The sequence below is a fragment of the Streptomyces sp. STR69 genome, assembly GCF_024519455.1.
Classification (GTDB): Bacteria; Actinomycetota; Actinomycetes; order Streptomycetales; family Streptomycetaceae; genus Streptomyces.
Window position 1 is genome coordinate 1 of sequence record NZ_JALJRY010000037.1, and the last position, 57,671, is coordinate 57,671.

Annotated in this window: 47 protein-coding genes (1 of these 47 running past the window's edge); 22 read left to right on the top strand and 25 right to left on the bottom strand. The window is 68.0% G+C overall.

Annotated elements, in window-relative coordinates:
• Positions 1 to 1,290 (top strand): mobilization protein (locus OC490_RS42695; protein WP_262063445.1); only part of this gene is annotated, 1,290 nt, incomplete at its 5' end.
• Between the two features lie 664 nt (positions 1,291 to 1,954).
• Here the strand turns inward: OC490_RS42695 and OC490_RS42700 are convergent.
• The 8 genes from OC490_RS42700 to OC490_RS42740 form a co-directional block, all read right to left on the bottom strand.
• A complete protein-coding gene (locus OC490_RS42700) occupies positions 1,955 to 3,469 on the bottom strand; it encodes a hypothetical protein (protein WP_262063446.1) in 1,515 nt (504 codons plus the stop codon).
• A 1,204-nt stretch (positions 3,470 to 4,673) separates the two neighbouring features.
• Positions 4,674 to 5,834, bottom strand: coding sequence for a hypothetical protein (locus tag OC490_RS42705; RefSeq protein ID WP_262063447.1), 1,161 nt, complete (start codon positions 5,832 to 5,834; stop codon positions 4,674 to 4,676).
• 87 nt (positions 5,835 to 5,921) lie between these two features.
• Positions 5,922 to 8,012: a methyltransferase, FxLD system gene (gene fxlM / locus OC490_RS42710; RefSeq protein WP_262063448.1), complete on the bottom strand. Its 2,091-nt coding sequence runs from the start codon at positions 8,010 to 8,012 to the stop codon at positions 5,922 to 5,924.
• Positions 8,013 to 8,036: 24 nt separating this feature from the next.
• Positions 8,037 to 9,305, bottom strand: a complete 1,269-nt coding sequence (locus OC490_RS42715; protein ID WP_262063449.1) for a lanthionine synthetase C family protein — start codon at positions 9,303 to 9,305, stop codon at positions 8,037 to 8,039.
• Entirely contained in the window at positions 9,302 to 12,256 is a 2,955-nt protein-coding gene (locus OC490_RS42720; RefSeq protein ID WP_262063535.1) for a lantibiotic dehydratase, read from the bottom strand. Before OC490_RS42720 ends, OC490_RS42715 begins: the two co-directional genes overlap by 4 nt.
• 218 nt (positions 12,257 to 12,474) lie before the next feature.
• Positions 12,475 to 12,654, bottom strand: coding sequence for an FxLD family lanthipeptide (locus OC490_RS42725; RefSeq protein WP_037746839.1), 180 nt, complete (start codon positions 12,652 to 12,654; stop codon positions 12,475 to 12,477).
• Between the two features lie 302 nt (positions 12,655 to 12,956).
• Positions 12,957 to 13,169 (bottom strand): hypothetical protein, encoded by a 213-nt coding sequence (locus tag OC490_RS42735; protein WP_262063450.1) that lies wholly within the window; start codon positions 13,167 to 13,169, stop codon positions 12,957 to 12,959.
• Positions 13,166 to 13,612, bottom strand: a complete 447-nt coding sequence (locus OC490_RS42740; protein WP_262063451.1) for an ATP-binding protein — start codon at positions 13,610 to 13,612, stop codon at positions 13,166 to 13,168. Before OC490_RS42740 ends, OC490_RS42735 begins: the two co-directional genes overlap by 4 nt.
• Positions 13,613 to 13,852: 240 nt before the next feature.
• Between OC490_RS42740 and OC490_RS42745 the strand changes: the two genes are divergently transcribed.
• The 10 genes from OC490_RS42745 (at position 13,853) to OC490_RS42790 (ending at position 29,000) form a co-directional block, all read left to right on the top strand.
• On the top strand, positions 13,853 to 15,136 hold the full coding sequence (locus OC490_RS42745; protein WP_262063452.1) for an XRE family transcriptional regulator: 1,284 nt from the start codon (positions 13,853 to 13,855) through the stop codon (positions 15,134 to 15,136).
• Positions 15,133 to 15,672, top strand: coding sequence for a GNAT family N-acetyltransferase (locus OC490_RS42750; RefSeq protein WP_262063453.1), 540 nt, complete (start codon positions 15,133 to 15,135; stop codon positions 15,670 to 15,672). The genes OC490_RS42745 and OC490_RS42750 overlap by 4 nt, the downstream gene beginning before the upstream one ends.
• 111 nt (positions 15,673 to 15,783) lie before the next feature.
• On the top strand, positions 15,784 to 19,155 hold the full coding sequence (locus OC490_RS42755; RefSeq protein WP_262063454.1) for a hypothetical protein: 3,372 nt from the start codon (positions 15,784 to 15,786) through the stop codon (positions 19,153 to 19,155).
• A 575-nt stretch (positions 19,156 to 19,730) separates the two neighbouring features.
• Positions 19,731 to 21,776, top strand: a complete 2,046-nt coding sequence (locus tag OC490_RS42760; protein ID WP_262063455.1) for a DnaB helicase C-terminal domain-containing protein — start codon at positions 19,731 to 19,733, stop codon at positions 21,774 to 21,776.
• 176 nt (positions 21,777 to 21,952) lie between these two features.
• Positions 21,953 to 22,633: a hypothetical protein gene (locus OC490_RS42765; protein WP_262063456.1), complete on the top strand. Its 681-nt coding sequence runs from the start codon at positions 21,953 to 21,955 to the stop codon at positions 22,631 to 22,633.
• 51 nt (positions 22,634 to 22,684) lie between these two features.
• Positions 22,685 to 23,230, top strand: coding sequence for a hypothetical protein (locus OC490_RS42770; protein ID WP_262063457.1), 546 nt, complete (start codon positions 22,685 to 22,687; stop codon positions 23,228 to 23,230).
• 217 nt (positions 23,231 to 23,447) lie between these two features.
• Positions 23,448 to 23,636 carry a hypothetical protein gene (locus OC490_RS42775; protein WP_262063458.1) on the top strand — a complete coding sequence of 63 codons (189 nt, stop codon included), beginning with the start codon at positions 23,448 to 23,450 and terminating at the stop codon, positions 23,634 to 23,636.
• 141 nt (positions 23,637 to 23,777) lie between these two features.
• Complete coding sequence (locus tag OC490_RS42780) at positions 23,778 to 25,493, top strand: hypothetical protein (protein ID WP_262063459.1); 1,716 nt, start codon at positions 23,778 to 23,780, stop codon at positions 25,491 to 25,493.
• A gap of 321 nt (positions 25,494 to 25,814) precedes the next feature.
• Positions 25,815 to 26,237, top strand: coding sequence for a hypothetical protein (locus OC490_RS42785; RefSeq protein WP_262063460.1), 423 nt, complete (start codon positions 25,815 to 25,817; stop codon positions 26,235 to 26,237).
• 18 nt (positions 26,238 to 26,255) lie between these two features.
• Positions 26,256 to 29,000, top strand: a complete 2,745-nt coding sequence (locus tag OC490_RS42790; RefSeq protein WP_262063461.1) for a KGGVGR-motif variant AAA ATPase — start codon at positions 26,256 to 26,258, stop codon at positions 28,998 to 29,000.
• A 556-nt stretch (positions 29,001 to 29,556) separates the two neighbouring features.
• On the opposite strand, the gene OC490_RS42795 is transcribed toward OC490_RS42790, so the two are convergent.
• Both OC490_RS42795 and OC490_RS42800 read right to left on the bottom strand, forming a co-directional pair.
• A complete protein-coding gene (locus OC490_RS42795) occupies positions 29,557 to 30,714 on the bottom strand; it encodes a hypothetical protein (protein ID WP_262063462.1) in 1,158 nt (385 codons plus the stop codon).
• A 140-nt stretch (positions 30,715 to 30,854) separates the two neighbouring features.
• Entirely contained in the window at positions 30,855 to 31,820 is a 966-nt protein-coding gene (locus OC490_RS42800; RefSeq protein WP_262063463.1) for a helix-turn-helix domain-containing protein, read from the bottom strand.
• A gap of 241 nt (positions 31,821 to 32,061) precedes the next feature.
• On the opposite strand from OC490_RS42800, the gene OC490_RS42805 reads away from it, so the two are divergent.
• Together OC490_RS42805 and OC490_RS42810 are read left to right on the top strand one after the other, a co-directional pair.
• The gene (locus tag OC490_RS42805) at positions 32,062 to 33,096 is read left to right on the top strand and encodes a phenylacetaldoxime dehydratase family protein (protein ID WP_262063464.1); all 1,035 of its coding nucleotides are present in this window, start codon (positions 32,062 to 32,064) and stop codon (positions 33,094 to 33,096) included.
• A 19-nt stretch (positions 33,097 to 33,115) separates the two neighbouring features.
• Positions 33,116 to 34,174 carry a carbon-nitrogen hydrolase family protein gene (locus OC490_RS42810; protein WP_262063465.1) on the top strand — a complete coding sequence of 353 codons (1,059 nt, stop codon included), beginning with the start codon at positions 33,116 to 33,118 and terminating at the stop codon, positions 34,172 to 34,174.
• Positions 34,175 to 34,257: 83 nt separating this feature from the next.
• Here OC490_RS42810 and OC490_RS42815 read toward each other — a convergent pair whose 3' ends face one another.
• From OC490_RS42815 to OC490_RS42830, 4 genes are all read right to left on the bottom strand, one after another.
• Entirely contained in the window at positions 34,258 to 35,361 is a 1,104-nt protein-coding gene (locus OC490_RS42815) for an aldose 1-epimerase (protein ID WP_262063466.1), read from the bottom strand.
• Positions 35,358 to 36,140 (bottom strand): ATP-binding cassette domain-containing protein, encoded by a 783-nt coding sequence (locus tag OC490_RS42820; protein WP_262063467.1) that lies wholly within the window; start codon positions 36,138 to 36,140, stop codon positions 35,358 to 35,360. Before OC490_RS42820 ends, OC490_RS42815 begins: the two co-directional genes overlap by 4 nt.
• On the bottom strand, positions 36,137 to 37,171 hold the full coding sequence (locus OC490_RS42825) for an ABC transporter permease (protein ID WP_262063468.1): 1,035 nt from the start codon (positions 37,169 to 37,171) through the stop codon (positions 36,137 to 36,139). The genes OC490_RS42820 and OC490_RS42825 overlap by 4 nt, the downstream gene beginning before the upstream one ends.
• A 100-nt stretch (positions 37,172 to 37,271) precedes the next feature.
• Entirely contained in the window at positions 37,272 to 38,390 is a 1,119-nt protein-coding gene (locus OC490_RS42830) for a substrate-binding domain-containing protein (protein WP_262063469.1), read from the bottom strand.
• A gap of 148 nt (positions 38,391 to 38,538) precedes the next feature.
• On the opposite strand from OC490_RS42830, the gene OC490_RS42835 reads away from it, so the two are divergent.
• Complete coding sequence (locus tag OC490_RS42835) at positions 38,539 to 39,597, top strand: LacI family DNA-binding transcriptional regulator (protein WP_262063470.1); 1,059 nt, start codon at positions 38,539 to 38,541, stop codon at positions 39,595 to 39,597.
• Between the two features lie 232 nt (positions 39,598 to 39,829).
• Here OC490_RS42835 and OC490_RS42840 read toward each other — a convergent pair whose 3' ends face one another.
• Positions 39,830 to 41,431 (bottom strand): MFS transporter, encoded by a 1,602-nt coding sequence (locus tag OC490_RS42840; protein WP_262063471.1) that lies wholly within the window; start codon positions 41,429 to 41,431, stop codon positions 39,830 to 39,832.
• A 302-nt stretch (positions 41,432 to 41,733) separates the two neighbouring features.
• Between OC490_RS42840 and OC490_RS42845 the strand changes: the two genes are divergently transcribed.
• Positions 41,734 to 42,552 (top strand): SAM-dependent methyltransferase, encoded by an 819-nt coding sequence (locus OC490_RS42845; protein WP_262063472.1) that lies wholly within the window; start codon positions 41,734 to 41,736, stop codon positions 42,550 to 42,552.
• Positions 42,553 to 42,575: 23 nt separating this feature from the next.
• On the opposite strand, the gene OC490_RS42850 is transcribed toward OC490_RS42845, so the two are convergent.
• Positions 42,576 to 43,343 (bottom strand): MerR family transcriptional regulator, encoded by a 768-nt coding sequence (locus OC490_RS42850; protein WP_262063473.1) that lies wholly within the window; start codon positions 43,341 to 43,343, stop codon positions 42,576 to 42,578.
• 229 nt (positions 43,344 to 43,572) lie between these two features.
• Here OC490_RS42850 and OC490_RS42855 point away from each other — a divergent pair, with 229 nt between their 5' ends.
• Both OC490_RS42855 and OC490_RS42860 read left to right on the top strand, forming a co-directional pair.
• On the top strand, positions 43,573 to 43,734 hold the full coding sequence (locus OC490_RS42855) for a hypothetical protein (RefSeq protein ID WP_262063474.1): 162 nt from the start codon (positions 43,573 to 43,575) through the stop codon (positions 43,732 to 43,734).
• Between the two features lie 306 nt (positions 43,735 to 44,040).
• Positions 44,041 to 45,411 (top strand): histidine phosphatase family protein, encoded by a 1,371-nt coding sequence (locus tag OC490_RS42860; RefSeq protein ID WP_262063475.1) that lies wholly within the window; start codon positions 44,041 to 44,043, stop codon positions 45,409 to 45,411.
• Between the two features lie 61 nt (positions 45,412 to 45,472).
• On the opposite strand, the gene OC490_RS42865 is transcribed toward OC490_RS42860, so the two are convergent.
• The 5 genes from OC490_RS42865 to OC490_RS42885 all read right to left on the bottom strand — a co-directional run bounded on the left by OC490_RS42865 (position 45,473) and on the right by OC490_RS42885 (position 50,351).
• Positions 45,473 to 46,261 carry a GNAT family N-acetyltransferase gene (locus OC490_RS42865; RefSeq protein WP_262063476.1) on the bottom strand — a complete coding sequence of 263 codons (789 nt, stop codon included), beginning with the start codon at positions 46,259 to 46,261 and terminating at the stop codon, positions 45,473 to 45,475.
• Entirely contained in the window at positions 46,248 to 47,699 is a 1,452-nt protein-coding gene (locus OC490_RS42870; protein ID WP_262063477.1) for a sensor histidine kinase, read from the bottom strand. The genes OC490_RS42865 and OC490_RS42870 overlap by 14 nt, the downstream gene beginning before the upstream one ends.
• Positions 47,700 to 48,476, bottom strand: coding sequence for a response regulator transcription factor (locus OC490_RS42875; protein WP_262063478.1), 777 nt, complete (start codon positions 48,474 to 48,476; stop codon positions 47,700 to 47,702). It abuts the gene before it with no gap.
• Positions 48,477 to 48,666: 190 nt separating this feature from the next.
• Complete coding sequence (locus OC490_RS42880; protein WP_262063479.1) at positions 48,667 to 49,263, bottom strand: FMN reductase; 597 nt, start codon at positions 49,261 to 49,263, stop codon at positions 48,667 to 48,669.
• A complete protein-coding gene (locus OC490_RS42885) occupies positions 49,260 to 50,351 on the bottom strand; it encodes an LLM class flavin-dependent oxidoreductase (RefSeq protein ID WP_262063480.1) in 1,092 nt (363 codons plus the stop codon). The genes OC490_RS42880 and OC490_RS42885 overlap by 4 nt, the downstream gene beginning before the upstream one ends.
• Positions 50,352 to 50,480: 129 nt before the next feature.
• Between OC490_RS42885 and OC490_RS42890 the strand changes: the two genes are divergently transcribed.
• From OC490_RS42890 to OC490_RS42905, 4 genes are all read left to right on the top strand, one after another.
• Positions 50,481 to 51,305 (top strand): helix-turn-helix domain-containing protein, encoded by an 825-nt coding sequence (locus OC490_RS42890; protein ID WP_262063481.1) that lies wholly within the window; start codon positions 50,481 to 50,483, stop codon positions 51,303 to 51,305.
• A 58-nt stretch (positions 51,306 to 51,363) separates the two neighbouring features.
• Positions 51,364 to 52,788: an MFS transporter gene (locus tag OC490_RS42895; RefSeq protein WP_262063482.1), complete on the top strand. Its 1,425-nt coding sequence runs from the start codon at positions 51,364 to 51,366 to the stop codon at positions 52,786 to 52,788.
• An 84-nt stretch (positions 52,789 to 52,872) separates the two neighbouring features.
• The gene (locus OC490_RS42900; protein ID WP_262063483.1) at positions 52,873 to 54,048 is read left to right on the top strand and encodes a sensor histidine kinase; all 1,176 of its coding nucleotides are present in this window, start codon (positions 52,873 to 52,875) and stop codon (positions 54,046 to 54,048) included.
• Entirely contained in the window at positions 54,045 to 54,743 is a 699-nt protein-coding gene (locus OC490_RS42905) for a response regulator transcription factor (protein WP_262063484.1), read from the top strand. Before OC490_RS42900 ends, OC490_RS42905 begins: the two co-directional genes overlap by 4 nt.
• Here the strand turns inward: OC490_RS42905 and OC490_RS42910 are convergent.
• Both OC490_RS42910 and OC490_RS42915 read right to left on the bottom strand, forming a co-directional pair.
• Complete coding sequence (locus OC490_RS42910) at positions 54,712 to 55,308, bottom strand: hypothetical protein (RefSeq protein ID WP_262063485.1); 597 nt, start codon at positions 55,306 to 55,308, stop codon at positions 54,712 to 54,714. The two genes, OC490_RS42905 and OC490_RS42910, sit on opposite strands and share 32 nt — an antisense overlap.
• Before the next feature lie 169 nt (positions 55,309 to 55,477).
• Positions 55,478 to 56,368 (bottom strand): NADP-dependent oxidoreductase, encoded by an 891-nt coding sequence (locus tag OC490_RS42915; protein ID WP_262063486.1) that lies wholly within the window; start codon positions 56,366 to 56,368, stop codon positions 55,478 to 55,480.
• 178 nt (positions 56,369 to 56,546) lie between these two features.
• On the opposite strand from OC490_RS42915, the gene OC490_RS42920 reads away from it, so the two are divergent.
• Positions 56,547 to 56,945, top strand: a complete 399-nt coding sequence (locus OC490_RS42920; protein WP_262063487.1) for a winged helix-turn-helix transcriptional regulator — start codon at positions 56,547 to 56,549, stop codon at positions 56,943 to 56,945.
• Between the two features lie 13 nt (positions 56,946 to 56,958).
• Here OC490_RS42920 and OC490_RS42925 read toward each other — a convergent pair whose 3' ends face one another.
• A complete protein-coding gene (locus OC490_RS42925) occupies positions 56,959 to 57,432 on the bottom strand; it encodes a MarR family winged helix-turn-helix transcriptional regulator (RefSeq protein ID WP_262063488.1) in 474 nt (157 codons plus the stop codon).
• Positions 57,433 to 57,533: 101 nt separating this feature from the next.
• Positions 57,534 to 57,671 carry the final stretch of a hypothetical protein gene (locus tag OC490_RS42930; protein WP_262063489.1) on the bottom strand. 348 nt of this gene lie beyond the right edge of the window, so only the last 138 of its 486 coding nucleotides appear in the window; its start codon lies off the right edge, out of view; it ends in the stop codon at positions 57,534 to 57,536.

A 57,671-nucleotide genomic window follows, 5' to 3' on the forward strand; every position in this document is an offset into this window, starting at 1 on the left:
GTCCGCGCCGACCTGCGCACCGCCCGCCACTGGAACGACTACCTCACCGCCGACCACGAACTCGCCGCCATCGAGAAGGAATACGGCGTCTTCCAAGTTGCCCGCGGTGACCGAACCGCCGCCAAGCGCCCCACCCGCGCCGAACAGGAGAAGGCCCGCCGCGCCGGCCACGACACGACCGCCCGCGAATGTTTGCGCGCCACCGTCCGCACCGCCGTAGCGGCCGCCATCAGCACCGAGGAGTTCATCCACCTCCTCAACCACACCGACGGCGTGCTCGTCGAGGTCGTCCACTTCCCCTCCGGCGACGTACGCGGCTACAAGGTCGCCAGCGAAGACCTCACCACCGCCACCCGCGAGCCGGTCTGGTTCTCCGGCTCCGAACTCGCCCCGGACCTGTCCCTCCCCAAGATCCACGAACGCCTGGCGAGCATGGGGTCGCAGGCCACCGGCCAGTCGGGCAAGCGCAGGCCCAACCCCTGGCACCAGGCCACAGCCGCCGAACGCATCCCCCACCACCTCGGCCAACCCGACGACGAAGCCTCCCAAGCCCACCTGGCCGCATTCGGCGAAGCCATTGACGCCCTCCCCCTCGTCACACCCCAGGCCGCGCGCCCCCAACTCCGAGAGGCAGCAACCGCGTTCGAGCGTGCCACCCGCTCCCGCATCCACGCCGAACACCACCACGCCCGAGCCCTGCGCAGCGCCGTACGCGCAATGCTCCGCGAACCCGCCCCCAAGGACAGCGCCACCCTGGCGATGTTCCTCGACGCCGCGATCCTCGTCGTCATCGCCGCCGCCCGCTGGCACCAACTCCGCCACCACGACCAGCAGGTTGCCGCCGCCCACCAGACCCTGGTCCACCTCCAGGCCGCCTACGAGCAGGCAGCAGCCGCACCAATAGCCGCCCTCGGCCAGCGCAGACCGCCCCAGCAGACCTTGGATCGGCACATTCGGCACCTACGCCAGGCTGTACCCGACCGTGCCGAGCAGATCGTCGAAGACCCCGCCTTCGGCGCCCTCACCACCGCCCTCGCCGAGGCCGAGGCAGCGGGTCACGATCCGGAGCGGCTCCTCCATCAGGCTGCGGACCAGCGTGCCTTGGACGACGCCGACTCTCCCGCACGGGTCCTGACCTGGCGTATCCAACGCCTCAGCGCCAGGCCGGCGCCCAGCGCACGAGCCCGCGCAGCACAGGCTCGCAGCGCCGCTGCACGGCACACCGACGCTCAGATCCACAGGGCAGCAGCCGTCCCGACCTCACAGCCGTCACAAGCACGTCGACGTTGATCACGACGCAACGACAGCCCTTTTTGGAACATCGGGCTCGCGGCGTCCAACCAGTCCCGCAGCCGCTCGACGAGCCATCAGGGCCTCTCTGTAGGGGGTGTCCGTTCAGGCGAAGGGACGCGGGGTTTCGTTCAACTTCATCAGCAGCAATTATCCAGCACTTGGGCAGCAGCTAGGGGGCGATGCTCGATCGGCACAGGCAGGCAGCGGCCTGGTTGCAGATGTGGCAGGACTTGGGGCAAGTGCCGAAAATGATCAATTCCTACGCCCGGGGACTGACGGAGTACCTGGAGTTGTGCGAGCTGGAGAGCGGGGATCCGGTGCAGGTGACGCGAGCCCATGTCGCTCTATATGTACGGGAGTTAGGCTCGCGACCGAATCATCGCGGCGTCAACGGCGCGGCTTTGGACCTGGTGTCGGATTGTCGAACGCGATGCTCGAGTAGCGCCTGGTGTCAGCGATTACCAATGCTGTCTGTCAAGCCGCGTGAGCGGTGGGAGACAGCATTAGTAATCAGTTTGACTTTTCTACGAGTCTCCACCGCCGCCTGCCGCCACAGGCCCCATGCCGACATTCTGCCCAAAAAGCCTGGTTTGGTTCGGATGGAGTTTGAGTAACAGCGCAGAGAAATCCATACCGATACACCCGGGCAATCAGGGCTAATTTAGAAACGCCATCGCGGAAAAGACTGCACCGCCGATCCGTGTGAGGCCCATTCGAGGTGCAATTTCCCTTTCTGGTCGCGACGCGCAAACCACACGATATCGCGACGGCTCAAGACGTCTAGCATCTGCTCATCCGATAGAATCTCCTTCCAGTCGTCGACTGTTCGTGCAACGAAAATGGAAGCGTCTTCATCGCCTGCAAGATGCGCTGAGGTTTCATCAAGTTTGGCATTGTACCGTGTCCAATGAGTATCAAACGCGATCGCGCATGCCATGGGAGTCCCAAGGAGTGCTGTCGCCGCGTCAAACCATCCTTGAGGTTTAACTCTGCTTAGTTCGTCGACAGCTCGCCGAACTCGTTGCGTCACTTTTTTTCCAGGGCGGTCTGCGCGAGGTCCATCGCCGCGCAGGTAAGCGTGATAGTCATCGAATCTCGCTTGTCCGCCTGAAATGAAAGCGATCGCATTTTCCCTCTCTGCAGCCCTAACGCGCAAAGCGACGTCGGTGCCCTCGAGGAACATGGCCAGCATCTCGATTTCGTCGTGAACGCGAACGCGTGGATGCTTGGACCATTTCTCACGGAATCTGAGATAGGCAATTAATTCTGACCCATTCCTGAGAGTGTCTATCACGAGGGCCAGGTCAGACACAGCAACGATCCACGGCGAAGCACCATCCGGCAAAATGCCAAGCTGGTGAAGCATTTCGAGGTTGCTTCCAGCTTCCCCGAGACCATCGAGTGTCGGAATTACATAGTGCACGTTCTTAACGTTGGCCAGGGTCGGCGAGATAAGAGACCCGGAGTGGCCTGTCACTGTCCGAACAATCCGATATTTGTGGGCCGAACTACCGAACATTGCCTCTCGATCTCGCTGTAGCTGGCTCCACGCTTCACTGATTAGATTCTCGAACTGGGACTTCAGCCTCCTGACGTCACCACGTAGACTGGCAAGTTTCAGTGGCGCCCCTTTGCCCTCTACCAGGATGGCAGTGTTACCCGTGACAATGAGGCCGTCCATTTCAAACTCGGCGCCGGTAGCCGTCTCCCGCACGAAGATTCCTGACGCTTTTGATCCGCCTGGAAGGTGCCTACTCAATAGGCGCACTGCATAGTCATCGACTGCTTGCGCTCTCTTTGCTGACCAATCAGCAGGAAAGGTCCTCGAAAGCAAGGATTCCATGGTCGCCGCCGAGTCGACATCCAGAGCATTGGGATTAGCGAGCAGGGCACGTGAAGTGGATTTATCGGGGGCCACTTCCTCCTGCGGCCAAATGAGAAAGGGGTGAGTTCTAATTGGGCTGTCCGCTAGCGGACCGGGGGCCTTGTCCCACTCTCCGACCATGGAACTCAGATGCCGCATGATTGCAGTTGCCCGTTTGCTGTACTTGCCAGCAGCGTCTGACAGATACTGATCCAGATCCGAAATCGGAACACTCAGAACCGCCGGGATCACCGACAGTAGAGACTCGTAATAGTGGTAGCGCCATTCGCTCGTTGCGCTGGCTACATTCATGGGCCTACCACCTGTCGCGTTGCTAGCGAAGGTCCAACATGCGATGTTGGCGTCTCTTAGCCCGCCACGCCAGCGCTGATGCACATAGTCCGCTACCTTTTCTAGGTCGGTGTATCGAAAGCCCAATTTATCTGCGAAACGCCTACCGTAAGCGCCGGCCAACTCGTTCGCAGTGGCGCGTGCAAACTGAGGCGCCGATGCGCCTCGTACCGCGAGCCATCTCGTAAGGGTAAAGGTGCGCAGCGCGTTATCCGGCGTCAACTCATCTGAGGTCAATTCGTAAGCCGCACTCAGAGTGAGGGCTACGTTCCTAATCTCCGCCACGATCCGCATACAATTCAAAAGGTCCATCGGCCCCGGGTCACGTCCCGAATGAGTCGATTGCCGTGCGACAGCAGCCGTTAGAATCTCGTGGTCCAATGAATTGGGTGTGGAGTCAGGTTCGTAATAGCTGCCCCAGCCCTTGAATTGAGTCAGAAAGGTCGCGACACACAGGAGAGGAACCCCTTGCACGGTTGCCACCAAGTTTTCCAAATCCCTTAATAGGGATGATTGGAGTTCTCCAAAGTGTCGTACTGCCGCGGGGGCGAGTTTACGCAGTTCCGTGATGTCTTGAGCGCTAGGAGCGAACAGTCGCCCATCCTGGACAGGGGCGAAAGAGTCGGTAAACCGCGAAAGGACTACGGCAAATGGTTGATTGGTTGCTGCAAGCCATTGCGACCAGCCATCAACCGCCTTGGATCCCAGGCTTGGCGGTACTCGACCTTCACGTGCCGCTAGAGCGTCCTTGACTTGGTCTGGAGGAGGAGCGACGCCGCCTTTTGCGTATTTCGCATTAGCGGCGCGTCTCGGTTGTGATCGGGCTGTCGCTTTCTTCGACTTCCAACGCTTACCCTGCGCTGACACTTAATTCCCCTCCCCTTCCGCCCCATCAGTTATCCCAGCGAAACAGGTGGTGCTTCAGAACCTTGGTTTCACCAATGCTCACCCTAGCGGGCGCGTGGCGTAGCCCGCGAACATATTTATAGACAGGTCGGGAGACCTGGGCCTGTATGCAAGGCTTCGGTAAAGTCGTTCCTTGTTCGGTTCGTGATCAAGCGGTCTAAAGGAGGGGCGAGCAGTCGGCAGGCGTCGCCGTCACTATGCAGCAGGGCGGAGGCGATGTCGGACCTGTCGGCCAGGTGGAGGGGCGCCGATAGCGAGGTCAGGCCAGGTCGCCACGGAGGCGTCCTCGGCGTAGGTCATATCGTGGATGTGGTGAAGCAACTCGATTGGCGAGACTCTTCCGGATCACGCTGTCACTGGCGCGCAGCGCTGCCGCCAGTCGTCCTTGCAGCTCATCGGGGACGGTCCGCACCCCGAGGGCGCAAACACGCACCAGCGCACGGCAGTCCTGCACTTGCCGGCTTGTTGCGAGCATGATGAACAGAGGATGCGCCAGGTTATCTCGGGCCGCGTAGCCATCTTCGGCGTCCGTCACCCTACGGTGCAGTTCCTCGACGATCCGGCGCGCGCCAGGCACCTCGGCGGAACCGATTGAGTCGAGAACGGTGAGTCCGAGTCGGATGTCGAAGACGATCATCCCAGGTTCGGCCTTCCGCTCGGAGTAGGCCGCCACCAGGTCCGCGAGGTGTCCGTCGACCGACTGCCCAACGTCGCGGCGGCACTGGACGGTCAGGCATGCCGTGACGGCTTGCTCCGACTGATCGCCGGGCATCGTGTCGGCGAGGAGGGCAGCGGCCCGTGCTGTGTCACCCGTAACGAGAGGGGCTAGGACGGCGACTTGGCGTCCATCGAGCATCCGTTTACCTACGCCTCGGTGAGCTTCGATGTGTGTCAGGGCTTCGGCCCAACGTCCCTCGGTGGTGAGGGTGCGTGTGCCGTCGGCGAGGAGCACGCGCCATAGCCACGCCCGGACTTCCTGGCGGTCCTCGTCGGTCGCAGTGAGGTCCGCCGGTACCGCGACGTCCTCGAATCGAGCCGCTGCGCCCGCCTCAATGGCTGCGTACAGGTCGAGCAGTCGTTGACGTCCGTCGTCGCCGTGGCCTGCACGGATCTGGAGGCGGGCGAGGTTGACGACCGGTTCCAGCCCTCGAATTGCACTCATGCCGGGCAGCGGGCAGGCGTCGAGGTAGGCGGCGGCGTGCTGGTGGCACATCTCTCGTGCGAGGTCGGGGAGGTCGAGATCGGAGGCGATGAGCGCGGCCTGGTTGTAGACAGCGGATGCGAGGCCCTGGTCGGTCTTCTTCACTGCAGTGTCGGCCAGGTTGACGAGCGCGCGTACACGCAGAGGCAGAGGCAGGCAGGCGGGCCGGAATCGGGCGACGAGTGGGAAGCGCTGGGCTATGGGTCCGTGCGGGTCCATCGACTCCTCCGGCGTGAATGAGAAATGGTGAGGAGACGGGGGCCGCCAGTCGTACGCCGGCGGCCACCTCTCGCTACGTGCAGGGCGTCACTGCCAGTCGACGACGATGCGGTTCAGCGGGGTGTCGAGAGCGAAGAGGCCGGGGCGCTGCTCGATGGCGGGGGCGTCGAGGGGCTGGATCTCGAACGTGGCCTCGCGGCTGCGGTATTCGCGGTCCCAGGTGCGGATGGCGTCGGCGACCTTCGAGGCCAGCTCGTCGCTGCCGGGGCCGTGGCCGATGACCCCGAACTCCCAGAGTTTGCCGCCTTCGGGGGTCTTCTCCTTCGACGGGCGCCGCGCCAGGTAAGTGACGGCGCCCTTGTCGACGACGGCGGTGGAGGAGGGGTAGGGGTCCTCAGTGAGCAGGGCGCCCTTGGCGCTCTGGGGGAACAGCATTCGGATCAGGCCGGAGGGGAGGGAGCAGGTGACGAACAGTTCCATCCACTCCGGTGACTCCATGGCCTGGACCGTCATGCCGGTCCATTCCTCGGTGCGCGGCTGGTCCAAGACACCAGTGAGAGCTCCGGCGTTGATGTTCTGCCCGGCGGGAGCCTGGAGTCGTACGGCGCCGTCGGTGCTGAGGGGGATGGTTCGGCGGTCGTCGTCGGCGATGCCCCGCCTGAGCGGCATGAAGGTGTTCATCTCGCTGCCGAGGGAGACCCATCGGCCGTCGCGCTGCTCGTAGGCGATGGAGCGGGAGACCGTGCCCTTGAGTCGCTGGGGGACGAGGAGCCGTCCGCCGGGGGCGAGTTGCTGCAGCCAGGCATGCGGTACTCCGTGTGCGCCGACGGTGGCGATGATCCGGTCGTACGGTGCTCCCTCGGCGTAGCCGAGTGCTCCGTCGCGGGTTACGGCCTCGACATTGGTGACCCCGGCCGCGGTGAGGTGCGCGCGGGCGCCCTCCACGAGGTCGTCGTCGACGTCGAGGGTGGTCACGTGTCCGCTCTCGCCGACCAGGTGGGCGAGCAGTCCGGCGTTGTAGCCGGTGCCGGCGCCGAGTTCGAGGACGCGCTCGCCGGGCTGGACGTCTAGTTGGTCCAGCATGAGGGCGACGACGCCCGGTTGGGAGGCGCAGGAGATCGATGTGCCGTCGGTGTCGTACTTGATGTGCACCGGTGCGTTGGCGTAGGCGTCCTCGAGTGACGCGTCGGGCACGAACACGTGGCGGGGCACGGTCCGCAACGCGGTCTCAACGGCGCTCGCGCGGGCGTGACCCTCCGCGCAGAGCTGGTCGACCAGGGCGTTGCGGAGGCGCTCGGCGTCCGCCGCGGGGATGGCGATCGTGTCGGTGTTCACCGCGCAGACGCTATCGACGCCGGCGTTTGCCGCGTCGGTCGACGCGGTGTTGTCACTCGTTCCCATGACTACCTCTCGTGCGATGTTGGACAGTGCGCTCTGGTCGTCCCGGAGGAGACCGGCGCGGTTGGCGTGGAAGATCACGTGGTGGGCGATGACGGCTCGCAGGCCGCGGGTAAGTCCGGCATTCGCGGCGAGGGAAGCGAGTGCGGCGCCCGCCCTCTCGAAGGCGGAGACCCATCCGCCGTGCCCGGCAAGCGGGCCGTTGGGGCAGCACAGTCCGTGGGCTTCGGCGGTCATCAACTTCCGCATCGAGGGCGCCAGTTCGGCGACCCGCCCGAGGGGCGGAGGAGCGGTCGCCGGTCGGAAAGCGGCGACCTTCGCCCACACATCACCCTGCTCGAACCAGTCCAGACCGGCCGCCCGCATCATCGCGCTAGCCAGCAGCACGGTGGTCTCCCGGCGGCCCAGGTGATCCGGGCCGGGCTGGTAGGTGAGCAGATGGCGGCTGTCTTGGTGGAACAGGTTGTGGGCGATGGCCATGGCCTCAGGCCCGCCGAAGGCGTCCGTCTCGGGCTCGTAGACGGAGGGCAGCCACGACACGACCGTTCCGTCGCCAACGAGGTCGCTCAGCAGCGCTTCGACGACGGGCGAGGGCTCATCGGCGACGTATCGCAGCGGCCAGGGTTGCTTGTTCATGAACCACCAGCCGGTGAGATAGCCGTCCGCTTCAGCCGCAAGGAGTACGGGGGTGAGGCGTTCGGCGATGGCTCGCTGGGCGCTCTCGCGGTCGGCGAAGGTGATGTTGTGTTGCTGCCAGCGGTCGGGGCGGTCCGGGGGCATGCGGAGTTCCTTCGGTCGATGCGGTCAGGCGATGAGCAGGCAGGCGTCCCAGGCGGATTGGGGCGGTGTGGCGGTGCTGGGCGCGAGGACGGCCAGGGCGACACCGGCGGCGCCGTCGAGGAGACCGGGGCCTCGCTCCTCGTCCTGTATGAGCGTCGCGGCGGCGCGTGCGGGGTCGGTTCCCGGTGGGTGAACTACGGCCAGCATCACGGGGATTGCAGCGCGGAGTCGTCCGACGGTCGAAGGGTGAGCGTCGTCGGCCGCGCGTGCGGCGATGTGGGCGAAGCCGGCGAAACCGTGGCACAGGCCGTTGTCCGTCGTGGCATTCAACTGGTCGGGATCGGTGAGGGCGGCCACGAGCGCGTTCTCCGCGTCGACCTGGCGTCCGGTGTCGCCGAGGGCGAGTGCGGCAAGTTGTTGGGCGCGGGCGAGACCGGCGGTGCCGTAGCACCATGACGGCCGCCGGGGTGCGGACGGGCCAAGTCGGCCTGCGCTCAGCTCACTTCGGGTGATCCAGTATGGCCACGTCGACCCTCGGCCGGTGTCCTCTCGCCAACGGTCCAGCCAGTCCAGGATCCGTCCCAGTGCTTCGGTGTGGCCGTTGACGAGGGGGCCCTGCCGGACGGCGAGTGCCAGCAGCGCGAGCACGCCTCCGATGCCGTGTGCCATGCCGTTGTTGGCGTGCCCGCCGGGGAAACGGTCGTCCGGTCTGCCTGAGGGGCCTGTGGCCGTCCACCAGCCCGGGAGGAACTCACCGTCGTGCGTGATCGGTTGGGTGAGGCGTACGCAGTAGTCGAGTACGGCGCGGAGAACGGTGGCGCCGGGATTGCGGCGCAGTAGGTAGGCGCCGTAGCCGGTCAGGCCACGGACGGTGTCGAACTCTGCGATCGCCGGCAGGAGTTCGGAGTCGATTCGGCGGTGTGCGGCGTCGAGGCGAAGGTACACGTCGGTGGTCATCTGGTGGTCGAGGGTGTCGAGGGCGCGTTGGTAGGCGCCGGGCAGGTGATCGGCGGCGCGGGCCAGGGCGTGGGCAAAAGCGGGTGCTCCGTAGAAGGGGTGGCTGTCGGGGCCGCTGGTGAACGGTTCGCGGGAGGCGGCGGCAAGCCAGTCATGGGCGCGCTGCCACGGTCCCAACCCGGTTGCGGCCCGCTCGATGTGCAAGAGCGCGATGCCGGGAAGGCCGTGGGCGAGGTGCTGCCGATGGGCGGCCACCAGCCCAAGCCGTGCCGTGTGGGGGTCGGCGAGCTGGTCGGCGACGGCTGCTGCCAGGTCGAGCGCGGTGTGGGCGGTCACGATGTCCTCCCGGTCGCGCGTGCTGTCCAGGCCAGGGCAGCGGCGCGGGCGAGATAGAGGCAGACCTCTTCCTCGGGGAAGTTCACCGCGATGTGCCGTACGAAGTGGACGTGCAGCAGGGAGGTCAGGACGTCGTCGACGGCGACGCCCTTGGTGTCCGGGCCGGACAGATGTGGCCGGTAGGCGGCGAGCGCTGCATCGCGGTCGGCCCACGCCGACACGATGGCTGCTCCTCCGGGGGCTGCGCGCAGGGCCGCCCAGTCGTCACGAGGGTCGGCGAGACGTACGGCGTCTGTGAACTGAGGGCGGGGTACTGGCGCGGGGGCTCTGGGCGGGATGTGGTCGATCAACCAGCGCATCCCTGCTTGAGTGCTGCCGAGGAACGCGGAAGCGATGGCGATGGAGTGCGCGGCCACCAGCGCGCGCTGGTGTGGACGCCCTGGCTGGGAGAGCTGGGCCAGGACTGCGCGCGAGTCCGCCCGGAAGACTTCCTCGGCCGCGTCCCATGCGGCACCGGAGCCCCAACGACCCATCTCCCTATAGGAGGTTGGGTAGCGCAGGTCGGCCAGCAGACCGGCGCCCCGCAGTTCGTCGGCCCATGCGCTCACCGTCCGGGCCGTCTCGGCGAATGCCTCCGGAGTGGGGAGTGCGATGCGCAGGCGTAAGTGTTGTTCGGGATCCCGGAAGCGAATGAACCACCATGGCGGGGCGCCGAGTTGTTCAAGGAATTCGGGCAAGTGGCGGGAGAGCAGGGCGTCTTGGCGGCGGGGGTCTCCGTACAGGGTGGCCAGGAGCACTGACGAGGCGGCCGGTGTCTGGATCTGGGCCTGTGAGAGGGCACGGGCCCGGGTGGGAGCGGGCAAGGGTGGCCACGTCGGCGGCCGGGCTGCCTTGAGAGGCACCACTACCTCGTGGGCACGGCCAGCGCACCAGCCAAATGCATCGGGTTCCGGGGCCTCGACGAGCACGGCCAGGTGCGTACCGTCGAGATGCTGACGCAGCAGCGTCTGGTGGCCGGCCTGATCGAGGTCGAGGAACAGCCGTCGGTCGTCCTCAACGAGGAAGACCCGCTGGGGGAGCCGCCGTTGGGCCCGCCAGTCGGTGAGCGCGGCGTCCCACTCGGCCCGGGGGCGTGTCCGGCTGGGCAGTTCGGACGCTTCCAGGCGCCAGCGGGCCAGGGCCAGCACCGTGCGCCCGTACCGCAAACGCGGCAGGAACGGCATCGCCGCTGCGGCTCCCCAGTCGAACATGGTCGCCTGCGCGCACTGGGCGCGGGACAGCTCGGTGAGGAACCGCGCCAGCGGCGGAGTGTGCGTGCGCAGGCTCAGCGCGTGCATCCCGACGGCCTCGATGCGCTGGCCGCGCTCGGGGGCGGCCAGGTACATACGGCGGCCGTCGCACCCCACCGCTAGATCCTCGGGTGTGAGGACTTCGTCGCCGGGAGCACGGTGTTCTTGGAGGCTGATCAAGGTGGGCAGGATCTGCGGGGCGCGGGTGACGTGGGCGCTCTCGGGGAGCAGCGGTGGGAAGGAGAGCTGTGCGGGCACGGTATTGCCGTCCGCGGCCGGGAGATCGGCAAGCTCTGCGGCCAGGGCCTGACGGTCGCCGGGGGCCAGCATGCTGAGGAACCGACCTATAGAGACGCCGACGCCGCGGGACACGCTCACGACCTCCAGCCGGAACCGCCCGCGCTGCAACTCCCGCAGGCTGGCCGCGTGCACTCGCACCCCGATCTCCAAGTGCGGTGGCAGCCTGGGCTCGTCGGGGCCCGTGTCCAGGGCCGCAACGAGTTCGTCGGTGAGGAGCACCTCGTCGCGACCGTCGAGCACGGCGGCCTGCGCGAGGTGTACGAGGGTGTCATCCCGGGCGGAGACGCGAGGCCGGCGCGCAACGGCCGGGGCGCCCGGGTAGCCGTCGGGATAGCCGGTGCCGCTGTCCGCGACGGCCTCCGCGAGCGGCACCATCGTGCCGATGCCGTACCGCTCGTAGAACCGCTGGTGGTACTTGCTCCACGCTGCGGTCCCGTACGGGCGGGTACTTACCCGGGTCAGGATGAGGGCGGCGCGCTCGATCTCTCGGGCTACGGCCTCCGGCAGAACGATCTGCGCGTCCAGCCGTAGGTCGAACGCAACGGGGTGACGACGCAGTCCAGGCACGAGTTCCCGCATCCGCGCCGCGACGCTGTCCCGGCCGCCCCGGGTGGCGCACTCCGCCAGACCCTCGCGAACAGCGCGCAGCTCGCGCACTGTCTCAGCGACCAGGGCGAGGGTTGCGGCGTCGATCGCGTCGAGCTGGTCAAGCAGATACCCGAGTACGTTGGTCTCGGTGCTCGGCGCGTGCAGACTCGTGATCAGCACCCGCCGCCGGATCAACTCCCCTAGCAGAGCACGCGACTTCACGTGCCCGGCCCCAGGGAACTCCGCCCGGAGCTTGTCCAGGAGAGCGCCGAAGCGGATCGGCGCCCGCGTCGCGGCAAGGACCGCGCGTACAGGGTCGGTCAGTGCCAAGGACGCCTCAACCGCGCGGGTCCGGTCGTCCTGGACATCGGGCTGGAACGGCACGACGAGCCGGTCTCCCCGGCTCGTCACGGTGTTGTTGACGACAACAGGTAGCCGTTCAAGCAGGTCTGGGCACGACTCCAACTGCTCGATCACGACGTCCAGCCACTCAGCGCCGGCGCGGCCGACGGCCACGTGCTCCACGCCCCAACCTGCACGCGCCTGCGGACCGAACTGCGCGGTGGCCACGCCGGCGAACAAGCCGAAAGGTGTTGCCCGATGCTCGGACCGCAGCAGATAGCGGGCCACGGACAGCGCCGTACGCCGCACGTCGCGCGCAGACGGATTCTCGGAGGCGCACACGCCCCGTACCTGCGCGGTCAGGACTGGGCTGGCGTGTTGCAGGGCTTCAACGACGTCGTCGTCCGACCAGACCGCGCGCAGCCACGCGATACCGGCGGCCAACCCGTTGGACGAGCGATCGTCGAGGTCAGGCAACGACGGGCACGGCAGTGTTGGCCGGGCAACGGCTCGTACGAGAGCGGTCGTGCCGGTTCGGAACGCTGAGGGCGGAGCAGCCACCACTACCTCCTTGGGCGAGGGACGGACGGGCGGTGCCGTCACGCCGTAGAGCGCGACGGCACCGGACCGGAGAGGCTCGTAGCCTCGGGTCAGGCGACGTTGGTGGTGCAAGCGCCGCAGGTGGAGCCGCAGTTGTCGTCGGTCAGGTTGACCAGGCCCGCCGGGTCGGCGATCTCGACGAGGGAGATGTCGAGGTCGAACCCGTCTGTTGCCGCCGGGGTCTGGTGGCTCACCAGGGTGGTGCTTGGTACTACGGTGCTGCGCGTCATGCCAACTCCTCTGAATCGTTGTGATGTTGCGGTGGCACCCGCCTCCGGCTGCACGGCACAGCACCGCACCGCCCGAAGCGGGAATCTGGTCAGACCGCCGCCGGCCGCCGGCCGCCGCTCCATGAAGCAGGCGAGCGCCTGCGCCTTGAGGCGGTCGAGGCACGGCTCGAAGACGTAGGCCGGGGCGTGTTGCCCGTCCCACTGAAGAGGGCCGAGCCAGATCACCGGCACTGCGGTGCGCATGCACCCGAGCCAGCAATCACCGGTGATCCATCGCCACTCCACGGGAGCCTTCTCCTTTCCTAGGCGTTCGGGACGGTCGAGCCGACCGGCTGGCAGCCGGGTGCGCAGACCCAGAGCCGGAACGGCAGGCCCAGATGGCGCACGTCACCCAGGACTCGGCCCTTCGCGCCCAGGTACCGGGCACAGCGGGCGCACTCCATCGCCATCTGCTGTCGGGACCGGAGGCGGGCGACGTCCGGAAGAGGCTGGGTCAACGCGACCGGGGTGGTCACTCGTCGCCCTCGATGAGGAGTTCGGCCCAGACCTCTTTGCCCCACGGGCGCTTGCCCGAGCCATGCAGGTCATAGCCCCAGCGGTCGGCGACGGTGTCGATGAGGAGCAGGCCACGCCCTGACTCGTCGTCATCATCAGGCGGACCAAGAACCGGCAGGCGCGAAGGTGCCCGGTCCACCACCCCGACCCGTATCCGTTCCGCGCTCGGCCGCCCGACCATCAGGCGGATCGAGTGGCACGAGGTATGCCTGACGGCGTTCGCGATCAGTTCCGAGATGATCAGCGCGGCGCGGTCAGCGAGGTTTTCGAGGTGCCATACACCGAGGGCGTCACGAACGAGCTTGCGGCCGATCTCGGCAGTGGACGGCTCGCACGGGAAGGTCTGGCTGTAGGCGGGGTGGCCGGTGGGGGCGACCTGAACTGGCGTACTGAGACTCGTCATTGGGCGTGGGGCCTTCGTGTTGTCTCGGCGCCCGGCTCGCTCCCTTGGCAGGTGTCAGGGGCGGCCCGGGCCGGTCAACAGCCGCCCGTCACATGAGTGACGGGCAACCAGCAACAACACAACTCCCTTTCACAGCCGGTTGGTTAGGGCGATCAACCGGGCTCCCGACGGAGTCGCCTAGGGCGATTTGACCTTTCGTTTACCTGGCGGGTGCGGGGACGTGAGAGCTACCGTGCGGACATGGACACCACGCGCAACACCGTTCTCGAAGCGTGGATGGCCGAACACGGCTACAGCTCCAACAGCCTTGCCGACACGGTGAACAGGGCTTTAGAGCGACTGACCGGGAGACCCGGCGGCCTCGACGGGTCATCGGTCCGGGCCTGGAAGGCGGGCCGGGTCAAGTGGCCAAAGTCGGCTACCCGTAAGGCACTTGAGGACGTCAGCGGTCTGCCCGCCGTCGCTCTAGGGTTCGTGCCATGGGGCCGGGCTCGGCCCACCCCAGCCCCACCGCAGCAGGAGGACCCCGATATGAAGCGCCGTACCCTCGTCGGCGGCATCGCGGCGGCTGCCGCCGCAGCAGCCGCGCCCGGCACCGCCTCCCCCCGCCGTATCGGCATGAGCGACGTCGACCGCCTCCAGAAGCGCTTCGCCGAACTCATCGCCAGCGACCACCGCCACGGCGGCCAACTCGGCATCGAGCACCGGGCCGCCGCACTCGCCGACGAAGCGCTCAACCTCCAGAACGCCGGCAGCGCCACCCAACGCGTACGCAGCAACCTCTACGCCTCCGCAGCCGCCTTCCGCTCCTCGGCGATGTGGGCCGCCATCGACGGCCGCCGCTACGACGACGCCAAGGCGCACATGCGCGAGGCCCAGGCCCTCGCCGAGATGTCCGGCGACCAAGCGATCAAGTTCCGCATCTGGAGCCACGCGGGCACCATGTACCGGCACATGGGCCGCCCCGCCGACGCGTTCGCCGCCAACGACGTCGCCCGCAACCTCCACCTCACCCGCCGCGACCCCCTGTTCGCGTCCCTCGGCCTGGCCCGCCAGGGCGCCATCCACGGCGCGGCACAGGACCCCACCGGTACCCGCCGCGCATTCGAGCAGGCGCAGGACGCCATGCTGCGCGCCGACCCCGCCGACTACCGCCCGGTGTGGATGCTCGCTTTCTACGACCAAGCCGAACTGGACCACTTGGCACTGTCCGCGTACCTGGCACTCGGCGACTACCCGACCGCCGAGTTCCACGCCCACCGCTGCCTGTCCGCGCTCCGGCCGCACATGGCCCGGTCCCGCGCCATCACCACGACCCGCCTCGCCCACGCCCAACTCGCCCAAGGTGCCCCCGAAGCCGCGACCGCCACCGCGATGAAGGTCCCCACCGAGGCTGCCACCCAGCACGCCCGAGTAACGCGCATGCTCCAAGAGTTCGGCGCAGCACTGCGCGCCACCACGCCAGGCAGTACCACCGTGCAGACGTGGACCGAGCACGCCGCCACCTGGAGGATGGCCGCATGACCACGGCGCCCGCCATCGAACTCCGCACGTTCACCACCCTCGACACCGTCCGCGGCGACCTCCTCGACGTGTACGCCGAGGTGCGCGCCCCGCTGCTGCACCTGCCGAACTACGCGGTCACCGCGTTCGGCGAGCGCCTGGACCGGCACGCCACCGAGCCGGGGTTCGTTGCTGTCCTCGCGTACGCGGACGGACATCCGGTCGGCTACGCCTACGGCAACACCATCGAGCACGGCGACCGGTACTGGCAACGCACCAGCCCGACGCCGGACAGGAAGTACACCGAGCGTCCAGCCTTGGCCCTGAAGGAGATCGGTGTTCGGCCGACGTGGCGGAAGACCGGCACCGCCCGCCGCATCCACGACGCTCTCCTCGCCACACGCGACGAGCCGTTCGTCACGCTCATGGTCAACCCGGCTGCCGGGGACGGAAAAGTTCACGTGCTCTACGAGTCGTGGGGGTACGAGGACATCGGCCAGAGCCAGCCGTCACCGGCCTCGCCGATTCTCACCGTGATGATCCGCGGCACCCGCTGACCGATGCCCATCGTGAACCGCCGTCTCCAAGCCGCACAGCCGCTGGCAGAAGGCGGAAAGGAGGTAACACGAACCTACTCGCGGCGAGATGGTCCGTCGTAACCTAAGTGAGTGGCGAACGTAGAGCTTGGTACCGATGTCGTTGAGCTGACGCTGCCGGATGTTCTTCGGCACAGCCAGACCGGGGAACTTTCGATTCCCACCCAAAATCCTGCTCTATTGCCACTTTCCGATCTCGACCCTGAAGTCTTCGAAAGGCTTATCGCGGAGATCGTCAGCCGCCGGAACAACATCGGGGTTCAGTTCTACGGCCGGCGGGGCCAGAAACAGTACGGTCTAGATGTCGTCGAGCGCGAGACTCCATCGGCACGGATTCTCTATCAAGTAAAGAGATTTGAAGAGCTCACTGGCGCCAAGCTCCGAGAAGCTGCCGATGAGTATGCAGGGCCGCCTCGGCCGCCCGGTTACAGAGGCAAAGCTCGAAAATTCTCTCCACGTCGTTTTGTAATCGTGACTTCGGCTGGACTGGACAGAGATACCGAAAATGTTGATGCGCTTGAAGCATTGCAGACCAAGTACGCCGGAGATCTAGAGATCGACGCTTGGGGCGCCGAAGCTCTCAGTCGCATGTTGCGTGATATGCCATATCTAGTGTACGCAGTTTTCGGGCCCCAATGGGCGAAGGCATACTGTGGCTATGAGCCATCACCGTCGAACCCTGCAGCGCCGAAATCACTGGGGCTCGTTGAAGATCCTATCGCTGTTCTCCAGTTGGATGCCTTGGAAACTGATGCCACCCAGGCTGAGCCAACAGACCCGCTCCAGGCTTCCCGACTCTTTGGGAGGGTTGCGGAGGGCCTACTCCAAGGGAATTTTCCAGGGCACGCAACAGAGATGCGTCGCCGCCAGGCAAAGGCAGCACAGGCTGGAGGCGATCACGCGACTGCGTTCAAGGTATTGTTCGACTTGGCATTGCAGCGTGTGCTCGCTGGCTCAACCAGTACCGTACGCTCTTTGCTGAGCAATTTGGAGAGCCTAGCGCCACATCGCGGTGACGTAGAGCAGGCGGAGCTTTCAGCACTTACTTGCGCCGCCAACTGGTACGGCGAAGGTAGCAATCTCAACAAGAGCGTCTCGGCACTCCGTACGTTGGTCAAAGCGAAGGCCCTACGAGCGGGATTGTTTTCGTGTCTACTTCTTGAGCAAGCTGTAGTCGATGGTCTATACGACTTCATTCCTGCACGCTCGGTCGTCACGGCTACGGACCAACATACGACTGCCCGACTGATCGAATTGCGCGATCTGGCTTCGGCGGCTACCAGCCCGGACGTAGAAATCCGGGCACGACTGCTCTGTGCGGTTGCCGATGCGTCATTGGCTGCGACAGCGGGACCAGACGAGGTTGACGCCGTCTATCGCAGAGGGGTTGACGATGCCCTCGCCGGGCGCTTCCTCCGCGCGCGCGGCCTGGTGGCCTCTCGCGCTGCGTATGCGTTCGCGACCCATGGAGACGTCGAGCGAGCCGACAGCTATTGGCGCCAGGCAGCGATCGCCAGCAGCGAGGAAAGCTACTACGGCGATGCACTGGGCGCAATGTGGTCCTCGCGCCTGCAGGAATGGGATAGGGGTCGATTCGACCTTCCTGGGCTGCAGCCCATTGCCAACGCTCTGCCGAACCGCCATCGCCTACTGGCTGCATCGTATGATCCAGAGCTTGAAGCAATGCAGGCTGCACACAGAGATAGACTTCCCGACGCATTTGAAAGCACCCGCCGCTATTTGTGGGAGCGCCGATTGGCCGGGCACCTGCAGGGAGAGATTCTTGCTTTGAAGCTGTTTGGCGAGGTCCTTGAAGCGAGTGGTCACCCGCTTGATGCACTGGAATGTTACATCCGCAGCGGTGAGGCATCTCAAGCTAAGAAAGTAGCTCAAGGGCTGCCAGAAACTGTAGATGTCAGCATGTGGGTTGAGTCTCCACTACGTCGACGTCGTGCTGCAGCGGTGCAGGTGATCGGCGTACAAAGCTCGACCGTGCCGGACAACGACGTGCCAGAGGTAATTGAAACGTTGCTTGAGGTTGCCGAGGGCGTGTGGCATGCGCCCGCATTTCAGGTACGCCCCGAGCGTGACGCATTGGAAGCTATCGCACGATTCGGCACACGCATTCCCGAGGCAGCTGTCGATAGAGTCCTTACGACAGCAGAGCCTGCACTGGAAAATAGCACTCGAATCAGTGATATCATCGCGAATCTTCTTGTCCAGACCTATTGGGCAGTCGAGTCTCGCCGCCAGGATGTCGCGGCGGCGATTGGACAAATGCTACGGCTTCCACAGCCAAATCCAGATCTCTGGAATTTGGTGGAGGAAATCCCAGGGGAAGCACGTGAACCATTGCTTCGAGTTGTCACCGCGCTTGCTGAACAGGGCCAGCAGTCGGCAATCGAAGCCTTGGCCAGCTGGGGCATCGCGACGCAGTCTGTTCAACTCGCTGCACGTCGGGCCTGTGCGGCATTGTTGAGACGGCGCGTCGGCGTTCCCCGAACTATGACATCTATGGGCACCCAGCAGTCAACTACGGTAAATCTGCTACTCACACTACTCGCTGCCGACGAACTCGTTCAATTCTCTCCAGGCGAGTTCACCCTCCATAAATCTCGACCCGCTGGTGGCGTGCTAGCGGCGCACCAAACCTTCTCGCCCACCGACTCCCCCTCGTCAACTAATGCGGAAATTAATTCGGGCGATGACGCATTGGACAGTACTGCATATATTGCTGCTGGACCACCCGGAGAAATCACAGTAGCCCTGGCGTCCCACATGACGGCCATTATCGAAGACTCGCAGCAGGGTGCCGCGTTCCGCGCAGAAACAGCTAGGGCCTTGCGATGCCTTGTGCTGCAGATTCCACGGGTTACCGCGAGGGGTCTGGCTCTACGTCTAATCGCAGTGCAGAGAACCCCGAATTACAGCAAGACAGACCAACTCGAAATTGATTCAAATCACCCTTTGAGTCGATTCAAGTTGAATACGGGTGCCAATCGACTACCTGCCTTGGCCCTGGCTGCCAGTGCTGAAATGTTCGCGTCGTCCTTCGAGTCGGATGCTGTAATTAAGCACGAGGAGCGTGAGTTCGCTCAGGAAGCTATCGCCTCATCGATGCCACTCCTGCGGGAAGAGGATAAAAACACGCGAAGATTGGGCGCCAGCACAGTTGTTGCCATCGCGTCTAGTCTTCGGGAGTTTGCAGAGTACGCCGCAGGGTTGGTCTTCCACGACGATGAGGTCGTGAGAGCTCGCGGCGCAGCATGCGGGCCGTTCACTGCGGCGATGTTTGCCAAATTGGCGGAAGACCCTAGCGCCGAAGTTCGCGCCGCTATCGCAAGTCGAGGAAAGGAACTCCCATTAGCCGTACGAGAGAAGCTTGCCAGCGATACGCACCTGAATGTCCGCAGAATATTGGAACGAAGTATCTCTACTTCCTAATTCGAGTCTTCGAATTTAGCGGGGTTGTGCATCTCGTCGACTCCCGCAGCATGATTCGATCCCGCTCCTGAATCGAGGGTTGCGGTCCGCGCGGTCCGTACCATTCTCGTACAACGAATTTCTTTTGGGACACCCCTCTCGCCCTCCCGATCGTGGAGCCGAACTGGTCGGCGATTTCACGATCACGACCGTTGGCCATGCGCTGCTAGGTCAGGGCCGCCCATGGCGTGGTGTACCCCATCCTGGTCATCAACTCGTGCTGGCTGGTCGTGGACACGCCAGCGTGTTGCCCATGTTTCGCAGATCATGGAAGTGGACGTTTTTGGCAACGCCTGACTTGGCCCTTGCCTTGACCTGTCGTCACAGAAGTTACTGCGGCACAGCCGACCGGACTCCGCTCCGAGGAAAACGTGTCCGTCCCGCAAGTCGCGGCCGGTAGCCGCAACAGAGCTGCCTCGCGGAAGCAGAGCATTGGTCTTCAGCATGGGGCAGTGCAGCCCACGCGGCTAAAAGGCCCCTCGGGTGTCAGCAGATCCGAAATACTTGGTGCCTGCCGACAACGCCCAGGGGGGAACGTGGCCCAGCTCGAACTCGAAGTGCTCACGGACGATGCACCGGAGGCAGCCGCTTTCGAGGCGTACTGGCGACTCAACGAGGACGGTGAGACGTGGGCTCAGACCGTCACCGCCATCCGCGCGGAGTACGGGCTGAAGCCGCAGCAGATGACCCGCATCGCCCAGCAGGCCGGCACGGCCTATCTAGCCGACTTGTTGTGCGAGTCCTGCGAGGACCCGTACCCCTTGTCCAGCCGCAGCGACCTCACCCAAGCCGTACGTTTCGCAAGCTGGAAGTGCCCAACCTGCCACGAACGCGAAGTAGAGGAGCGCGCTGCGCGGGTCAAGGAACAGAAGGCGCGGCGCCGCGCCGAGGTCTACGAGCAGTACCACGTCCTGAACGGTCCCGACTTGGAGCCCGCCGACCTCACTCTCTTCGAGGCCATCGCGCTGCACACCCTCTTCAGCGACCCAGCAGTCGAAGAAGCAGGGCTGACGTCTCCCACCGACATCTGGCCGAAGGAGCGCCGCTGGGCTCCCGAGCAGCTTCGGTACGACTTCGAACGTGGGCTCCTGAAGACCGTGCCGCGCCGGCTCAAGGTACACCCGGACTCGCACCTCGATGCCTTCGCCCTGGACGACGAAGGGGAACTGAGCGATTCCTTCTATCTCGGCCGCGTCAGCTACTACCTCATGGGTCAGGCCAACGAGCTCCCTGATCGGCACCCCCGCCTCCTCCAGGCTCTGAACCGCACATTTCGGGAAGGCCCGTGGCCGACCTCCTGGGTGGGCCAGTGGCGCAACCTATGGGACGAGCTGGTGCTGGCGGACGCACAGGACTACCTCGCAATGAAGCTCGGCGAACACCACCTGGAGATGAACCAGGGCGAGGGAACCCGCACCGCCCTCCAGGACGCACTGAGCACGTTCAGCCTCGGCCAGGTCTTCAACTTCATCTACCGAGCGGCCAAGGACTCCGCCGCCTACTACCAGCGCGGCGAAGTGAACAAGCGGCAAGCCGCAAACAGCACCATCGGGCGCATCAGCGCCAGCGCCGACAGGGCCCGCGTAAACGGCTGGGACGTCAAACACTTCGGTCGGCCCTGGAATCTCCCTCTCTCGGCCATCGGGGAGACGTTCTTGAGCAAGGTGATGTGGCAGCCAGACATGATGCAGGTGGCATCCCGCGACGCGCAGGTCCCCGTGCACGCCTGGCCCGCTGATAACGCCACCGAGGGCGCAGAGGACGAGGGCTCCGAGGAAGTACCGCACCCGGTGCCCGGCATCGATGAGGAAGGTACCTGGATCGACCTCGGCAAGATTCCTGGTGCCACTCCGTGGCCGGACGTCAACGACCTCCTGAAGCTGGAGCCTGGGACGGTCACCGCGATCGTGTCCGTACCGACTGCCGGCCGCTCGACGATGGCCCTGAACATCGCGCTGCACAATGCCACAGCCGAACGACTCACGGTCTTCAGCACCTGCGAGATCAACTCCGACGCGATCGAGCAGAAGCTCGTCAGCGCCACCTGCGGAGCAGATCTGCGATACCCCGCCGACACGGTGGACTTCGACTCCATGCGTCGCCGCGCATCAGAGTCTTCGGTCAGAATGCCAGGCTGGCATACCCCGACCATCGGGTTCCCGCTCGAACAGGTATTCCGCGAAGCCGCAACTACGGTTATCCCACCGCAACGCGGTCATCTTGCCCTCTGGGTGATCGACACGATCCAGAGCTACAGCGAGTTGGACGAGGAGGGCCTGGCAGTGAGCATGGACGTGGCACGCCGCATCGCGAAGGAATACAACCTCGCGGTTCTGATCACAGCTCGAGCGTTGAGCGAAGGGCCTGACGAGCCGCTCGAGTTGCACCACGTCCCGATGCCTATCGCACGCGGCGCCGACACCATCGTTGAACTACACCGCGACGGGGTCTACTGGACCAGCCTGCCCGACGCCGACCCGGCCACAGTGCGGGCTTTAAAGGTCGCAGGTGAACGGTGCAACAAATCCGTCTCGCTGAAACTCCAGCCTTCCTTCTGCCGCTTCGTCCGAACTGACAGATGATCAAGCCCCCGGGAGACCTTCAGCGGTTCTGATCCAAGGCACACCAGCCTGCCCCAGACGGGTGAATCATGGCCGCCACGTGCGTGAACCACCGGCAAGCCAGGGTTTGTGGCTCCTAGCGTCTCCCACAGCACCATCACCCCGCCGCAGCGGGCTCTACCCAACTCGGAGCGCCCATGACGAACACCGTCACCGACGTGCCCAAGGCTGTCTGGCATGTCGACGAAACCGGTCTTGTGACCGTACAGGCGCAACCGGCGTGGTGGCGGAAGTGGGGGCAGGACGCGGGCTGGCCGGAATATGCCGAGATGTTCGCACAGGCCGGAGAGGAAGCACGCTCTGCCGATGTATGCGGAGTCCTGGGGCGCACCACCTACCGTCCCTGCCGCCACAACTCCCGGCTGTACGGGCCCTGCCCACACCACTGTGAGACGCCGCTGCGTTTCCACTGCGGCACGGAGCGGAAGAAGGGCGGCTGGTGTCGGTGGGATCTCCGTAAGGGGCCGTGCGGGCACCACTCCAACTCCTACGACGAGTACGTGGCGGCGGTCCGAGCTGATGAGGAAGAGGAGCTCCGGCAGCAGGCGGTGCGCGAGGAGGAACTTCGCAAGGCGGCGGAGAAACGGCGCGCCGGGACCCTGAGGGTGGCCTGCCCGTACTGTGACGCTCAGCCCGGCGGGAGTTGCGTGAGGCGAAACGGCGAAGAGCAGCCCAAATCGCACAGCGCGCGGGAGAACCTGTGGCTCCACACCGAAACAGCCAGCGCAGCGGCCTGCTCCTACTGCGAGGCAGCGGTCGGCGAACTGTGCCACACATCCAGCGGGAAGATCGCCAATCAGGCCCACACAGACCGCTAACGCTTTCCCTCTTCGCACCCGGCACGACCATCACAAGTAACAGGGACGACCATGCCGGCACAGCAAGAAGACCTGTACTCCCGAGCCGTCCGGGTCTTCGGAACAGCCGTAGGTGGCGGCATCAAGTGGCCCTACGGGGTTGCCACGCCATCACGCTGGCACTATCGCAACGATGAGACACCCGACCGATACGAGGCGGCAGTACAGGACCGTAAGGCAGCTCAGGAGAAGGTCACAGCCTGGGCTGGGCGTTACGGGCTGCGCCAGTCCAGCGCAGACTGTTGCCCCTTGTGGTTGCAGCGACGTCGCAGCCGACGCTGCTTGTTCGGGTCCGGTTCCTGTACTCGCTACGGCACTCCTGCCCCTGACCGCGGCTGGCTGGACCATGCCACGCTCTGGAACAAGAACCAGGCGCCAGCGGTCATCACCTCCGCGCCCTACAGCATCGACCCGGATGACCGGATCCGCCTGGCATGGTGGTTGGAACAGGACCCACGTTTTCGCGTGGCCTATGGCGACGAGGGGTGGTACGGATTCGGCACCCGGCAGATTGTGCTGTGGAGGCAGGACCTTCTCGAGACCGTCACCCCGGCCTGACGGCTGCCTCTGACTCGGCATTTCCAGTCAGGCATGCATACGAGCCAGTTCCTTCCGCACAGGCACGCCTCCGACTGCGTACCGTCCTAGCCGTATTCCTCCTCGTGGTACCACCCGTCACGACGCTGGGGTTTGCGATGTCCGGCTTCTCCGCTGCTCCGTCCGTGCCCCGCGCACCGGCCAACGGTTGGCTGCTGCTCACTGCCGCGTGTTCGTCATGACTGTGCTCGCAGCGCTCCTCCTGGCCGGCGGCATCGCCGCCGCGGTCAACTCCGTGGCCCACAAGACCACCGTCCATCCGCCCCTTGTCGGCACCTTCGGATTCGCCAGCCTGTCTCGGATCGCGCTCCTGGTGGTAACGGTCATCTGGGGCCGACCAGAATCACAGTGGCTCGGCCCACTCTGACAGGCGAGCCATGAGCTCGCAGACGCTCTTGGCTCGCATTCCGAGTTCGCCGCAAGTCGGAAATGCCCTATTACTCTCGGCGTAGGCCATTGCAGTGAACACGAAGAACGCAGCCGCTCCTGGTCCGTCATGATGCGCCTCATGGTGCACAGTGAAATCGGCTCCGAGCTGGTCAGACTGGCTAGCCGTGTAGCCGACACTGCTCGGCGCGAGCGTGAAGCCGGGCCCGCGGAAAAGGCAACCCGCGTACGGGTTGCCGCGAACACACGTGACGAGGCCATCCAGTATCTGGCGCAGGCGTGCGCGACGCTTGAAGAGTGGCCGTCGCCCGCGTGTGTGGGCGCTGAGGCGGCAGACGCCGTGATGACCATCTTCAAGGCCAGTCAGGCACAGCACATGCGAGTCCTGCTGCCCCTACTGGACGACGCTGCCAAGAAGAACCGGATCTCCAAGGTCTGTGTGGCCGAGGCCACTGATGCACTATGCGCCGCCGAGCAGCGCCCCCAGGTATACGGCACCATCCTCGACTACCCGGTCGCCGATGCTGCTCGACTGGACACGCTGCGGGCCCAGGTCGGGCTTCCTCTGCTCAACCCCACCGTGAAGCAAGCGAGTGTGCCTCCTCCAGCACCGGCTCTTTCCCTCAAACAGTTCCCCGACGGTTTCGACGTCCTGAAGGGCTTGCTAACCGATCTGCCCGCCGTCTCCGCCCTGCCCCGAGTGGTGCGTCCTACGGTGGGAAGCGGTGAGCCTTGGGGCTGCGCGTACTGCTGCGGCAAGGCGGATCCAGGCTCAACCGAGCTGGATATCAAGGGACGCGTCTGGAGGATCTGCCCGCTGTGCGAGAAAACGGAGGACACTCCACAAGGCCGCTTGATGGACGTCCTGCTCGCCGTCGGCAACGTCAGCGAGGCGACAGCTCGAGCAACGATGGGGGTGGCTCGCGACCAAAGCTGGCGCGTGCCGTTGCGCTACGAGGACTCCAGGGCACGCCCCAATCACCGGCCTCAGCCCCGATGGGCGAACGTCCCAGCTGTAGCCATCGCCAAGCTCGTGGCCTACGCCGAGCAATACCGCAGCCACCCACACGAAACGGCCACTCCACCCGCACCCACGCAGCGGGTGCGGGCAGACAACCCCACGCCACCGCGTCGGAACACCCAGCCGCTTCCAAGTCCCCACAGCGCCGCTGCAACCACGCCGGGGGCTACGGTCCCATCTCCTGTGGTCTGGGACGGGTCCACGTGGCGTTCGTCCCTCCTCAAGAGCAAGCGCGCGATCGACACGCTGACCTGGCCTCCCAGTACGCCTCTGACCCGGCTTCAGGTCTCACAAGCCCTTCAGATCGGCGAGGGCAATCTCGACCGAAACGGCATGGAGATCCACACAGTCGCGGCCCTACTTCGGGTGTTCGCTGACCCGCCACAGTGGCTGAGAGACTTCCATGACGCGCGTGCCCGAGAACGTGCTGCCAACTACGTCTGGCAGACAGGACAGCCGACCGAGCCAATCACGGCCTCCCCGCCCAACACTGCTTGGGAAGCCGACCCTTCGCCTTCGCCGGGCGACGTCCCGGCCCCACGAGACGCGCGCCGCATGCCCCTGCTGCCCCACCCGGAGGTGCTGATTTCGGCAAGGGCGGCACAAGCAATGACGCAGCCAGCCACAACGCCGTTGCGACCTGGCGTTGCGGCCAAGCTGCTGCAGATCGCGTTCACCACGATGCAGAAGAACAACCTCACGGTGCCGACGATCGGCCACCTCACTGCCGTGCTCCACGATCCGCCACCCTGGCTACTCGTCTGCCACCGCAAGCTTGCGGCCGCCAACCGCATCGCCAACGCTGTCCGCTCGTGACGACCAAGCGCGGCGCCTCCGAGCCGCCTCTACGGCGCCGACATCCTTCCGCCCAGTGGGCGGAAGGACTCCTGCGCTTGCAACACACACGCTGTGGAGCCAGAGAGAGGGAAGCTGTCGCGAAATGCCCGTGAAGGACGAACTGGCCCGACGCCGCAGCGAGAAGCCAATCGGCCCCCTTGAGCTGCTGGGTCTTCCCTGGTCAGACCGCTAAGTCTTCGTGATCCAAGCACGGGCGTCCAGCAGCACGTTCACCGGGCACCCAGCTGCCGCCTTCCTCTATCCGGGGGAACCTACGCGCTGTGGTGAAAGGATGGCGCCATGGTGCTTCAGGTGGGGGTCAAAGCGCTCCAGAGGAGACGAGATCAGCTGCGCGACTCAGCGGAGTCAGTTGACTCGAACAGCACGCTCGGAGACGTGGCCACGGTCTGCCTCCTCCTGTTTTACGCCGCTGAGTGCGGGCTCAAGGAGCGGCTGCTCGTGCGGCACGGGCACCGCGACTCTTCGGCCTTGGAGCCCACCCACGACCTTCGCAAACTCGCCAAGGAGCTGCGTTTGCCTCGGGCCATGGGTGCGCGCCTCGACCGGCTTCAGAGCTGCAGAATGCACCCGCCCACGCGTGGCTCCGTCGCTCTGGCCGATCTACATCAGGCGTGGCGCTATGGTGCAAAGCTTGACTCAGCAGATGAAAAGGAAGCCCAGGAAGCGCTTCGCGCTCTGATCAGCTGGTGCGAGCAGGACTAGGGGTAGGAGTACAAGGCCGTGGCCGAACTAACTGATCTGGAGGGGCTGGCTCCCCCCGAGCATCTGTTCACATGGGTGGACGTAGAAGACCACCTGGCTCTCCTAGCGGCAGCGGGCCGGTGGCCTCGTTGGCTGCGAGCGGCGGATGGCTGGTGGGACGGCCTCGAGTTCACCGTTGTCTCCGGTACGGATGCCGAAGAAGTGAAGCAATGGTTGGACGAGGCTTTCGGAGCTGGTTCGGCCGAGTGGCTCGACGGCACGCTCGTGCTGGGGCTCGACGATCCACGGTCAACTGAGTTTGCTGGCCTGCCCGTCACCCTCAGTCCCGAACCGGAGAACGTGATCCAGCCGCGCCGTGTCCCGCTGCTACGCGAGAAGCACATCACTCCGCAGCTGGCGGACCCACTGGAACGGCCCGTCACCGAGTCCTTTGCCGACGACGTACAGCTGGTGGCGTTCCATTCTTTCAAGGGCGGAGTGGGGCGTACGGTTCACGCGGTCGCCATGGCTGACGCCGTGGCCCAGCGCGGCGGCAGCGTTCTGCTGATCGACGCCGATCTTGAGGCGCCCGGAATCACATGGATGCACCGAGCCCAAGGGGGGCAACTCGACTTCTGTTACGAGGACTTGCTCGCCCTGCTGCAAGGAGGCAAGGACGGCAGCTGGTCGACGGCCGTAGACATCGCCGCCGCGTATCTGCCAAATCAGCAGGTCGGACGGTACACCAGCGGGGGGCGCGTGACCGTGATCCCCGCCAGTCGCCGGCCACTGCTTGGCCCACCCCGGATCGACCCAGCAGATCTACTAACGCCGGGCCGCTCCCCGTATTTCCTGACTGAAGCACTCGTGGCACTCGCCGCCCGCATCGGTGCAGACACCGTCATCGTGGACCTGCGCGCAGGAGCAACCGAGTTGTCCGCCCCTGTGCTGCTCGACCCCCGTGTCCAGCGTGTTTTCGTCACCACCTTGAGCCATCAGTCACTCGCTGGAACCGAAAGACTGCTGCGGCAGCTGGGACACCGGGCGCCAACGGTGCAGGGTGTCGACCCGGCGAGCTCTGTGATCATCACTCAGTATCGGCAGGACGTACACGAGGACCAGGCGGAACGCGCACGTAGTGAACTGGGCAGTGCGCTGTTCGCGTCACTCAGACGGCCCGACGATGAGCCGGATACAGATGCTCACGACACTGGCGAAGTAGACACTGACCTCCTTTCTCAGCCTCTGCTCAGCCCGTTTCGCGAAGAGCTGCTCGCTCTCCCCTCTTCCTGGGACGCCGTGATGCGAGTGCTAGAGAGCTGCAAAGTTGCCGAAGTTCTAGAGCCGATCATGCCCAGTCTGGATCCTCCGACTGCGTCCGGTTCAAGGGAGCTGTTGGACGCCGTCGACCTGACCACGCTGCGCAGCCGACTAGCGGAAACGGCTCAGCGGTACGTCTACGCCGAGCGAGAAGGCATGTCGTCGGCCAGTGGCTTCCTGGTGACCGATCCGCTACGCAGGCTGCTGGGAGACCACCGTACAGAGCCGCCCCAGGCGCTCGTGGTGGGTGCCAAGGGCGCAGGCAAAACCTTCATGTACGCGAAGGCATGTGCAGCCCAGTCCTGGGACAAGTTTGCCGCGCAGTCCGGCATCAACGACGTTCAACTGGGCGTGCCCGTGGTTCCGGTGCTCGAGTCGGACAACCTGGAGTATGACGACCTCACGACTCAGGACTTGCGGGACGCGTTCGTGACGGGGCACGGCGGGGAGTCGGGCCAGGCTGGCACCTCTCAGGAAATCAAGGACCGGCTGAAAATTGGACTCACGACGCTCGATGCGCAGGACGAACTCCAATGGCGGCATTTGTGGCTTGAGTGCCTGGCTATTGCGGCAGGTGTACGGCCGTCGGACAGTAGCGGCGCGGAAGCCGCTCTGACCGAGCTTGGCAAGCGAGCGCGGGCGGTGTTCGTCATCGACGGGCTCGAGGATCTGCTGCAGTCACTCGACAACGAGTCCAAGCGAACGGCACTGCGCGTGCTGCTGATCGACGTGCTCGCCTGGCTGCGCGCGCTGCGGGGGCGCCCTCTTGGGCTGGTGGTCTTCGTCCGTCAGGATCTAGTGACACGGGCAGTGCGCCAAAACAGCGGGCAGCTACTGGCCCGGTACGAGCCCTATGCACTGCGCTGGGACAAGGAAGAGGCACTGCGGCTCGCGCTGTGGGTCACCGCTCACGCTGGCGCGCTGCCTACGCCCTTGGCCGAATCCCAGATTACCGAATTGTCCTACGACGAGCTGGTGGAAACCCTCATCCCCGTATGGGGCTGGAAGATGGGGACGGAAAAGTCCAAGGAAGCACGTTCACACCTCTGGGTGCCCGCGGCTCTCGGAGACTTCAATGACCAGGTGCAGGCCAGGGACGTCGTCATGTTTCTGTCCGAGGCGGCGCAGTTGTCGATTCATCAGACGGCCTGGGAGGACCGCGTGTTGGTGCCTGGGGCCATGCGCAAGGCACTACTCGCATGCAGTACGAACAAGATCGACTCCATTCAGCAGGAGAACCAGGAAGTCGGCGAGCTGTTGAGCCGACTACAGCAGGTACGTCAGCCAGTGACGGTGCCCTTCGACCTGGAGGAGGTGGGAATCTCAGTGCAAGAGGCGGACTTCCTCGCGGACTCTGGGGTTTTCGCTCGAGGCAACGATGGTCGCTACTGGGTGGCTGAGATCTACCGCCACGGCCTGGGATACGGAAGTGAGCGCAGAGCCAAAGTGCTGTGGCGACGATGACAGCAGCGACCGAAGATGGGCTGGCCTGCGGAACGGATGCAGCACACATGAGGTCGGGAAACTCCGCGAACACGTGAGAACTACGGAGGGGATTTTTCCAGGCCAGACACCACACAGTCAACGTTTCAGCAGGTCACGGCCCCGCCTAGGGAAAACTCCTAAGGCGGGTGTAGCACGCAGAACCTCCGCCGAGGCACTTGAGGAAGGCTCGCGGAGGAGGATTCGGCGCCTCCACCAAATCAGCTCAGCCACTCGACTCCCGCGCCCAGTCGCCGAGTGAGCGGCCCAGGGCACATCCAGGGCACATGAGCCTGGGAAACGGCGTAGAACAGTGAGAACTACGGAGAGGAGTTCTCCCAGCTCAACGCACATTTCCCTGCGAAACACCAGGTCAGCCCCCTCCCGCTCCCATTCGCTGCACGAGTGGCAGGACTTCAGCCACCGGCTGCATGAGGCGGGGCATCAGCCTTATTGCTTGGTGTGGCCCTGAGGGCACATTGGTTTCGCTGGGGGCACTGATGTGCCCTGGGCGGCGCCGTTCTGCGCACGTACGTGATCAGGCGGAGGGCCTCTGGTCCTCGACGAGTTGCTGGATCGCGGAGAGGATTCCCTCTACGGCGGTGGGCTCGGAGGCGAGGGCGGTCAGGGAGACGGACGGCCAGCCGTTGTAGCCCTTCGCCGGCAGCGCCTGCAGCTTCTCCGCCAGGCCGGGGAGAGTCGGCAGGGAAGCCGCGAACGCCGCTGCCCGCTCGTGGCCGAGGTGATAGGTGATCGAGCCGAAGGCGAAGGAGAGGTCGTCCTTCGCCGGGTCCTCGCGCAGGGAGAGCGTCGCGACCGGCACGTCCCGGCCGGAGACGCGGTAGTAGATGCGCATGCTCCGGTACTTGGCCGTACCGCACTCCAACCGCCCCTCGGCCGCCGCGTGATCGAGCAGGGTCGTCGCGGTCCGCCGTACGTCCGGGTCGGGGCGCGAGGCGATCGCCTCGTCCATGTCGGCGCGGGTGGTCCGCTGCGTGGTGCGGTGGCCCGAGGGGGACTTCGCCGCGGTGGCGACCTCGCCGTGCACGCGGGGAACGAGGACGCGGAGGTCGCCGGCGCCGCGGTACTGGGTCAGCTCGACCGCGTACACGTCGGTCTGCCGCAGTTGGCGGTTCAGGAACTCGACGATCGCCCGCAGCTCCAGCGGAATCTGGTCGGCGACGAACAGCAGCCGCATCTGCCCGGCGGCCAGCCGCTCCTCGACCGTCGTCCAGAACTCCTCCGCGGACCGGTCGTCCTGGTCACCGAGGAGTTCCCCGTACGCCTCCTCCAGCGACCGGCCGTCCTTGGCGCAGGTGTCCTCGAAGGAACGCCGTAGCAGTACGGCCGGCCAGTAACGGGCGGCGTTCGCCGCGTAGTCGAGCATCTGGCCGACGACCTCACGCCGGATGCGGGTGTCCGTGGCCCGCTTGACCTCGACCAGCGTCGGCACGCCGTCGGCGTCGACGAAGAGGTGGTCCAGCCAGTACGCCGGCGCACTGTCCGTGCTCGTCGGCACCCCCATCTCCCGGGCCACCAGCACCAGCCGCAGCGGTCGGCCATCGGCCAGCGAGCCGAAGTCCAGCACCCGTGGATGACGCGCGAGCAGCTCCTGGAACTCCGCCTCGGTCTCGAACTCGGCCCGCTCCAGGGCCTGCAGTTCCTCGCCCAGAACGAACACCGGCTGGTTTGTCATGTGCTCCCGCCCCCGTGATCCGGCTTCCACGATCCTTGATCGTCTTCTACGCCGGTTGATACAGGACGTTACCGACAACGGCGCCCTGTCTCCCGCCACTTGTCCTGCCTGGTCCTGCCTCACTCTTGCCGGCCGGCGTATCAGGCGCCGCTGCTCCTGCCCTGCCATTCGCGCGGGGACATCCCGTACGCCGCCCGGAACACCCGGCTGAAGTGCGCGGGGTTGGCGAAGCCCCAGCGGTGCGCGACGGCGGTCACGGTCGGGCTCATGCGGCCGGGACGGCTCAGCTCGCGCCGGCATTCCTCCAGGCGGCGGTGCTGGATCCAGCGGCTGACGGTGGGGCCTTCGTCCTGGAAGAGGCGGTGCAGGTAGCGGACGGAGATGCGGTGGGCGGCGGCGATCGATTCCGGCGAGAGGTCGGGATCGGCGAGGTGGTGGTCGATGAAGGCCCGGATCCGTACCAGCAGCGCGCGGTGGGCGGCGTCCGTACCGGCGGTGTCCCGGCCGAGGTGCTCGGCGATGAGGGTGGTGAGCAGGTCCACGGTGTTGCGCGCGAGCATTTCGCCGACCGGGGGGCGGCAGGAAGTGGCTCCGGCGGCGAGACCGGCCAGGAAGGGGGCCACCAGGGCGGCCGGTCCCTCGTCGCCGCGGAGGGTGATGCCGGTGATACGCCGCAGGTCGGACTCCCGGAGCCCGAGCGCCTGTCGCGGCAACTGGAAGACCTTCATCTGGAAGCGGTCGGGGAAGCTCAGCGTGTACGGCCGGGTCGTGTCGTAGAAAGCGAAGTCGCCCGGCCGCAGGAACGCGTCCCGGCCGTCCTGGGTGATGACGGCGGGGCCGTACCCCTGCAGGCCGATGAGTATGTACTCGGCGCTGTCCCGGGCGATCAGCCGCGGAGTACGGAAGACCCGCTCCGGGTCGGCGTCCACGGTGGAGATCTGGAGGTGGCCGAGGCGGTCGGTCCTGACCGCTCCGGAGAAGGGCGCGTCCGCGGAGTTCTTCGGGGTGGAGACGTCCAGGGGCACGAACGTGCGCCAGACGGCATCGTGCCAGTAGGCCCGCCGCTCGCCTGCGGGCACGGAGTCCGTGGAAAGGACAAGGCTCACGGCGCCTCCACCGGATGACCGACGTGCTCGTCCTATATAGCCTCGCCCAGCGCTTCTCCGAGGTCACGTGCGCGTATCGGTTTTGTGACCCACCGGCCCCGCGGCCCACGCACTCGCGGACCCGCAGACCCGCGGACCCGCGAGTTCCCTCTCGGGCAAGTTCCAGTGCGCTGGCGGTCAAGCCGCGCCCGCCGGGCGGCCCACGCTTCGAGGCACGGACAGTTCGTCGAAGGAGCGCGCCATGCCGAGAACGGCCCCACCGGGGCACACCCCTCGTTTCACCGCCTACAGTGCCCGGTTCCCGGCGGGCACGGACGCCTTCGTCTTCGCGCAGTACGGCTGCCAGGCGCCGTCCCGGGAGGAAGCCGAGCGGGCCGCGGCGGGCCTCGCCGAACTCTTCACTGGGCCGGACGGACCGGACCTGGTCGACCGCGGATCGTTCTACGACACCGCCGGAGCGCACAACGTGGCGCTGCTGGCGTACTGGTACGACCCGAGCCGCCACCGGCGCTGGCGGGAGTCGGAAGCCGTCCGCGCCGCCTGGGACGGCCTCCCCGCGCAGGGGCCGGTCGGGCACTGGCGCGAGGAGTCGGTCATCCCCGTCGAGCGGAACGAAACGCTGCACACCCATCGCCGTGAGGACTACGCGACGAGCGGTCTTTCACAGTCCGGCGCCCTCGAACTCCCCAAGACCCAGGTGCACGACTACTGGGGCGCCGCCCGTGACCGCATCGCGGCGTCGGCCACCGAGGCGCTGGAGCCCGAGCTGCCGGCCTTCGAACCGCAGGATCCCGGGACCCAGGAGACTCGTGGCCGCCGCGTCGGCGTCGACGTACCCGGAAACGTGGCGCTGATCCGCACCGCGCAGGACTGGTCCGCCAGCACCCTCTACCGCGAGACGTACCTGGCCGACGTCAAACCGGTCAAGGATCGGGGCGTCGACTTCCTGGCGGAGAACGCCGGGTCCGGCTGTATCGCCGCCCGCAACCTCACCGAGGAGGCCGCCGACGGCGCGCCGCTCGACCGCGCCTGCACCATCGCCTGGTTCGCCTCGCTCGAACACCTGATGACCTGGTGCCGGTCGCACCGTACGCACCTGGACATCTACGCCAGCTTCTTCCGGATGGTCGGCGGCGGCGAGGGCCCGCTGGACGTCGCCTTCTGGCACGAGGTCTCCGTACTGCCGAGCGGCTCGGTGACCGCCGAGTACGTCAACTGCGATCCGCGCACCGGCTTCCTGCCGCTCGCCACCCGCTCCACCACCCCAACCACCTGAGAGCAGACGGGAATTCACCATGGTCGAGTACACGGGTGCCTTCAAGGCAGCCGCCGTCCAGGCCGAGCCGGTATGGCTCGACGCCGACGCCACGATCGACAAGAGCATCGGCCTGATCGAGGAGGCCGCCCGCGCGGGGGCACAGCTCATCGCCTTCCCCGAGACCTTCGTTCCCGGCTACCCCTGGTGGCTGTGGCTGGACTCCCCGGCTGCCGGCATGCAGTTCGTCGGGCGCTACCACGAGAACTCACTGACCCTGGACGGCCCGCGCTTCCAGCGGCTGGTCGACGCCGCACGCGCGAACTCCATCGCGGTGGCCCTGGGATTCAGCGAACGCGGCGGCGGCAGCCTGTACATGGGCCAGGCGGTCATCTCCGCCGACGGCAAGCTCGTCGGCGCCCGTCGCAAGCTCAAGCCCACCCACGTGGAACGCACCATGTTCGGGGAGGGCGACGGCTCCGACCTGGTGGTCCACGACACCGAACTCGGCCGCGTCGGTGCCCTGTGCTGCTGGGAACACCTCCAACCGCTCACCAAATACGCCATGTTCAGCCAGCATGAGCAGGTGCACGTGGCCGCCTGGCCCAGCTTCTCGGTGTACAAGGGGGCGGCCTACGCGCTCGGCCCGGAGGTCAACACCGCCGCCTCCCAGATCTACGCCGCGGAGGGTCAGGTCTTCGTACTCGCCCCGTGCGCCGTGGTCGGCGAGGCAGCCGTCGAGCTGTTCTGCGACACCCCCGTCAAGCAGCAACTGCTCCAGCGCGGGGGCGGCTTCGCCCGGATCTACGGCCCCGACGGCCGCCCGCTGGCCGACCCGCTGCCCGAGGACGCCGAGGGCATCCTGTACGCCGACATCGACCTGACCGCGATCCCGTTCGCCAAGGCCGCCGCCGACCCGGTCGGGCACTACGCCCGCCCCGACGTCACCCGGCTCCTCCTCAACCGCACCGAACGACGCCCAGTGGAGTACGCCACCCACGCCGCCCTGCCGGCCGAGCACTTCGACGATGCCGAGGCGATCGTCACGGAGCGGGAGCGGGAGCGGGAGCGGGAGTCGGAGGCGACAGCGGTCGGCTGACGCCCCGCGCCACCGCGCGGAACCGACGGCGCGTACGCCCTCGTCTCACGCTGCTCTGCGGTTGCCCACCCGCAGACCCCGGCTCAGTGCGTCGAGGGCAAGTACCCGACCCCGAAACGGAACTCCCGCCGCCGACCGGGCTCCAGTGACAGAGCGCCGGCATGTTCCGGACGGTTGTAGGCGTCCGTGGGTACCTCGACGGGCTCCAGCGCGATGGACGCGCGCCGGTCGCGGGCCAGGGTGTCGCCGGTGAACACGTGCAGGTAGCCGCCGTGCTGCCACACCCGTAGTTCGGCTCCGGTCGCGGGGTCGCTCAGTACCGTCTCGCTCCGGCCGTCCGGTCCGGGGGCCAGGTCTGCGAAGCAGGCGTCGATGACTGCGTCGCCGAGCCTCCTGGGGGTGCGGAAGTCCATGTCGGGGCAGCGGTCCAGGGGCAGCACGGCGTCCTTTCCGTGCAGGGGGATGAGGGAGGCGTCGGTGCGGATCAGGGTGTGGGCGGGGATCTGCAGCACGAGGTCGTCGATGGGGCGGGGGCGGGAGAGGCTGAAGTAGGGGTGCCAGCCCGCCGCGTAGGGAGCGGTGGTCTCCCCTACGTTCGTCGCCCTGATCTCGATGCCCAGCTCGCGGCGGCCGATCGTGTACTCCACGTCGAGGTCCAGCGCGAACGGGTAGCCGGAGTACCGGCCCGGTCGGATGGTCGTGCTGCGCAGCAGCAGCCGGGCCGAGTCGGGCGTCATGGTGGCCGCGGTGAGCCGGAACGGCGCTTCGCGCGCGAAACCGTGGTAGATCGTGCGGTCCCCGACGTGGCCTGGCAGCAGGTCGTGGTCCCGGCCGCCGTGGTGGTAGCGGCCGTCGGCGACGCGGTTGGGGAACGGGGCGAGCAGGCCCGCCCGTACGCCGTCCTGCGACAGGAGTTCGGCCTCGTCGCGGTAGCCGTCCGTCAGTTCCGTCAGTTCCGTGAGCTGTCCGGCCACTCCGCTGCCGACCTGCCAGCTCAGCAGCGTCGCCCCGCGCAGTGCGAGGACGGCGCGCACGGCACCGTCCGGCGCGCAGACGGTCACGGTGGGTTCGTCGCCGATGCGGCCCTCGGCGATCCGGAACGTGTCCGCCGTACCGCCACCGCCCCTACCCCTGCCCGTTACCCGGCTTCCGGAACGAGCCTCCTCGTCCCCGCCATGGCCCGTCACCCGGCTTCCGGTACGAGCTTCTTCGCCCCCGTCATGATGGCCACCGCGTCCTCCATGGAGTGCGACTGCGGGGTGATGACCCCGGCACAGCCGCCGAGGCGCTGGATGTGGATGCGGTCGGCGACGTCGAAGACGTTGGGCATGTTGTGGCTGATCAGGATGATGCCGAGGCCCTGGTCGCGCAGGTCGCGGACCAGCTTGAGCACCTGGCCGGTCTCGCGGACGCCCAGCGCGGCGGTGGGTTCGTCGAGGATGACGACCCGGCCGCCGAAGGCGCCCGCCCGGGCGACGGCCACCGACTGGCGCTGGCCGCCGGAGAGCGTCTCCACGGCCTGGTTGATGTTCTGCAGGGTGCTGATGCCCAGCCGCTTGATGTGTTCGGCCGCCTGACGTTTCATCTCGCCGGTGTCGAGCATGCGGAACACCGAGCCGAGCACACCCTTGCGGCGGATCTCGCGGGCGAGGAACAGGTTGCTGGCGATGTCCAGCGCCGGGGCCACGGCGAGGGTCTGGTAGACCGTCTCGATGCCGGCCTCGCGGGCGTCCTGGGGCCGTTTGAAGTTCACCTCTGAGCCGTCGACCAGGATGCTGCCCCGGTCGGGGACGAGCGCGCCGGAGAGGCACTTGATCAGGGTGGACTTGCCGGCGCCGTTGTCGCCGATGACGGCGAGGACCTCGCCGGGATAGAGGGTGAGGTCGACGTCGTTCAGGCCGACGACCCGGCCGAAGACCTTGACCAGGCCCTTGGCTTCGAGAACGGGGGCGGTGCTGGTCGTCACGACTTCACACTCCGGATCCACTGGTCGACGGAGACAGCCGCGATCACCAGCACGCCGACTGTCAGGACTTGGTAGTTGGGGTCGATCCCGGCCAGCGCCAGACCGTTGACGAAGACCTGGACGATGAGCGCGCCGATCAACGAGCCGAGCACCACGCCGCGTCCGCCGAACAGGCTGGTGCCGCCGATGACGACGGCGGTGATGGACTGCAGGTTGGCGTTGAGACCGCTGTTCGGGTCGCCGCCGCCGACCCGGCCGACCAGGATCCAGGCGCCCACCGCGATGGCGAACCCACCGACCACGTACGCGCTCAGCAGCACCCGGTTGACGGAGATGCCGGCCAGGCGGGCGGCCTCGATGTCGTCGCCGACGGCGTACAGGTGTCGGCCCCAGGCGGTGTAGCGCAGCGCGTAGCCGACCACCGCGTACAGGGCGATCATGAGTAGGACGCCGGTGGTCAGGTTCAGTTGACCGATGGAGACCGTGTCCGCGCTCCACATGAGGATGTTGCCGGGCTCCAGGGAGACGGTCTGGCCCTTGGCGTAGATGAGCGTGATCGCGGTGAAGATGCTGAGGGTGCCGAGCGTGACGATGAACGGCGGCAGCTTGATCCTGGTGACCAGCAGCCCGTTGACGGCCTGCGCGGCGATCGCGACGGCCGCTCCCGCGAGCAGGGCCAGCACACCCGGCACGCCGTTGTCCGCGACGAGCTTCGACATCAACAGCGAGGCCAGCACCATGACCGCGCCGATGGACAGGTCGATGCCGGCCGTGAGGATGATGACGGTCTGGCCGACGGCCAACGAGCCGATGACGGCCACCTGTTGGGCGACGAGCGACAGGTTCTGCAGCGCGTAGAAGCGGTCGTTGACGAGGGAGAACACGATGGCGGCGAGCACCAGGACGATCGCCGGGCTGAGTGCAGGCTGACGGTGCAGCACCGACTGGATGCGCTGGGCCGGCGTGGCGGGCCGGTTGAGGAAGTCCTCCGCCGGCGCCGGTGTCGCTTCACTGTCCACGTGGGTGGTCACAGGGGGTCCTTCCGGTTCTGTCCCTTGTGCGGGCCTTCGTAGGAGGTGTGGTGCGGGTGGGCCACCGGTACGGCACCGGCGGCCCACCCGGCCGACCGGGTCAGCTGCCCCAGCAGGCGGAAGCGGCCTGCGACGGGGACTGGACCGTCAGACCCCCGATGGCCTTGGCGGCGACCAGCGCGGTGCCGGTGTCGTAGAACGACTTGCCGTTGGTGACGCTGGGCTTGCTGCCACCGCGGGCCAGCTTCGCGATGGAGCTGACGCCGAGGGCCGCCATCTTGCCCGGGTACTGCACGGCGTCGGCGGCGAACTCGCCACTGGTGACGTTCTTCAGGCCCGAGCAGCTGCCGTCGATCGCGTAGATCGCGACGCTCTTCTCCTTGTTCGCCGCCTTCAGCGCGTTGTACGCGCCCTCGCCCGCCGGCTCGTTGATCGCGTAGACGACGTTGATGTCCGGGTTGGCCGACAGGCAGTTCTCCATCGCGGTGCGTCCGCCGTCGATGGCGCCCTGGGTGGGCTGGTGGCAGGCGACCGTGTACGTGCCGCCCTTGCCTCCGGTGTACTTCCCGGTCTTGGCCTCCTTGCCGTTCTCGGTCTTGCTGCCCGGGTCGATGCCCATGCCCTCCAGGAAGCCGTGGTCGCGGTCGATGTCCACCGAGACGACCTGGTTGTTGAACAGGTCGAGCATGGCGATGACGGCCGGCTTGCCGTCCAGGGCCGCCGCGGCGTACTGACCGTCGAGCTTGCCCGCCTGCTCGTTGTCGGTCGCGTAGGTGATGTCCGCGACGCTCGCCGGGTTCGGTGCGGTGTCCAGGGCGATCACGAAGAGGCCGGCCTGCTTGGCGCGCTTCAGCGCGGTGTTCACCGCGTCGCCGTTGGTGGTGATCAGGATGCCCTTGTCGCCGCGCGAGACGGCGTTGTCGATGGCGGTGATCTGGGTCTGGGTGTCGCCGTCCGACGTTCCCGCCGCCACGGTGAGGCTCACCTTGTCCTTGGCGGCCTGCGTCTTGGCGTCCTTCTCCATGCTCACGAAGTACGGGTTGCTCAGCGTCTTCAGGATCAGTGACACGCCCACCTTCCCGCTGCCGGACGACGAGGAGCCTGAGTCGGAGGAGCCGCAGGCGGCGAGGGTGGCGCCGAGGCAGATGGTGACGCCGACGGCTGCCGCCCGGGTGCGCCGACTGCGGAGGCCCGACGCCTGGCTGGAGGAGAGGTTCATGACGTGATCCCTTTCGAGCCGTCCCTTGGTCGACGCTGAGACAACGTTGACTCGACGGGATAGTGGGCCCGTATGGACGAGTGCGTCAAGACACTGGTAAACATGCGTCGGCAACAAGTCGGTAACGCGCAATCAGTTGGAGACAACGATGACTCAGGGCGAGCCGCCGTCGCCGTCCCCCCGCAGCCGCCCCACCATGCGCGAGGTGGCGGCACTGGCAGGCGTCGCCATCAAGACGGTCTCCCGCGTGGTCAACGAGGTGCCCACCGTTGATCCGGCCATCGCCGCCCGGGTGCGTGACGCGGCCGACAAACTGGGCTACCGGCCGAACCTGACCGCCAGCAGCCTGCGCCGCGGGGACGGTCGTACGGCCACGATCGGGATGCTCGTCGAGGACTCGGCGAACCCGTTCTCGGCGGCGCTGAGCCGCACCGTCGAGAACGTGGCACGCGAGCGCGGAGTGCTCGTGCTGGTCGGAAGCCTCGACGAGGACCCGGCCCGGGAACGGGAGTTGGCCCGTGCCCTCATCGACCGGCGGGTCGACGGCCTGGTGATCGTGCCGGCCGGCCGCGACCACAGCTATCTGATCAGCGAGCAGCGATCGGGCACCTGCATGGTCTTCGCCGACCGCGAGCCCAGCCTGCTCGACGCGGACACCGTCGTCTCCGACAACCGGCAGGGTGCCGTCAGCGCCGTCAACCACCTGCTGAAGGGCGGCCACCGCCGCATCGCCTACCTCGGCGACCGCGCGACCATCTCCACCGCCGCCCAGCGTTTCGACGGCTACCGGCACGCCCTGGAGGTCGGGCACATCGAGTACGACGACGAGATCGTCCGGCACACCGGGGCCAGCGAGGAATCCGCGATCGCCGCGACCCGGCGGCTCCTGGCGCTGCCGAACCCGCCCACCGCGCTGTTCACCAGCCAGAACTTCGTCACCATAGGGGCCGTGCGAGCCCTGCGCGCACTCGGTCTGCAGGACACCGTCGCCCACGTGGGCTTCGACGACTTCCCCCTGGCCGACCTCCTCAGCCCGGGGATCTCCGTCATCGCCCAGGACGTCGAGCAGTTGGGCAGGACGGCCGCCGAGATGCTCTTCCGCAGACTGGACGGCGACCGGTCACCCACCCGCGCCGTCACCATTCCGACCCGGCTGATCGAGCGGGGATCCGGCGAGATCAGGGCCGACGGACCCCACCACGGCTGAACCTCCGCCCACGACGGGACAGCCTTCGGGTCGGGAACGTGCACGCCCCCTCACCACGCATCCCGAGTTCGACCGGTCCCACGCGTGCCATGGTCGACGCCGATGACGCACTGCGGGAGTACGCGCGGACGAACGGCTCCGAGCCCGGGGCGGACGGGCGCGTCCAGGTCGGGTACGTCCAGGTCGGGTACGTCCACGCGACGATCCGGTTCGAGTCCCCACTGCGCCCCGGTCACTTGGCCTCGGACCCGGCCCCGTCACCGGATCGGCGAGCAGGCTCGGGTACCGCACTCGCCACGGAGTCGGTGGCCGCCCCGGGCCGCAGGGCGAACGTCAGCGCAGCCGCCCCCAGGAGCGCGGCGAGCATGATCCAGACGGTGCCGACGTGCATGGCGTGCAGGAACGCGTCGTCGGCGGCATCGGCGAGAGCGGGCCGGTGGATCGCGGTGGCGGTGTGCCTGGCCTGTTCGGCGGAGATCCGTGCCCGGTCCCCTACCGGGTCGGGGACATCGCTCAGCGCGGGTTCGATCGCGCGCCGGTAGACGATCGACATGATCGTGCCGCCGACCGCGATCCCGAGCACGCTGCCGGTCTGCCGCACGGTGTTGGTGACGGCCGACCCGGCCCCGGCCCGTTCCAACGGCAGGGAGCCGATCAGCAGCGCCGTCACCGGGCCGATCACCATGCCGATGGCGAGCCCCTGCACCAGCAGCAGGATCTCGATCCGGACGAGCGGGGTGTCCAGTCCGAGGAACCCGTACGCGCCCATGGTCAGCGCCGCCACGGCGAGCGACGGCGGGGCGACGGCCAGGAGCGAGGTGCGGCGGACCAGCCGCGCACCGAGGGGCGCTCCGGCGATCGCGCCGACCGCGGTCGGAAGACCGGCCAGGCCCGCTTCCGTCGGCGAGAAGCCACGCGCGCCCTGCAGGTAGAACGCGTTGTAGAAGGTGACGGCGGCCACGGCGAAGAGCAGCAGCCCGAGGGCCGCGTTGCCGCCGCCGAAGGTGCGGCGGGCGAGCAGCCGGGGATCGAAGCCGGGCACCTCGGCGCGCAGTTCGACGAGGACGAAGGCGGCCAGCAGGACCAGCCCGACGGCGATCGGGGCCCAGACGTCCGTACGGCTCCACGCGATCACCTGTCCGGCACGGATCAGCCCGTAGGACAAGGCCGCGAGTCCGCTGATCGACAGCAGCATTCCGGCCGGGTCCAGCGGGCGCCGGACGGGGCTGCGGAAATTCGGGACCACGACGGCTGTGCCGGCCAATGCGACCGCCACGACCGGGACATTGACCAGAAAGACCGAGCCCCACCAGAAATGGTCGAGAAGTACGCCGGCCAGCACCGGGCCCACCGCCATTCCGGCACCGGCGGACGTCGAGAAAACGGCGATCGCGGTCGACCGCGCGGGGCCGGTGAAGGTCCACATGAGAATGGCCAGGTCGGCGGGCATGATCAGCGCGCTGCCCACCCCCATCGCGGCCCGTGCGGCGATCAGTCGGCCCGCGTCGCCCGCGTACGCCGCCCACAGCGAAGCCCCGGCGAAGACCACGAGTCCGACGGTGAGCACGGCCCGGTGGCCGAAGCGGTCGCCCAGTGCACCGGCGGTGAACATCAAGGTGGCGAAGGCCAGGGTGTACGCGCCCGTGGCCCACTGGAGTTCGGCCGGACCGGCGTCCAGTCCGCGGACCGGGTCGGCGAGGGTCTCCAGGGCGGTGCTCAGGACGGTGTTGTCCAGCCAGATCAGCAGCGAGCACAGCATGAGAACGGCGAGGATCATCCGCTGTCTCGACCTGGGCAATGTCACAGGTGTGGTCGGGGACGTGGACGTGGTCATGAATTGACCCACCTCGGGTGCGATCGATAAAGAGCCGACGCCTGGACCGTAGGGAATTAAAACACCCCTGTCAATTCCCATTTCCCGTGAACAGGCGTATCCCCGGGGCGAGTTACCGAGGCCACACCGGAGCCCCTCTGTCAATTAATTCACGAGAAATCGCAGCCGGTTTGAATAATTCACCGAGGACATATCGCAAGCCTATTTGTCAATTCCCGATCCGCCGGAGTCGTCGCCCGGACGACAGCGGGCGTGTCAGGATGATGATCTGACAGCCACTCACCAAGACGGAGCCTGGCCTCATGACCTCTCCCAGCGGGGACGGCAGTGGCGCCCAGCCACTGATCATCGACACCAGCAAGCCCCACCCGGCGCGGATGTACGACTACTTCCTCGGGGGGAAGGACAACTACCCGGTCGACCGGGACGCCGCCGAGCAGTTCATCAAGGCCGCGCCCGAGGTGCGCGAGGGCGTCCGGGCCAACCGGCGCTTCATGCACCGGGCCGTCCGGCATGTCGTGGAAGAGGGCGGGGTGCGGCAGATCCTCGACATCGGGACCGGGCTGCCGACCGAACCCAACGTGCACCAGATCGCGCACGCCATCGCCCCGGACACCCGGATCGTCTACGTCGACAACGACCCGATCGTCAGCACCCACTCGATGGCCCTCATGGAGGACACCGACACCTCCGTCATCCTGGCCGACCTGCGCGATCCCCGCGCCATCCTCGACCACCCCGAGGTCCGCAAGGCGATCGACTTCGACCAGCCGGTGGCCGTACTGCTGGTGGCGGTCGTGCACTTCCTCGCCGACGACGGGGACCCGTACGGCATCGTCGCCACCCTGCGCGACGCGCTGCCGGCCGGTTCCTACCTCGTCCTCTCCCACGCCACCGGTGACGTCCACGAGGACCAGCGCGAGGAGGCGGCGTCCGTCTACAACCGGGCCACTGCCACCCTCAACCTCCGCACCCACGCCCAAGTCCTGGACTTCTTCGGCGACTTCACCCTCGTGGACCCGGGCCTGGTCCGCGTCACCCACTGGCGCCCCGAGCAGACACCGAACCCGGACGCCCCGCTCATCGGCATCTATGGCGGGGTGGCCCGCAAGGAGAGCTAGGGAGAGTCGGGGCACAGCCGAGGTCATGCCGTGGAGCGGCGGGCGCGGTCGAGGTAGGCGGTCAGGTCGTGCCAGGCGTCGGGCGGAGCCGTCGGATCGCCTGACATCACGGCCGGCTCGTGCCGCCAGGCGGACCGCACCCCGGCCGAGATCTCGCTGTCGCCCCCGTTGAACAGCGAGCTCAGTTCGTCCATGCGTGCCACCAGCTTCAGCACCCGGGGGTCCGCCGGCTCCACCCCCGCGGTGCGCAGCGCCTCGGCCCTGCGGTACAGCTCCGGCCACTCGACCTCCAGCAGGTAGTGGGCGGCGGGGCCCAGCGCTGCCACCCCGTCGTGCAGTGTCTGCAGTTGGTCGTCGTCGAGGTGGCGCCGCAGGGCTTCCGTGCGCTCCGGTCCCGCGCCGCCCATCGTCCCGAGTGCGCCGATCAGGGTGGAGATCTCGGGTGCCCGGTCGGCGGCCAACTCACCCTGGATATGGGCGAGTCGTTGCCTCAGAGCTTCCAGGGACGCGAGGGCGGCTTCGACGCCGGCCAGGTGCTCGCCCACCAGCCGGACCGGGTCGACTCCGGCGTCCAGGCACGTGGCGATGGTCTCCAGCCCCAGCCCGAGCCGGCGCAGCGCGAGCACCTGGTACAGGCGGACCGCATCCTCCTCGGTGTACTCGCGGTGCCCGGCGGCCGTACGCCTGGACGGGCTGAGCAGCCCGATCCGGTCCCAGTGGTGCAAGGTGCGAACAGTCAGCCCACTCGCCTCGGCGAGCGCTCCGACCTTCCATGTCTGGTCGATGCTCATGCGTCAACGATGCTCCCTGACGCCGTGTGAGGTGCAAGCCCACGGGGAGGGCGGTCAGGACGCGGTTCCGGGCAGGTCGAACCACACCGCCTTGCCCCCGGGCGGGACGGTGTAGCCGGCTACACCCCCGACCAGGCAGCCCGCCCCCTCGTGGCGGCAGCCCGCCCGCGGGATCGTTGATCTCAGAAGGTCAGAGCCAAGGTCAACCACTCGCCGGAAGGAACCCGACATGCCGCACGCCGCCGCCATCTCCCTCACGAAGAACACCCGTACCGCCCAGCCGTCGGCGGACACACCCCGGCGAACCCCTCGCACCACCCCCCGCGTGATGCCCCTCTGGCAGGCGATGGCCCACCTGTTCGCCCCGGCCGACGGCACAGTGCGGCCCTGAACCCCCTCGTCACCCGCCGGTCGCGCGGCCCGCGTCCCGAACAACCCGTCTCCCCCTCCGCAAGCCGGGGTCATCCCTAACCGGTCACCAGGGTGCACAGCAGTTAGATTTACCCCCAGCCTCCACCGACCCCCCGCACCGGACGCCCGACCCCACTCGACCCGACCCCACCCCACCCCACTGATCCACTCGCGACGCACAGCCGACAAGCGCCGACAAAGCGCCGCCGAAGCGCCGTGAAAGCCAGGCCCTCGCAGTCATCCCCAGTGCACCCGCCGTTCACATCCCCCGCGAAACATGCGGCCCATGAGACGTGTCACCCCCGCCCTGGTCCTCGGCGTGGCCGCGCTGATGGCCACCCCGTTCGCCGCCCAGGCCGCCCCCGGCGGCAACGCCCACACCGACAGCTACGGCACGAAGGCCGTGTACACGCCGGAGCAGAACTCCCGGTCGTACCAGAAGGCCCCGGCCGGCTTCACCCCCGTCTTCACCGAGAACGTGTCCCGGCACGGATCGCGCTCCGCGACCGACAGCTCGGACGGCGACCTGATCCTCGCGCTCTGGAACAAGGCCGAGGCGGAGGGCCAACTCACCGCGAAGGGGCGGGAGTTCGGGCCCAGGACACAGGCCCTCGAAGCCGCCATGAGCACGATCGGATACGGCAACCTCAGCGCGCGCGGCAAGGCGGAGATCCAGGCCACCGCCACCCGGATGGAGAAGCGGCTGCCGAGCCTCTTCGCGACGATCGCGAAGAACAAGGAGCCCATCGACGTCGTCAGTTCGGGCCAGGGGCGTGCCGTCGACAGCGCCAACCTCTACGGCGCCGCCCTCGCCCAGACCGACCCGGACCTCACCTCCCTCATCGGCACGACCCGCACCGACAAGGACCTCCTCTACTTCCACAAGGCCGCCGGTGGCGCCGCCTACCGCGACTACATCGCCAACGACCAGCGCCTCGCCACCACCCTGACCTCCGTCACGGACCAGCCGAAGACCCACCGCGCCGCCCGTGACGTACTGAAGAAGCTGTTCAAGCCCGCGTTCGTGGACCGGATCACGGCGGGCGAGTTCTCGACGATCGGCACGGACGTCGAGGCCGCCACCGCCGTCTACAACCTGTACGCCATCGCCCCCGCGATGAGCGCGGAGAGCCCGGGCGGCAAGGGCTGGGGCATGGACCGGTACATCTCGGCGCGCGACGCCGACTGGTTCGGGTACATCTCCGACGCCGAGGACTTCTACGAGAAGGGGCCGGGCTTCGCCGACAGCGACATCACGTACAAGATGGCCGGCGTCCTGCTCGACGACTTCTTCAAGAAGGTCGAGGCCAAGCGCGACGGCACGAGCGACCTGGGCGCCGAACTCCGGTTCACGCACGCCGAGGAGATCATCCCGCTGGCCGCGCTGATGGGCCTGCCCGGCAGCACGCAGGGCGTCACCGTCGAGCAGCCGTACACCTACGCCACCAACTCCTGGCGCGGTGCCGCCGTCGCCCCGCTCGGCTCGAACATCCAGTGGGACGTCTACCGCAAGGGCAGCACCTACCTCGTGCGCATGCTCTACAACGAGAAGGAGACCGCCTTCAAGGCCGGCTGCCGTCCCGTCTCCAAGGGCAGCAAGTTCTACGACCTGAACGAGCTGGAGCGCTGCTTCGGCCGCACGCCCTCCAACAGCTGACGGCTGACCAACGCCAACGCCAACGCCGGCACCGGCACCGGCACCGGCACCGGTCGTCCGGCTACAGCCCCGCGCTCCCCCGGGCGCGGGCCGCCGCCGCGAACTCCCGGCCCCGCATCCCGGCCCGCCGGTACGCGGCGATCGCGGCCGGGTTGTCGGCGTCCACCATCAGCGCGGCGCGCCCGTATTCCCGTACCAGCGCGTCGACGACGAACCGCGACACGGCCACGCCCAGCCCACGCCCCCGCGCCTCCGGCCGGGTCAGGACCCCGGCCATGAAGCCGCAGCCGGCCCCGGACCAGGCGTCCCCGGCCACCGCGAGCAACGCACCGGTGCCGTCCGGGCCATGGTCGTGGGCACCGGCCCAGCGGCGGGTTCCAGGGCGGCCGGGGCGGGCGTACGAGCCGGGGAACGAGTCCTCGAAGAGGGCCGCCGCCTCCCGCTCCTCCTCCGCGTCGAGCCACCGCACGCCCTCCGGGACGGTGGCCGGCGGGTCTGTCGTCTCCATAGTCTCCGCCGTCTCCATCCACAGGAACCCGGAGCCACCGGCGGCCACGAGTCCCGGTGTCCCCCGGACCAGCGCGGCGATCAACTCCGCGTCCCCGAACGGGCGGTGGCCCGGTCCGACCTCCGCCAGCACCTCGTCCCGTACGAGAACGAGCGCGTCGTCCGCCTCCCCGTCGACCGCGATCCGGTCCCGCCCGGACAGCCCGGGGCTGACCACCGCGGTCGCCGAGCCGTGACGGAAGACGCGGACACCGGGGCCGAGGCAGCCGTCGTCGGCGGACAGTTGCGCGGCCCAGAGCAGATGCCCGGCGGCGTCGCTGCGCAGCCCGTCAGCCTCGGCCACGTACGCCCGCCCCCGCACGCGGTTCGACCACTCCCCCGACCGTGAACCCGATCACCGACCCGCCGCCCTCCCGTCGTAGCGCGAAGGGGGATCCGCCGTGGGCGAGGGCCACCTCGCGGACGATGGAGAGGCCCAGGCCCGAGCCGGGGAGGGAGCGGGCGTCGGCGGCGCGGTAGAAGCGGTCGAAGATGCGGAAGAGGTCGGTTTCGGAGACTCCGGGGCCCCGGTCGAGGACCTCCACGCGGACCGTGCCCGGGCGTGCGGGACCCGAGACCGCGATCTCGATCGGGGTCTGGCCCGCGCGGTCGAACTTGGCCGCGTTCTCGACCAGGTTGGAGATCGCGCGCTGGAGCATGCCGGGGCGGCCGTCGGTCGTCGTGTCGCCGCTCGCGCGGACGGTGATGTCCCGGCCGGTACGGCGGCGGGCCAGCAGCGCCACGTCCTCCGCGATGTCGGCGAGGTCCACCTGCTGAGGCGGCTCGGTGTCGGACTGGCCCGCCGCCAGATCCACCAACTCGTTGACCAGGTCGGTGAGCTCGCGGGCCTCCTGGCTCAGGTCCGCGACCAGTTCCTCGCGGGTGCCGGGCGGCAGTTCGTCCATGCGGCGGAGCAGGGAGATGTTCGTGCGCAACGACGTGAGCGGGGTGCGGAGTTCGTGGCCCGCGTCCTGGATCAGGCGGCGCTGGTCCTCCTCCGACTGCGCGAGCCGGCCGAGCATCCGGTCGAAGGCGCGGCCGAGGCGGCCCACCTCGTCGTAGCCGGTGACGGGGACCTGCACACCGAGGCTGCGGGTGCGGGCCACGTCCTCGGCCGCCGCCGTGAGGATGATCAGGCGCCGGGTGATACGCCGGGCCAGCCACCAGCCGCACAACCCGGCCAGCACCACGACCGCCGCCATCAGCACGAACGTCCGCTGCTGCAGGGCCCGCAGCAGATCCTCGGTGTCGCTGAACTCCTGCGCCACCTGCACCGCCCCCTGCCCGCGGCCCAGGGACACGGTCGCGATGCGGTACACGTCCTCGGCGACGGCGACGTCCTTGTGCTCGACCGTCTTCCCGGCCACCTTCTCGCCGGCGACCGCCCGGTCGTCACCGGTGACGGGCAGCGCCGGGCTGCCGCTGTCGAGGACACCGCCGGCCGGCCCGAGCACCTGCACATCCGTACGGGCCGGGCGCACGATGTCGTGGCCGGGCGCGGAGGAGGAGAAGTCGTCGGGCGTCATCTGGTGCGTGCGCACCTCGTCCTGCAGATCCTGTACGACCTGGTCGAACACCGACTCCTGGTCGACCCGGACCAGCCGGGCCGCCGCGCCGTAGGAGAGCACGCCGACGAGGAGGGTGACGGCGGCGGTCACCGCCGCGAAGGACAGCACGAAGGTCGTACGGAGGGAGACCAGTCGGGGCCGCCGGGCGGCCACCAGCCGCCGCAGGCGGCCCACTCAGTCCTCCCGCAGCACGTAACCCACGCCACGCACCGTGTGGATCAGCTGCGGTGCGCCGGGCTCGTCGAGCTTGCGGCGCAGATAGCCGACGTAGACGGCGAGGTTCTTGGAGCCGGGGCCGAAGTCGTAGCCCCAGATGCGGTCGTAGATCGTGGAGTGGTCGAGGACGATGCCCGCGTTGCGGACCAGCAGTTCGAGGAGCTCGAACTCGGTCCGGGTCAGCTCCAGTTCACGCTCCGCGCGCCAGACGCGGCGGGCCTGGAGGTCCATGCGCAGACCGGCCGCCGAGATCTGTTTGTCGGAGGAGGAGGCGGCGGAGGGGGAGGAGAACGCCGACGACTGCGGCCCCTCCTTGAGTACGTCGGCGGAGGTGCCGGACGGTCCGGGGACGCCGTTCGCCGGGACCGGGCTGGTGCGGCGGAGCAGGGCGCGCAGCCTCGCGAAGACCTCCTCGACGTCGAAGGGCTTCACCACGTAGTCGTCGGCGCCCGCGTCCAGGCCCGCGATGCGGTCGGCGGTCTCCACGAGGGCGGTGAGCATCAGGATCGGGGTGCGGTCGCCCTCGGCGCGCAGCACCCGGCAGACCTGGAGGCCGTCGATGCCGGGCATCATCACATCGAGAAGCAGCACGTCCGGTGGGGTGCGATGGGCCTGCGCGAGCGCCTCGACACCGTCGGCGACCGCGGTCACCTGGTAGCCCTCCAGGGTCAGGGCCCGCTCCAGGGCATGACGGATGGCACGGTCGTCTTCGGCGAGCAGCACAGTCTGGGGCACGTCCACCAGTGTGCCAAGGCCTCCGGCGGTTGACCGGTGGGGGCAGGCCTACGATCACCCTTTTTACCTGCCTCTCACCGTGGTGGACGCAACCCGGGTTTAGCTCCTACCGTCTTCTCACGGTCGGCTGCCCTGCCGTCCCAGGGGCTGCGCCCCCGGACCCCGCATCGGCCCTGAAGGGGCCTCGTCCTCAAACGCCGGACGGGCTGATGTTCAGTGCCGCTAGTTGGTCTGTGAACGGTACGACCGTCGGCTTCTTTGCCGGGGTTCCCGCCGACAGGCCCGCCATCAGCGCGCCCATCTCCCCCGCCGCCCGGTCGATCCGGTCCGGCAGGCCCTCCGCGCCCCAGTCCTCGGAGGCGGCGTAGACCCCGGTCGGGACGACCACTGCCCGCAGGTATGCGAACAGCGGGCGGAGTGCGTGTTCCAGTACGAGCGAGTGCCGGGCGCTGCCGCCCGTCGCCGCGATCAGCACCGGCTTTCCGGCCAGCGCGTCCTTGTCCAGGACGTCGAAGAAGGACTTGAACAGTCCGCTGTACGACGCCGAGAACACCGGCGTGACGGCGATCAGCCCGTCCGCCTCCGCCACCGCGTCCAGCGCGGCGGCGAGGGAACGCCCGGGGAAGCCGTTGGTGAAGTTGTGCGCTATCTCGACGGCGAGGTCGCGCAGCTCCACGACCTGGATGTCGACGGGGGTCCGGCGGTCCACCGCCGCCGCCAGCCGGTCGGCCAGCAGCCTCGTGGACGACGGCACGCTCAGCCCCGCCGAGACGACTACGAGCTTCATGCGACGGTCACCTTCTCCGATGCGACTGCGAGCAGCGACTGATGGGTCGGCGCCTCCGGCACGTCCGCCGGGCGGTTCACCGCGAACTCCTTGCGCAGGACCGGTACGACCTCCTCGCCCAGCAGGTCGAGCTGCTCCAGGACGGTCTTGAGCGGCAGCCCGGCGTGGTCGAGCAGGAACAGCTGGCGCTGGTAGTCACCGGCGTACTCCCGGAACGCGAGGGTCTTCTCGATGACCTCCTGCGGGGAACCGACGGTCAGCGGGGTCTGGTCGGTGAAGTCCTCCAGGGAGGGCCCGTGGCCGTAGACCGGCGCGTTGTCGAAGTACGGGCGGAACTCGCTCACCGCGTCCTGGGAGTTCTTGCGCATGAACACCTGGCCGCCCAGCCCGACGATCGCCTGTTCCGGCGTGCCGTGGCCGTAGTGCGCGTACCGCTCCCGGTACAGCTCGACCATCCGCTTGGTGTGGTCGGCCGGCCAGAAGATGTTGTTGTGGAAGAAGCCGTCGCCGTAGAAGGCGGCCTGCTCGGCGATCTCGGGCGAGCGGATCGAGCCGTGCCAGACGAACGGCGGTACGTCGTCCAGCGGGCGGGGCGTGGAGGTGAAGCCCTGGAGCGGGGAGCGGAACTTGCCCTCCCAGTTCACGACGTCCTCGCGCCACAGGCGGCGCAGCAGGGCGTAGTTCTCGATGGCGAGGTTGATGCCCTGACGGATGTCCTGCCCGAACCAGGGGTAGACCGGGCCGGTGTTGCCACGGCCCATCATCAGGTCGACCCGGCCGTCGGCCAGGTGCTGGAGCATCGCGAAGTCCTCGGCGATCTTCACCGGGTCGTTGGTGGTGATGAGGGTGGTGGAGGTGGAGAGGATCAGCTTCTCGGTCCGCGCGGCGATGTAACCGAGCATCGTCGTCGGGGACGAGGGCACGAAGGGCGGGTTGTGGTGCTCGCCGGTCGCGAAGACGTCGAGTCCGACCTCCTCGGCCTTCAGCGCGATGGCGACCATGGCCTTGATGCGCTCACGCTCGGTCGGCGTCCGTCCGGTGGTCGGGTCCGGTGTGACGTCGCCGACGCTGAAGATCCCGAACTGCATGGTCGTTCACCCTCCAGGTTGTTGATTATTCAACTATACCCTCCAACGGCCACCCCGCGGCACATATTCCACTCATCACCACTACGGTCCACCGGCCACTGTCAGTGGCCCGTCCTACGATCCCCCCCCATGGCCGCCCCACGCCGTAACGCCTCCGGAGAAGCCGACGACACCCGAGGAATCGTCGACCCCGCCGAACTCCTCACCCGCGTGCACTTCCGCCGCCCCGAACCGGCCCCGCCCCTGCGCCCGTACGTCGAGCACTACTGGCTGATCGACTGGGACCTCCCCGAGCCCTACGTCTCCCACGTCGTCCCGCACCCGGCCGTGCACATCGTCTTCCAGCGACTGGCCGGCGAGGACGCCTTCGTCGAGATCGCGGGCATCCCGCACGGCCTCTTCGCCCAGAAGCTGGAGGGGCGGGGACGAGTGTGCGGGATCAAGTTCCGGCCGGGCGCCTTCCGGACCGTCGCCCCCGACCGCCCGGTGTCGGAGTGGACGGGCGCGCGGGTACGGCAGCCCGAGGTGTTCCCGGACACCGACCCCGCCACCGTCCTCGACCCCGCCGACGAGACCGCCCGCGTCGCCGCGCTCGACGCCTTCCTGCTGGCCCTCGCCCCGCGCCCGGACCCGCAGGCCGAACTGGCCACCGCCCTCGTCGACCGCATCCGCACCGACCGCACGATCCGCCGCGTGACCGACTTCGCCCACGCGGAGGGCCTGTCCGTACGACTGCTGCAGCGCCTCTTCGCCGCGTACGTCGGCGTCGGCCCCAAGTGGGTCATCCTGCGCTACCGCATCCACGAGGCCCTGGAGCGCGCGGGCGCCGAGGAACCCGTGGACTGGGCGGGCCTCGCCGCCGATCTGGGCTATGCCGACCAGGCCCACCTGATCCGGGACTTCACGACGACGGTCGGCGTGTCACCGACGGCGTACGCACAGGGCCAGCACTAGCCGCCCTCCTCGTCAATCCGGTTGACCGACCGAGCGCCGCTCACGGATATTTATCTGCGTGACACAGACATTGCACGACGCAGCTAATGACAGCGTTCTCTCCGCCCGCACCCGCTGGGCGATCCTCGCCGTCGTCCTCGCCGCCGACGTCCTGGACCTCCTCGACTCGACGATCACCAACATCGCCGCCCCGACCATCACCCGGGACCTGGGCGGCGGCCCCGGCCTGGTCCAGTGGCTCGGCGCCTCCTACGCCCTCGCCCTCGGTGTGCTTCTCGTCCCCGGCGGACGGCTCGGCGACCGGTACGGCCGGCGGCGGCTCTTCCTGGTCGGGCTCGCCGGGTTCGTGGCCGCCTCGCTGGCCTGCGGGCTCGCCCTCGGTCCCGCCTTTCTCGTGGTCGCCCGGCTGGTGCAGGGCGCCTTCGGGGCGCTCGTCATCCCGCAGGGTTTCGGCATCCTCGGCGCGAGTTGGCCCCGCGACCAGATCGGCAAGGCCTTCAGTCTGTTCGGGCCGGTGATGGGGCTGTCGGCGGTGGGCGGGCCGATCCTCGCCGGGTTTCTCGTGGACGCCGATATCGGCGGTCTCGGCTGGCGGTCCATGTTCCTCATCAACCTCCTCCTCGGCGGCGCCGCCCTGCTCGCCGCCCTACGGCTCCTCCCCCACGACACCGGCGACGGCACCGCCCCCGTCGACGGCCCGGGCTCGGCACTGATCGCCGGTTCGCTGCTGGGTCTGCTCGGCGGGCTCATCGACGGCTCGCAGCACGGCTGGACCGGACGTGCCCTCGCCCTGCTGCTGCTCGGCCTCGCCCTGTTCGCCGGGTTCTGCCACCGCCAGCGCACCGCACCCGAGCCGCTCATCCGTCCCTCGCTCCTCCACAACCGGGGCTTCACCGCCGGCCTGCTCCTCGGCGTCGTCCTCTTCGCCGCGGTCGCCGGACTCCTCTACGTCATCTCCCTCTACTTCCAACAGGGCCTCGGCCACTCCCCCGCGGGCACCGCGCTCGGCCTGATCCCGCTGTCCGCCGGAATCGTCGTCGCGTCCATCGCCTGCTACCGGCTCATCCACCGCTTCGGCCGCCGGCTCGCCGCCGCGGGACTCCTGACCGTCCTGGCGGGCTGCGGCTGCCTCGCCGCGCTGGTCGCCAACTCCGGTACGAAGGTGGGTGGTTGGGCTCTCGTTCCGCCGCTCCTTCTGGTCGGGCTCGGTATGGGTACCTGCTTCGGCACGGTCTACGACATCACCATCGGCGACATCGAACCGGCCGAGGCGGGCAGCGCGAGCGGTTCGCTCAACGCGGTGCAGCAGCTGGCCAACGCGATCGGCGCGGCGGCGGTGACCACCGTGTATTTCAAGGCAGTTGGCGGCGGCGCGGCCCACGCCCTGCTGGTGAGCCTCGCCGTGGTCGGCGCGGCCGTCGCCCTGTGCCTGTGTCTCGTACGACTGCTGCCGCGCACGGCTCCGGAGGACCATGGTCACTGACGGCCGACAGGCACGCTGGTAGCTTTCGCTCCGGCCGGACGGCAGCGGGAAGAGTGCCCGGACGGGAGTGAGAAGAGAGCCTCAGTGAACCGAACTCAGGCCCTGAACCGGTGGTTCACGGCGGACAACAACCCCATCCAGGTCTTCGGCACCGTCGCCGCCGTCACCATCGCCGCGCTCGCCGTGCGCCCGGTCGACACCTCCGGTACCGGGCTCGCGGTGCTGTGTCTGCTCGTCGTGGAGTCGCTGCTGCTGTGCACGCGGCTCATCCCCGAGGGCCGGTTCCCGCCCGGCGTGCAGCTCGCGGTGCTGTGTGCCTGGTCGGTCGGGGCGGCGGCGCTGATGAGCCTGGAGACCTCCGGGGCGTCGGCGCTGTTCGCCTACTTCGTGACCGGGCACGCCGGGTACCGTCTCGAAGCCCGCCGCGCGCTGCCCTTCGCGGCGCTCACCAGCGCCCTGTGCGCGGGAGCGCTGCTGCTGCCGTGGAGCGGCCATGGCGCCTCGTGGATCGTGGGCGCCTTCACCGGTGTCAGTGTGCTGGTCGGTATCTCCAACCGGGCCCACACCGACGCGTTGCGCTCCGCGCGGGCCGCCGCCGAGCAGGCCGAGCTGGCCGCGCGGGCCGAGGCGCGGGCGGAGGCGCTGGCCGAGCGGGCCCGGATCGCCCGGGACGTGCACGACGTACTGGCCCACTCGCTGGCCGGGGTGAACATGCAACTGGAGGTCACCGACGCCCTGTTGGAGTCCGGTGACATCGACCGGGCCCGGCAGGCGGCCCAGCGGGCACAGAGCCTGGTCCGCTCGGGGCTGACCGAGGTGCAGCGCACGGTCGGGGACCTGCGTGAGGACGCGCTGCCGCTGGTGGAGACGCTGCGCTCACTGCTCGCGTCAGCTTCCGACGCCGGTACGCTGACCGTCGACGGGCCGCCGCGCGAACTGCCCGTCCGCCTCGCCCAGGTGATCGTGCGCTGCGCCCAGGAGGCGCTGACCAACGCGCACAAGTACGCGCCCGGCGCCCCGGTCCGTATGCGCCTGGAGTATCTGGAGTATGCGGAACAGCAGGCCGCGGAGACCGTCTTCGAAGTGGTGAACTCCGCGCCGCCGGCCGGTTCGCGGCCGTTGGCCGGTGCGGGGAGCGGGATGGGTCTTGTCGGGATGCGCGAGCGGCTCGACCTGGTGGGCGGCACGGTCACGGCCGGGCCGATCGTGGACGGCGACGACGCAGGAGGCTGGCGAGTGCGTGTGGTGATCCCGGGATGAGCGACGAGCGGCAGGGGCAGGGCGAACAGCAGCCCGTCGTGCGGGTGGTTGTCGCCGACGACCAGACCGCGGTCCGCGAGGCGCTGGCGACCGTACTGGATCTGCAGTCCGGTGTGGAGGTCGTGGCGACGGCCAGGGACGGCGGGGAGGCCGTGCGGGCGGCCGAGGAGCACGCGCCCGATGTGATCCTGATGGACCTCAACATGCCCCGGGTGGACGGGGTGGAGGCCACCCGGCTGATCGGCGAACGCTTCCCTGGGGTCGCCGTCGTGGTGCTCACCACCTTCGCCGACGAGGAGTACATCCTCGCCGCGCTCGGTGCCGGTGCCCGCGGGTACCTGACCAAGGAGTCCGGCCGGGAGGACATCACCCGCGCGGTGCGGGCCGCGGCGGCCGGGCAGTCCGTGCTCGACCCCGCCGTACGGGACCGGCTCGTCGCAGCCGCCGCGCGGGGCGGCGCCCCCGTCGAGCGGCCGGGCACCGGACTCGCCCCGGACCTCACCCCCCGGGAGGTGGAGGTGCTCACGCTGATCGGCGAGGGGCTCACCAACCGGGGTATCGCCGAGCGGCTGGTGGTGAGCGAGGCCACGGTGAAGACCCATATCAACAACCTCTTCTCCAAGGCTCATCTGCGGGACCGGGCCCATGCCGTGAAGTACGCGTTCATCCACGGACTGGTGAAGACCCCTGGGTGAGGGCCTGCCCCTGGGCTCCGGCCGGCGCCAGAAGACGCACGCGGGCCAGGAGCAGGAACACCCGGGTGAGGACCATGGCCAGCGCCATGATGACGAAGAACGGCGCGATGGCGTCCTCGACTATGTGGTGCTGCGCCATGAACGTGCCGAGGTGGTCGCGGAACCAGGTGTTGTGCTCGGCGAGGTAGATGAAGGCGACGCGCAGGGCGACCACCGCCGTCCAGATCGCCACGAAGCCGGCTCCGCAGCGGGTGTGGACCTTGCCCGAGGCAGGGTCGCGCTCCACGCCGGTGGTGAAGGTGGCGACGACACCGCAGGCCAGCCCGATCGCGGCGCCCACCAGATAGACGACGATGTCGACGGTCTGGGTGGGCGTCCCCTTCAGATAGAAGTAGCCGACCGCGGACACCGTGCCGATCGGCATCAGCACCTTGTGCAGGTCGTACTTCCGGCGCCCGTACTGCGTCAGCATCATCACCGCGAAGATGCCCCCGCTGATCGTCAGCGCCTGCTCCATGTCCGTCATGACGTCGCACTCCTCGGTCTCCGGCGGTCGTCCCGCCACGCGTTTTCCTGAGATCGACTCTCCCGCCGATGCCGGAAAAGCTCCCGGACCCACGGGTGGAAATCCGGGTGGAGACGCAGGGTGGAGCCTTCCCCTAGGGGCAGCTCGGGGGCCGGGTGCCAAGCGGACCGAGAAGACGGACGGAACCGAGGCCAGGGGACCGAATCCCCTACGGCACCAGCACCAGCCGCCCCCGCACCCCGCCCTCCGCGAGTCGCGCGTGCGCCCCGGACGCGTCCGCCAGGGGGTACGTGTCCGCCACCCGCAGCGTCAGTACGCCCTTCTCCACCAGGGCGACCAGTTCGGCGAGCCGGGCCCCGTCCGGGCTCACCTCCACCGCCCCGGTCCGCACCCCGCGCTCCGGGGCCGGCGCGGCCTGCGGAATCACCCCGGCGAACGCGCCCCCGTCCCGCACCCACGCCAGCGCCCGTTCCCCGAGGACCGCCGCGTCCAGCACCGCGTCGACGCTCCCCGCCGGCACGCCCTCGCTCGTGAACTCGGCGGCGCCCAGGGCCCGTACGAACTCCTCGTCACCGGCCCGGGCGAGCCCGGTCACCAACACTCCACGCTGCGCGGCGAGTTGGACGGCGAAGCCGCCCACGGCGCCCGCCGCACCGGTCACCAACAGCGTCTGACTTGGCGTCAACTCCAGGAGATCCAGGGCCTGTACGGCGGTCAGCGCGTTCAGCGGGAGGGTGCTTGCGTGCACCGCGTCCACGCCCTCCGGCGCCTTCGCCACCGCGTCCGTGTCCACGACGACGTACTCGGCGTGCGTGCCCAGCGGCTTGACCGTGCCGTAGTGCAGGGCGACCACCTCGTCGCCGACCTGCCACGCGGTGGCGACGCCGGTCGCGTCCACCGTCCCGGCTACGTCCCAGCCGAGTCCGAGCCGCTTGCCCGCGCCCCCGAACGCGCCCGCTCGCACTCCGGCGTCCACCGGGTTCAGCGAGGCCGCCGCGACCTTGATCCGCACCTGCCGGGCGCCCGGCTCGGGAATTTCCGTCTCCACGACCCGAACCGCGTCGGGCCCGCCGAACGTCGTCACCACTGCAGCACGCATGCCGGACAGCTCCTCGTATGGGGTGTTCGCTTCGGTATCTCCTCAGCTGTCTGCAACCCTAGGAAGAGCTACTATCCACTGGGAAGTAGTTACCTGAGGGTGCGTACCTACCTCAGAAGTAACCCGAAGTAACCCGAAGTGACCGGAAGTGACCGGAAGTGAACGGAGGCCACGGCCCATGGCGACCATGACAGCGGCCCAGAAGCGCGAACAGGCACGTGTCGAGTACGACGCGTTCATCCGCAGCTGCCCCACCAACCAGCTGCTCGACCGCATCAGCGACAAGTGGGTCAGCCTGGTCGTCGCCGCCCTGGCCCCGGGCCCGATGCGCTACAGCGACCTCGCCCGCAAGATCGCCGGCGTCAGCCCCAAGATGCTGACGCAGACGCTCCGTTCACTGGAACGCGACGGCATCCTCTCGCGCACGGTCACCCCGTCCGTCCCGGTCCGCGTCGACTACGAACTCACCCCGCTCGGCGCCAGCCTGAGCATGCTGCTGCTCGCCGTGAAGGACTGGGCGGAGACCCACATCGAGGAAGTCCACGAGGCGCGGGGGCGCTACGACGGGGACGAGTGACGGCGGACAGACCCTAGACCTCCCCCGCCCGCAACCGCGCGATCTGCTGCCCGCTGAACTCCACCGTGCGTCTCATGTGCCCGACGATCACGGCGAGTTCGGCGTCGGCGAGGTCGTCGAAGAGCGTGAACCAGCCACCGCCCAGCCGGTTCCACATCCTGCCGAACTCGGTGATCTTCTCCGGGACGGTGGCCACCAGCACCCGGCGCCGGTCCTCCGCGTCCCGCTCCCGGACGACGTACCCCGCCCGCTCCAGCCGGTCCACGAGCCGCGTCGCCGACCCGGTCGTCAGCCCGGTCAGCTCGGCGATCCGGCCCGTCGTCACCGGCCCCGCCTCCAGCGTGAGCAGGTTCAGACACTGCAGATCCGTGGGGTGCAGCCCGAGCCTGTCGGCGACGGCCTGGTTGAACAGGGCGTACGACGCCATGTACCGGCGCGAGACGGTGGACAACTCGTCCAGCAGCCGCGCCCGCGCGTTCCCGGACATGTCGTACCCCTCGTCGCCTGTGCCGTGTCGCCTGTGCCGTGCGGAGATCGAGATCGTACGACGAGGTCGGCCGCGTAGCTCAGGGGTACTACGGGCGTGGCTCAGAAGTAGTAGCTGTCACCGGTGTCGAGGACGAGCACCCGCTGCTGGTCGTTGGCCCGGTTCCCGTCCACCGCGCCGCCGCCCCACACCGTGTCCAGCTCCAGCAGCACCTCGGAGGACGCGTCCCGCAGCCGTAC

What these genes read in the sequence shown, in the direction of transcription:
- OC490_RS42700 (WP_262063446.1), bottom strand. Translation starts at nt 3,469, where the DNA reads ATGAATGTAGCCAGCGCAACGAGCGAATGGCGCTACCACTATTACGAG.
- OC490_RS42705 (WP_262063447.1), bottom strand. Translation starts at nt 5,834, where the DNA reads ATGGACCCGCACGGACCCATAGCCCAGCGCTTCCCACTCGTCGCCCGA.
- fxlM (WP_262063448.1), bottom strand. Translation starts at nt 8,012, where the DNA reads ATGCCCCCGGACCGCCCCGACCGCTGGCAGCAACACAACATCACCTTC.
- OC490_RS42725 (WP_037746839.1), bottom strand. Translation starts at nt 12,654, where the DNA reads ATGACGCGCAGCACCGTAGTACCAAGCACCACCCTGGTGAGCCACCAG.
- OC490_RS42740 (WP_262063451.1), bottom strand. Translation starts at nt 13,612, where the DNA reads ATGACGAGTCTCAGTACGCCAGTTCAGGTCGCCCCCACCGGCCACCCC.
- OC490_RS42745 (WP_262063452.1), top strand. Translation starts at nt 13,853, where the DNA reads ATGGACACCACGCGCAACACCGTTCTCGAAGCGTGGATGGCCGAACAC.
- OC490_RS42750 (WP_262063453.1), top strand. Translation starts at nt 15,133, where the DNA reads ATGACCACGGCGCCCGCCATCGAACTCCGCACGTTCACCACCCTCGAC.
- OC490_RS42765 (WP_262063456.1), top strand. Translation starts at nt 21,953, where the DNA reads ATGACGAACACCGTCACCGACGTGCCCAAGGCTGTCTGGCATGTCGAC.
- OC490_RS42770 (WP_262063457.1), top strand. Translation starts at nt 22,685, where the DNA reads ATGCCGGCACAGCAAGAAGACCTGTACTCCCGAGCCGTCCGGGTCTTC.
- OC490_RS42775 (WP_262063458.1), top strand. Translation starts at nt 23,448, where the DNA reads ATGACTGTGCTCGCAGCGCTCCTCCTGGCCGGCGGCATCGCCGCCGCG.
- OC490_RS42780 (WP_262063459.1), top strand. Translation starts at nt 23,778, where the DNA reads ATGGTGCACAGTGAAATCGGCTCCGAGCTGGTCAGACTGGCTAGCCGT.
- OC490_RS42785 (WP_262063460.1), top strand. Translation starts at nt 25,815, where the DNA reads ATGGTGCTTCAGGTGGGGGTCAAAGCGCTCCAGAGGAGACGAGATCAG.
- OC490_RS42795 (WP_262063462.1), bottom strand. Translation starts at nt 30,714, where the DNA reads ATGACAAACCAGCCGGTGTTCGTTCTGGGCGAGGAACTGCAGGCCCTG.
- OC490_RS42805 (WP_262063464.1), top strand. Translation starts at nt 32,062, where the DNA reads ATGCCGAGAACGGCCCCACCGGGGCACACCCCTCGTTTCACCGCCTAC.
- OC490_RS42810 (WP_262063465.1), top strand. Translation starts at nt 33,116, where the DNA reads ATGGTCGAGTACACGGGTGCCTTCAAGGCAGCCGCCGTCCAGGCCGAG.
- OC490_RS42830 (WP_262063469.1), bottom strand. Translation starts at nt 38,390, where the DNA reads ATGAACCTCTCCTCCAGCCAGGCGTCGGGCCTCCGCAGTCGGCGCACC.
- OC490_RS42835 (WP_262063470.1), top strand. Translation starts at nt 38,539, where the DNA reads ATGACTCAGGGCGAGCCGCCGTCGCCGTCCCCCCGCAGCCGCCCCACC.
- OC490_RS42840 (WP_262063471.1), bottom strand. Translation starts at nt 41,431, where the DNA reads ATGACCACGTCCACGTCCCCGACCACACCTGTGACATTGCCCAGGTCG.
- OC490_RS42845 (WP_262063472.1), top strand. Translation starts at nt 41,734, where the DNA reads ATGACCTCTCCCAGCGGGGACGGCAGTGGCGCCCAGCCACTGATCATC.
- OC490_RS42850 (WP_262063473.1), bottom strand. Translation starts at nt 43,343, where the DNA reads ATGAGCATCGACCAGACATGGAAGGTCGGAGCGCTCGCCGAGGCGAGT.
- OC490_RS42855 (WP_262063474.1), top strand. Translation starts at nt 43,573, where the DNA reads ATGCCGCACGCCGCCGCCATCTCCCTCACGAAGAACACCCGTACCGCC.
- OC490_RS42860 (WP_262063475.1), top strand. Translation starts at nt 44,041, where the DNA reads ATGAGACGTGTCACCCCCGCCCTGGTCCTCGGCGTGGCCGCGCTGATG.
- OC490_RS42880 (WP_262063479.1), bottom strand. Translation starts at nt 49,263, where the DNA reads ATGAAGCTCGTAGTCGTCTCGGCGGGGCTGAGCGTGCCGTCGTCCACG.
- OC490_RS42885 (WP_262063480.1), bottom strand. Translation starts at nt 50,351, where the DNA reads ATGCAGTTCGGGATCTTCAGCGTCGGCGACGTCACACCGGACCCGACC.
- OC490_RS42890 (WP_262063481.1), top strand. Translation starts at nt 50,481, where the DNA reads ATGGCCGCCCCACGCCGTAACGCCTCCGGAGAAGCCGACGACACCCGA.
- OC490_RS42905 (WP_262063484.1), top strand. Translation starts at nt 54,045, where the DNA reads ATGAGCGACGAGCGGCAGGGGCAGGGCGAACAGCAGCCCGTCGTGCGG.
- OC490_RS42915 (WP_262063486.1), bottom strand. Translation starts at nt 56,368, where the DNA reads ATGCGTGCTGCAGTGGTGACGACGTTCGGCGGGCCCGACGCGGTTCGG.
- OC490_RS42920 (WP_262063487.1), top strand. Translation starts at nt 56,547, where the DNA reads ATGGCGACCATGACAGCGGCCCAGAAGCGCGAACAGGCACGTGTCGAG.
- OC490_RS42925 (WP_262063488.1), bottom strand. Translation starts at nt 57,432, where the DNA reads ATGTCCGGGAACGCGCGGGCGCGGCTGCTGGACGAGTTGTCCACCGTC.